Below are 56,162 nucleotides of genomic sequence, written 5' to 3' on the forward strand. Positions count from 1 at the left end.
GATCCGCTGCGCCTCGCTCGTGCTGCCCGGCTCGCTGACCGTCGCCGCGCTGGCCGTCGCCTGGATCGCCGCGGGCGCGGCCGCCGTGGGGGTGTACCGGGTCGGGGGGCACCTGCTGGGGGCCCGCGCCGGGCTGCTGCTCGTCGCGCTGTGGGCCTCGGTGCCGCACGCCCTCATGCTGACCCTCGCCTACACCGAGGCCCTGCTGGCGGCCTTCGCCGCCTGGGCCCTGTACGCCCTGCTGCGCGGCCGCTGGGGCTGGGCGGCGGGGCTGGCCGTGCTCGCGGGGCTGACCCGGCCCACCGGGATCGCGGTCGCCGCCGCCGTGACGGCGGCCGCCGCGTACGAGATCTGCCGGCGGCGGGGCCGCGCACCCGCGGCGGTGTGGGCCGCCGGGCTGGCCGCTCCCGCGGGCTGGGCCTCGTACGTCCTGCTCGTCGGCGTGCGCCGGGGGGATCCGCTCGGCGGCTACTTCGCCGTCCAGAGCGGCTGGGGCTCGCGCTTCGACTTCGGCGCGGGGGCGCTGCGCTCCGCGCGGCACGCGCTGTCCGGTATCGGGCAGGTGGAGCTGGCCACGACGGTGACGGTGGTCCTGCTGACGGCCGCGCTGGTGCTCGCCGGGCTGCTGGCGGCCGACCGCCGGATCCCGCTGCCGCTGCTCGTCTACACGGGCGTGCTGCTGGCGATGACCTACGGCGGCGCGGGCTTCTTCGAATCGAAGCCGCGCTTCCTGCTGCCCGCGTTCACCCTCCTGCTGCCGGCGGCGGCCCTCATGGCGAAAGCCCGGCCGCGCACCGCGGTCGTGGTGACCGTGGTGCTGGCCGGGCTCTCGTACGGATACGGGCCGTACCTGCTGCTCGCGTCCGGGGTGGCGCCGTGAGGGTGGCGCCGTGAGGGGTCGGGCGCGGACCGCGAGGACCTAGTTGGTCTCGCCGGCGCCGTCTTCGCCTTCGCCCTCGGACTTCTCGTCCGCGGAGTCGACTTCCTTCTCCAGGCCGAACTGCTCGACGAGCCACTTGTCGAACTCGATCGACGCGCGGACCCAGCTGACCGTGGAGGACACGAAGTGCTCCAGGTTCACGCCGGTGCCGATCAGCATCTGCGCCTCGCCGATCAGGCGGACGGAGCCGTCGTCGTGCGTGTGGCTGTAGACCTTGGGCCACAGCGTGCGGCGGTTCCAGTCGTCGATGGACTCGAGGAGCTGAGCCTTCTCTTCGATCTTGTGCGGGCGGTCGTAGAAGGTCCGCACGGAGAAGACCTGCTGCTCGTCCTCGCCGCGGAACATGAAGTACGTGCGGAAGTCCTCCCACGGCGCCGCGAGGTCACCCTCGTCGTCGACGACGTACTTGAGCTCCATCTGCTCCAGGAGCTGCTTGACCAGGTCCTGGTCGGGGACGACGGGGCCCGCCGGTCCTGTGGCCTGCGGATCGGGCTGCTGCCCTCCGAAGTTCGGAATCGAGGCCGGGTCGATGCTCACCGTGTGACTTCCCTTCGTGCGGATGCCGCCATCCTCCCCCATCGCGCCCACCCCGTGTCCACCCCGGAAGGCGCCGATCCGCGCAGGGCGGACAGGAGTAGGGCCCGGGTAAGCCGGACCCCGGGGATCCCGGGGCCCGGCTGAGGCGGTATTGCGGCGGATTGCAGCGCCTTGTTACTGCCGGGTCGCTACAGCGCCCCGCCCGCCGGAAGCTAGAGCGCCTTGCCCACCAGAAGGCCGTCGCCCGCCACGGCGACGCGGACGGTGTCGCCGTCGCGGATCTCGCCCGCGAGGATCTCCTTGGCCAGGCGGTCGCCGATGGCCGTCTGGATCAGGCGGCGCAGGGGGCGGGCGCCGTACGCCGGGTCGTTGCCCTTGTCCGCCAGCCAGGCCAGGGCCTCGGGGGTGACGTCCAGGGTGAGGCGGCGTTCGGCCAGGCGCTTGGCCAGGCGGCCGATCTGGAGCTCGGCGATGTGGGCCAGCTCGGCCCCGCTCAGGGCGGAGAAGACCACCAGGTCGTCGAGGCGGTTGAGGAACTCCGGCTTGAAGGTGGCCCGCACCACGTCCAGGACCCGGGCCTTCTTCTCGTCCACAGCTGTGGACGGATCCATCAGGAACTGGCTGCCCAGGTTCGAGGTCAGGATCAGGATGGTGTTGCGGAAGTCCACCGTGCGGCCCTGGCCGTCCGTGAGGCGGCCGTCGTCGAGGACCTGGAGCAGGACGTCGAAGACCTCGGGGTGGGCCTTCTCGACCTCGTCCAGGAGGACCACGGAGTACGGGCGGCGGCGGACGGCCTCCGTCAGCTGGCCGCCCTCCTCGTAGCCCACGTACCCGGGCGGGGCGCCGACGAGGCGGGCCACGCTGTGCTTCTCGCCGTACTCCGACATGTCGATGCGGATCATGGCCCGCTCGTCGTCGAAGAGGAAGTCCGCGAGGGCCTTGGCCAGCTCCGTCTTGCCCACGCCCGTCGGGCCGAGGAAGAGGAACGAGCCGGTCGGCCGGTCCGGGTCCGCGATGCCCGCGCGGGTGCGGCGTACGGCGTCGGACACGGCGCGCACGGCCTCGCCCTGGCCGATCAGGCGCCGGCCCAGCTCGTCCTCCATACGGAGCAGCTTCTGGGTCTCGCCCTCCAGCAGCCGGCCCGCCGGGATCCCGGTCCAGGCGCCGACCACGTCCGCGATGTCGTCCGGGCCGACCTCGTCCTTGACCATCGCGTCTTTGGATCGTCCGGTCTTGGAGACCTCGGCTTCGGCCTCGGTGGCCTCCGCGAGCTCGTGCTCCAGGGCCGGGATCTCCCCGTAGAGGAGCTTGGAGGCGGTGTCGAAGTCCCCGTCGCGCTGGGCGCGCTCGGCCTGGCCGCGCAGGTCGTCCAGGCGCTCCTTGAGCTCGCCGACCCGGTTGAGGGACTGCTTCTCCTTCTCCCAGCGGGCGGTGAGGCCCCGCAGGTCCTCCTCCTTGTCCGCGAGGTCCTTGCGGATCTTGTCGAGGCGCTCGCGGGAGGCGGCGTCGGACTCGTTGTTCAGGGCCAGCTCCTCCATCCGCAGCCGGTCGACCGAGCGCTGGAGCTCGTCGATCTCCAGTGGGGAGGAGTCGATCTCCATGCGGAGCCGGGACATGGACTCGTCGACGAGGTCGATGGCCTTGTCGGGCAGGAAGCGGGAGGTGATGTAGCGGTCCGAGAGGGTGGCCGCGGCCACGAGCGCGCTGTCGTTGATGACGACCTTGTGGTGGGCCTCGTAGCGGCCCTTGAGCCCGCGCAGGATCGCGATGGTGTCCTCGACGCTCGGCTCCGCCACCAGCACCTGCTGGAAGCGCCGCTCGAGCGCCGGGTCCTTCTCGATCCGCTCGCGGTACTCGTCGAGGGTGGTCGCGCCGACCATGCGCAGCTCGCCGCGGGCCAGCATGGGCTTGAGCATGTTGCCCGCGTCCATGGAGGAGTCCCCGCCGGCGCCCGCGCCGACGACCGTGTGCAGCTCGTCGATGAAGGTGATGATCTGGCCGTCGCTGGACTTGATCTCCGCGAGGACCGTCTTGAGCCGCTCCTCGAACTCGCCGCGGTACTTGGCACCGGCCACCATCGCGCCGAGGTCCAGGGAGACCAGCCGCTTGTTCTTCAGGGACTCGGGGACGTCGCCCTTGACGATGCGCTGGGCCAGGCCCTCGACGACGGCGGTCTTGCCGACGCCGGGCTCGCCGATGAGCACCGGGTTGTTCTTCGTACGCCGCGAGAGCACCTGCACGACGCGGCGGATCTCGTGGTCGCGGCCGATGACCGGGTCGAGCTTGCCCTCGCGGGCGGCCGCCGTGAAATCGGTGCCGAACTTCTCCAGGGCCTTGTACTGGCCCTCGGGGTCGGGGGTGGTCACCCGCCGCCCTCCTCTTGAGTTCTCGAAGGCGGACAGCAGCTTCTTCGCGGTCGCGCCCTGTGCGGAAAGGAGCTCACCGGCCGCGCCGCCCTTGGCGGCGACGGCGATGAGCAGGTGTTCGGTGGAGAGGTACTCGTCGCCGAGCTTCCCGGCCTGCGCGTCGGCCTCCGCCAGTACGGCGAGCAGCTCGCGGGTGGGCTGCGGGGGCGCGACCGTGGAGCCCGTGACGCTGGGCAGGGCGGCGAGCAGGCGGTCCGCTCCGGCGCGTACGGCGGCCTGGTCGGCGTCGGTCGCGGCGAGCAGGTCGGTGATGTTCTCGTTGTCCTCGCCGGCGAGCAGCGCCAGCAGCAGGTGCGCGGGCGTCAGGTCCGCGTGCCCGTCCTTGACGGCCCTGGTGGTGGCCGCGTTCAGCGCGTCCCGGCTCCTGTTGGTCAGCTCGGCATCCACGTGCGCCTTCTCCCTTCCCTCTCCTGTGTGTGCTTTACATGAGTAACCTGCACAAAGTTGAGTCTATTCCACTCAAGGTGGAGGGACGTACCCTTCGCGCATGTCGACTCCCAGCCCGGCCGGCACGGCCCGCACCGCTCATGACGTACTCAACCCGACGCCGGAGTACCTCGCCTTCTGGCGGGAGCGGCACATATGCACGCTGACCACGCAGCGTCCGGACGGCAGCCCGCACGTGGTCCCGGTGGGCGTGACCTACGACCCGGAAGCCGGACTGGCACGGGTGATCACCAACAAGGGCAGCAAGAAGGTCCGCAACGTGCTGGCGTCGCAGGAGGGCCCGCAGGGCGGGGCCCGGGTGGCGGTGTGCCAGCTGGAGGGGCGGCGCTGGGCGACCCTGGAGGGCCGCGCGGTGGTCCGTACGGACGAGGCCGCGGTCGCGGAGGCGGTACTGCGCTACGCGGAGCGGTACGGGCGGATGCCCTCGCCGAACCCGGACCGGGTGGTCATCGAGATCACGCTGGACCGCGCCATGGGGCGCGCGTAGCCGGTGGCCGCGGCGGCGTCCGGATCCGCAGCCGGTGCGGCGTCCGGATCCGCGGCCGCGGCGGTGTCCGGATCCACGATGTCCGGTTCAACCCCTGGACACGAACATCACAGCGACGCCATCGTGGTCAGGTCCACGATGGCGTCGCTGTGTGGGGGTAGTGCCTGAGCGATCTGCGACGACAGGGGAATCGCTTCAGGCACTGCGGGGGGTGGCGGCGGATTCGGGCTCGAAAAGTTGATGATCACGCTGGTCCAGATTGACGAAGACCATGCCGTACCGGATCTCGCAGCGGACGGGCTGCGGAGCGCCCCGGGGACGGCGCAGACAGCGGTAGGCGCGGACGTCCTCGTCCTCTTCCCGCACCACGATGATCGGCTGGCCGAAGAGGGTGACCTTCAGCGAGTCGCCGGCGTAAGGAATGGCGCTGGTGAGATCGATGAATTGCCAGCCGGAGCGGTAGGCCGATGCCATTTCACGGCGGAAGCCATGATCGTCGGGGGTCATCAGGAGACCCTCGCCGGCGTGGAGTCCCAGCCGATGTCCGTGGGCGCCGAGTCCCACCCGATGTCGCCCATGGGCATGGAGTCCCACCCGATATCCGTATTGCCCGCCTGCACCGATGCCGGGTTCGACCCCGACGCGGCTCGCACGCTATCCGCATCCCCAGTGGCGGCACTGATTGCCCCAAAGACCGCAACGGCGGAGAAAACAACGGCAAGCGCCGAGCGAAGCATTCTCTTGTACATGGTCGGCTTCGTCCTCACTTGATGGAATCCTCTCCCCCGCGTGTCAGACGATGGCTTATTCAGGCACGCCGGTGCCACAGGGACGATGCATCATGTTCTTACATGTTCAGGACCCTGGGGGGTGGAGATTTGCCCAATACAGCCACAAACCCGACACATCCCCACCCGGTCACCAGCATGTGCACCGAGGGAACACGGCTCTACGCGGCGGCCCTGAGCGCCGGCCGCGTGGCCCGCAGCGAGGTCGTCAACGTCCCCTGCCTGCTCGAATTCGGTCTCTTGCGCTCCGATCCCGATGACGCGAACCAACTCCGAGCGGTTCCCCCCTCCGTCGCACTGGCACAGCGGCTCCATCCCCTCGAAAAGGAGATCCAGGACCGGCGCCGCAGCGCCGTGGACCTCACCGATGCTTTCGAGCCGTTCCTCGCCATCAGCGCCCGGAGCCCCGCGAACACCCACGCCATCACCGCGCACGAAGGCCTGGAGCAGATCAACGCGGCGCTCGATCTGGCCACGGCCGAGTGCCACACCGAGGTCCTGACGATCCAGCCGGGCGGGGGCCGCTCCCCCTTCGTCCTGTCCCAGTCGCTGGAGCGCGGCACCAACGTGATCGACCGCGGGGTGAGCATCCGCACGTTGTACCAGCACACCGCGCGGCACAGCCAGAGCATGCTCGCCTACGCGGACCGCGTCTCCACCGGCAAGGTCGAGATCCGCACCCTCGAAGAACTGATCGAGCGCCTCATCATCTTCGACCGTAGCGTGGCCTTCATCCCGGCCCGCGACGACCGGCGTGTCGCGCTGGAGCTGCGCCACCCCGGAGTCGTGGCGTACCTCATCAAGGTTTTCGAGCAACTGTGGCGCCGGGCCGTGCCGTTGGGCGACGAGGTGACCTACGAGCACACGCCGGCGGGGATCTCCGGCGTGCAGCGATCCATCGCCCAGCTCCTCATCGAGGGGCACGTGGACGAGGCCATCGCGCGCCGGCTGGGGATGAACGTACGGACCTGCCGCGCGCACATCGCCAAGCTCGCCTCCGCCCTGGGCAGCGGCAGCCGGGCCCAGCTCGGCTTCCTCATCGCCCAGTCGGGCATCCTCGACGACAAGTAGCCGCCGCGGGCCCGGACCGCCGCCGTGGGGCCGGCAGGAGGCCCTGAGCGGCCTGGAAGCCTGGACGGGTGTACGGGTGGGCCCGGAAACGAGAAGAAGGCCCCGATCCGGTGGATCGGGGCCTTCTCTTCGTTCGCGGCGTCGCCGGTCCGGCAGTCCGCCGGTCCGGCAGTCCGTCGGTCAGTCCATCGGGCGCTTGGGCGCCGGACGCCAGACGACCAGGGCGCTGCCCGGCTGCGGAGCCTGGTACGGGACCAGGTCGCGCCGGTACGAGGCGTGCACTTGGGCCTCGCGCTGCTGGAGGACGGCGGCGGCTCCGTCGACGGCGCTGGAGAGCTCGGCCACGCGCTGCTGGAGCGCGGCGACCTGGTTCTCCAGCTCGATGATCCGCTTGATGCCGGCCAGGTTGATGCCCTCTTCCTGGGACAGCGCCTGCACCGTGCGGAGCAGTTCGATGTCACGGGCCGAGTAGCGCCGGCCGCGCCCGGCCGTACGGCCCGGGGAGACCAGGCCGAGGCGGTCGTACTGGCGAAGGGTCTGCGGATGCAGGCCCGAGAGCTGGGCGGCCACCGAGATCACGTAGACCGGGGTCTCATCGGTGAGCTGGTAGTGGCTCCTACGGCGGCCGTCCATGTCATGCTCCCTTCGCGGACTCGAACAGAGCGGAGCGCGGGTCCTCGGACTCCGTCGCCTCGCGGTACAGCTCCATGGCCTCGCGGGCCTTGTCGTTCAGCTCGGTCGGGACCGCGACCTCCACCGTCACGAGCAGGTCGCCGCGGGTGCCGTCCTTGCGGACCGCCCCCTTGCCGCGGGCCCGCATCGTGCGGCCGCCGGGGGTGCCCGGGGGCAGCTTCAGCGTCACCGAGGGGCCGTTCAAGGTCGGGACCTTGATGTCGGCTCCCAGCGCCGCTTCCGCGAAGGTCACCGGAACGGTCACCGTGAGGTTGTCGTCCTTGCGGCCGAAGACCGGGTGCGCGTCCACGTGCACGACCACGTACAGATCGCCGGCCGGGCCGCCGCGCTCGCCCGGAGCACCCTTGCCGCGCAGCCGGATCCGCTGGGAGTCGGAGACCCCCGCCGGGATCCGGACCTGCATGGTCCGGGAGCTGCGGGCCCGCCCGCTGCCCTTGCAGATGTCGCACGGGGTCTCGGCGATGAGGCCGCGGCCCTTGCAGTCCGCGCAGGGGTCGGTCAGCGAGAAGCCGCCGCCGCTGCCGCGCGAGACCTGGCCGGTGCCGACGCAGGTCGGGCACACGCGGGGCGTGCCGTTCTTGTCGCCGGTGCCCGAACAGGCCTTGCAGGGCGCCTGCGAGGACATCCGGAGCGGGACCGTGGCCCCGTCCACCGCCTCCGTGAAGGAGAGGGTGACCTCCGATTCGATGTCCTGGCCGCGGCGCGGCTGGGTACGGGTGCCCGCACCCGCGCCGGCGCCGCCGCGGTTGAACAGGCCGCCGAAGACGTCGCCCAGTCCGCCGCCGCCACCGCCGAAGCCGCCGCCCGCGCCGCCCTGCTGCTGGCCTCCGAAGAGGTCGCCGAGGTCGAAGTTGAACGAGCCGCCGCCCCCGCCGGGACCGGGGCGGAAGCCGCCGTTCCCGAACAGGGCGCGGGCCTCGTCGTACTCCTTGCGCTTCTTGGCGTCGCCGAGGATGTCGTTCGCCTCGGAGATCTCCTTGAAGCGCTCCTCGGCCGAGGCGTCGCCCTTGTTGGCGTCCGGGTGGAACTCGCGGGCGAGCTTCCGGTACGCCTTCTTGATCTCGGCCTCGGTGGCGTCCTTCGGGACACCGAGGACCTTGTAGTAGTCCTTCTCGACGAAGTCCTTCGTGCTCATCCCCGGTGTCCCTCCTCTCGCGCTACTTCTTGTCCTGCGTGTCCTGCGTGTCGTGCAAAGGCCGCCGCAACGTCAGCCCTTGTCGGGGGCATCCGCGTCCTTGTCCGACGCGGACTCGCCTTCCGCCGCCTCGGACTTCGGCGCCGCGCCCGGCTGGGGCTCGGCCACCGCGACCCGCGCGGGACGGATCGTACGCTCGCCGATCCGGTACCCCGGCTGCAGGATCGCCACGCAGGTGTCTTCGGTGACGTCCGGCGCGTACGAGTGCATCAGGGCCTCGTGGATCGTCGGGTCGAAGGGCTCGCCCTCCTTGCCGAACTGCTGCAGACCCATCTTGGCCGCGGCGGTCTCCAGCGATTCGGCCACCGACTTGAAGCCGCCGACCAGCTCGCCATGTTCCCGCGCCCGGCCGATGTCGTCCAGGGTCGGGAGCAGCTCCGTCAGGAGGGACGCGACCGCGATCTCCTTGACGGCGATCCGGTCCCGCTCCACCCGGCGGCGGTAGTTCTGGTACTCCGCCTGGAGCCGCTGGAGGTCCGCGGTGCGCTCGCCGAGCGCGGTACGGGCCTGGTCCAGCTGGGCCAGCAGAGCGACATCCGGTGCTGCTGCGGAGTCCCCGGCCGGGGCCGCGGCCTCCTCCTTGGAGGAAGCTGCGGCCTTCGACTCGGCGGCGTCGTCGTCAGGCGCGGCGTCGGCGGGGACTTCGGGCTTCTCGTCGAAGCCCGGGGTCTCCTCCGACATCAGGCCGCGCCGCCCTTCGGCTTCTCGTCGTCGACGATCTCGGCGTCGACGACGTCGTCGTTGGCGTCGGCCTGGCCGGCGTCACCGGTCGGCGCGCCACCGGCGGCCTGGGCACCGGCGTCGGCGTAGATCGCCTGGCCGAGCTTCTGGCTGACGGCGCCGAGCTTCTCGGTCGCGGTGCGGATCTCGGCGGCGTCCTCGCCCTTGAGCTTTTCCTTCAGCTCGTCGATGGACGCCTGGACCTCGTCCTTGATCTCGGCCGGGACCTTGTCCTCGTTGTCCTTGACGAACTTCTCCGTCTGGTAGACGAGCTGCTCGCCCTGGTTGCGGGACTCGGCCGCCTCCTTGCGGCGGGAGTCCTCGTCCGCGTACTGCTCCGCCTCCTGGCGCATGCGGTCGACCTCGTCCTTGGCGAGGGAAGAGCCGCCGGTGACGGTCATCTTCTGCTCCTTGCCAGTGCCCAGGTCCTTGGCAGTGACGTGCATGATGCCGTTCGCGTCGATGTCGAAGGAGACCTCGATCTGCGGGACGCCACGCGGGGCCGGCGGCAGGCCGGTCAGCTCGAACATGCCGAGCTTCTTGTTGTACGCCGCGATCTCGCGCTCGCCCTGGTAGACCTGGATCTGTACGGACGGCTGGTTGTCCTCGGCCGTCGTGAAGATCTCGGACCGCTTGGTCGGGATCGTGGTGTTGCGCTCGATGAGCTTGGTCATGATGCCGCCCTTGGTTTCGATACCCAGGGACAGCGGGGTCACGTCGAGGAGCAGGACGTCCTTGACCTCACCCTTGAGAACGCCCGCCTGGAGGGTCGCGCCGAGGGCGACGACCTCGTCCGGGTTGACGCCCTTGTTGGCGTCCTGACCGCCGGTGAGCTCCTTGACGAGCTCGGCGACGGCCGGCATGCGGGTGGAGCCGCCGACCAGGACCACGTGGTCGATCTCGGACAGGTTGATGCCCGCGTCCTTGATGACGTTGTGGAACGGGGCCTTGCAGCGGTCGAGCAGGTCCGCGGTGAGCTGCTGGAACTGCGAGCGCGTGAGCTTCTCGTCCAGGTGCAGCGGGCCCTCGGCGGAGGCCGTGATGTAGGGCAGGTTGATCGAGGTCTCCGTGGAGGAGGACAGCTCGATCTTCGCCTTCTCGGCGGCCTCGCGCAGACGCTGGAGCGCCATCTTGTCCTTGGCCAGGTCGACGCCGTGACCGTTCTGGAACTGCTTCACCAGGTAGTCGACGACGCGCTGGTCCCAGTCGTCGCCACCGAGGTGGTTGTCACCGTTGGTGGCCTTCACCTCGACGACGCCGTCGCCGATCTCCAGGAGGGACACGTCGAACGTGCCGCCACCGAGGTCGAAGACGAGAATGGTCTGGTCGTCCTTGTCGAGACCGTAGGCCAGGGCGGCGGCAGTCGGCTCGTTGACAATACGCAGGACGTTCAGGCCCGCGATCTCGCCGGCCTCCTTCGTCGCCTGGCGCTCGGAGTCGTTGAAGTAGGCCGGGACGGTGATGACCGCGTCCGTGACCTTCTCGCCCAGGTACGCCTCGGCGTCGCGCTTCAGCTTCTGCAGGATGAAGGCGCTCATCTGCTGCGGGTTGAAGTCCTTGCCATCCAGGTTGATCTTCCAGTCAGTGCCCATGTGGCGCTTGACGGAGCGGATGGTGCGGTCCACGTTCGTGACCGCCTGGCGCTTGGCCACCTCGCCGACGAGGACCTCGCCGTTCTTGGCGAAGGCGACGACGGACGGCGTGGTCCTGGCGCCCTCGGCGTTGGTGATGACGGTGGGCTCGCCGCCTTCCAGAACGCTGACGACGGAGTTAGTGGTGCCCAGGTCGATGCCGACCGCACGTGCCATTTTGATTCCTCCAGCTGACTTGAGTGGAACAGACTCAAGCGTGCCCCAACCCCTCCGCCCCTGTCAACAGAGGTGAGTCGAGGGGGCTCAACCTTTAAGCCACCCTTACGCGCAATCACGCGCCATTCGGCGTGTGAGGCGCGGAGCCCGGGGCGGAGCCCCGGCAGCGGAGCCGCACCCGAACGGGGCACCACGGCCGCGCGGCACCCCACCCCCGCCGGAGGCGTGCGGCACGGTGCAGACATGCCTCTGCTGCCACGCCTCCCCGCCCGGCCAGGGCCATGGCCGCCCGGGCCATCCGCCAAGCGGGTGCTCGACCTCGCCGGAGCGGCGCTCCTGATCGGGGTGCTCCTCGTACCGCTGCTGCTGACCGCCGCCCTGCTGTACGCGACCCAGGGCGCGGGCGTCCTCGTACGCGAGCCCGCCGCCGGCCTGGCCGGGCGGCCCTACCGGGCGTGGCGCTTCCGCGTGGGCAAGGGGCGGGCCGGGGCGGCGCTGGAGCGGTGCTCGCTGGACCGGCTGCCGCAGCTGCTCAACGTGGCGCGCGGCGAGATGTCGCTGGTCGGGCCGCGGCCCGGAAACAGCGCGTCGGACCGGCCCGAGCGGCTCCTCGTACGGCCCGGGATGACCGGACTGTGGCAGGTGAGCGCACGTTCGGACCTGCCGTGGGAGGAGATGGACCTGCTGGACCGGCACTATGTGGAGAACCACTGGCTGGGAATGGACCTGGCGATCCTCGCGCAGACCCCGCGGGCGGCCTGGCGGCACGGGCGGCTCTGAGCCGGAGCCCGGGCGGGGCGAGCCGGGGGCGAGCGACGCAGATCACCGCGCGCTCGGCTACATTGCGGCGTCGGGACTGGGTAACCTCAAGCCTTGACTGGATAAGTTACCGCTTAGTAAGTGCCGCCCGAGGAGCCCTCCCATGCAACTCGCCGCGATCATCGTGTCGCTGGTCCTGACCGTGGTCGGCGTCGCGCTGCTCGCCCGAGCCGTGGCGCAGATCTACCGCTTCGTGAAGCTCGGCCAGCCCGTACCGGCGGGCAGCCGTACGGACGACCCGAAATCCCGAACGCTCACCCTTGCCCGGGAGTTCCTCGGCCACAGCCGGATGAACCGCTGGGGCCTCGTCGGCTTCGCGCACTGGTTCGTCGCGATCGGCTTCCTGACGCTGCCGCCGACGCTGGTGCAGGCGTACGGGCAGCTCTTCCAGGCCGACTGGGTGCTGCCGATCATCGGCGGCTTCCTGCCGTTCGAGCTCTACATCGAGTTCATCGGCCTGATGACCGTGCTCGGCATCCTCGTCCTGATGGGGATCCGCCTCGCGTCGCTGCCCTCGCGGGCCGGCCGCAAGTCGCGCTTCGCGGGCTCGAAGGCCTGGCAGGCGTACTTCGTCGAGTACATCATCCTGACCATCGGCCTCGCGATCCTGTGCCTGCGCGGCCTCGAAGGCGCGATCCACCACGTGGACTCGTACGAGCCGGCGTACTTCGTCTCGTACCCGCTGGTGCTGGCCTTCAAGGGCATGTCGCTCGGCGCGCTGCAGAACGCCATCTACTTCACCGCGATGATCAAGATCGGCACCTCGCTGATCTGGATGATCGTCGTCTCGCTGAACACCAACATGGGTGTGGCCTGGCACCGCTTCCTCGGCTTCCCGAACATCTGGTTCAAGCGCAACGCCGACGGCGCGGTCGCACTGGGCGCGCTCCAGCCCATGACCAGCGGCGGCAAGGTCATCGACTTCGAAGACCCGGGCGAGGACGACGTCTTCGGCGTCTCGCAGGTCGAGCAGTTCTCGTGGAAGGGCATCCTCGACTTCTCCACGTGTACGGAGTGCGGTCGCTGCCAGTCGCAGTGCCCGGCCTGGAACACGGGCAAGCCCCTCTCCCCCAAGCTCCTGATCATGTCGCTGCGCGACCACGCGCACGCCAAGGCCCCGTACCTGCTGGCCGGCGGCGGCAAGGACATGGAGGGCAACGAGAAGGCGACGCCGGAGCAGCTCGCGAACGTCCCCGCGGCCGCGCTGGCCGAGGCCGAGCGCCCGCTGATCGGCACCGCCGAGGAGAACGGGGTCATCGACCCCGACGTCCTGTGGTCCTGCACGAGCTGCGGCGCGTGCGTCGAGCAGTGCCCGGTGGACATCGAGCACATCGACCACATCGTCGACATGCGGCGCTACCAGGTGATGATCGAGAGCGCGTTCCCGTCGGAGGCGGGCACGATGCTCAAGAACCTGGAGAAGAAGGGCAACCCCTGGGGCCTCGCGAAGAAGCAGCGCGTCGAGTGGACCAAGGAGGTGGACTTCGAGGTCCCGATCATCGGCAAGGACGCGGAGGACCTCTCCGAGTTCGACTACCTCTACTGGGTCGGCTGCGCCGGCGCCCTGGAGGACCGGGCCAAGAAGACCACGAAGGCCTTCGCCGAGCTGCTGAACATCGCGGGCGTCAAGTTCGCGATCATGGGCGGCGACGAGAAGTGCACGGGTGACTCCCCGCGCCGTCTGGGCAACGAGCCGCTGTTCCAGCAGCTGGCCCAGGAGAACGTCGCGATGCTGAACATGGCGTTCGGCGAGGACGACGAGGACCCGGAGACGAAGAAGCCGAAGTCGGCGAAGCGGATCGTCTCCACCTGCCCGCACTGCTTCAACACCATCGCGAACGAGTACCCGCAGCTGGGCGGCGAGTACGAGGTCATCCACCACACGCAGCTGCTCCAGCACCTGATCGACGAGGGCCGGCTCACGCCGGTGACCCCGGTCGACGGGCTGATCACGTACCACGACCCGTGCTACCTGGGCCGGCACAACAAGGTCTACACGCCGCCGCGCGAGATCATGTCGGCCGTGCCGGGCCTGCGCCAGCAGGAGATGCACCGCCACAAGGAGCGGGGCTTCTGCTGCGGCGCGGGTGGCGCGCGGATGTGGATGGAAGAGCGGATCGGCAAGCGCATCAACAACGAGCGCGTCGAGGAGGCCCTGTCCCTGAACCCGGACATCGTCTCCACCGCCTGCCCCTTCTGCCTCGTGATGCTCACCGACTCGGTGAACGGCAAGAAGAACGACGGCCAGGCGAAGGAACACGTCACGGTGGTGGACGTGGCGCAGCTGCTGCTGGACTCGGTGAAGACGCCGGAGCCTGTGGTGGAGGCGGAGCCGGAGCCTGTGGTCGAGGCGGAGGCTGAGCCTGCCGCCGAGCCGGTGGCCGAGGCGAAGCCGGTGGCGGAAGCCACGGCCGAGGCGAAGCCGGAGCCGAAGGCGGAGGCCAAGGCCGAGCCGGTGGCCGAGGCCAAGCCGGAGCCGAAGGCGGAAGCCACGGCCGAGCCGGTGGCCGAGGCCAAGCCGGAGCCGAAGGCGGAAGCCACGGCCGAACCGGTGGCCGAGACCAAGGCGCCCGCGCCGAAGGCGGAGACCCCGGCGGAGCCGGAGACCGACGCCGAGGCGAAGTAGCCCGCGCAGCACCGAACGCAGAACGCCGGAACGGCCCGTCCCCCTGTGGGGTCGGGCCGTTCCGGCGTACGGGGTCCGGGGCGGAGCCCCGGTTTCGGGAAGGGGCGGGGTGGGGTGGGGGAAAGCTCCGCACACCGCAGCGCGGGGTCAGGACCGCTCGCTCCGGCTGCGCCGCAGGATCGCGAAGCCCAGCCCGGCCGCGCCCACCGCGGCCATGCCCCCGCCGGCGGCCAGCAGCAGCGGGGTCTGCGCGTCGGCCTCCGCCGCCACCGGGACCATGCCCTCGGCGCCCGCCTTCACTCCGCCCTTGGGCACGACCCGCTCGACGGCCTTCTTCTCGACCTTTTCGACCTTCTCGACCTTCTCGACCGGCTTGGCGGACTTGGTGTCCTTGGCGACCTTGTACGTCTCGATCAGCTTGCCGCTGCCGAAGTCGTAGACCCAGCTGTTGCCACCGCTCTTGCCGTCGATGACGACGAACTTCACGCGCTTTCCGTCCTGGACGAGCTTGTACGTCCAGCCGTCGTTCGTCGCGGTCGGGTGCTTCAGGTCGATCGTCCCGAGGATGTTCCCGTTCGGCATCGAGAGCTCGACGCGCTTGCCGTTCGGGCCGTCGATCAGCCGCGCGTTGCGCCCGTCGGGCATGGCGACCTGGACGGAGTTCTCCTTCTTCTCCACCGGCTTCGGCTTCTCCACGGGCTTCGGCTTCTCGACCGGCCCGGTCGCGCCCTCGATCCACGAGGTGACGGTGCCGTTCGGCTGGAGGACCACGTGCATCCCGTTGTTCTGACCGCGGGCAGGGCTGCCGTCCTTGCTGACCAGGGTGTCCAGCTTGGTGCCACCGGCGAAGATGTCGGCCTCGAAGTGGCCGTCGCCGAACTTGTAGACCCGGGCGACCGAGCCGTCGGCCAGCTTCACGGTCGTGACGTACTCGCGGACCGAAGGCGTCACGGGCGGCGTGGTCGGAGGCGTGGTGGGCGGCACGGTCGGGTCCACCTGCGGCTGCTGCGGGTCAACCTGCGGCACGGTCGGGTCCACCTGCGGCTGCTGCGGGTCCACGGACGGCTGCTCGACGCCGGGCAGGACCTGCGCGTCCGGCACGGCCGGGGAATCCGCGAAGGCGGACCCCACGGGAAGGGCGAGGACGGCGGCCGCACCGGCCATGACGGCGGCGGTACGGAGGGTGGTACGACGGTGCGGGCTGCGCATGGCGGTGCTCTTCTCGTGCTCGTTCGTGCTGCGTGCGGTGGTTACGTCTACGAAGCTACGGACCCGGTATGTCCGTATTCCGTCGGCGATGTAACGGTGACCGGCAGACTGCCGCGCAGCCACGTAACCCACCCGGAACGCACTCCGGGCCCGCCCCGGGCCCGCCCCTGGCCCACCCCGAGAAGCCCCTCCAGGTACCCCCTAGGGGATGTCACAGCTCAGCCGCAAAGGGGGCCTCTTCCCCCGGCCCGGCCCCCCGGCCGCCCGGGAGCGGGTACTTTCGATCACGTGGCTGGATTCAGGATCGGACGCGGCCGGGACAACAACCGCACCCCGCAACAACCTCCGCGGCAGCAGCCGTACGGTCAGCAGCAGGCGCCCCAGGCGCCGCCGCCGTACGGCCAGCAGCCCTACGCACCCCAGCAGTGGCCGCAGCAGGCCGCTCCCGGGGGCCACGGCGAGCCCGAATACTTCGACCCGCACGGCGGCAACGCCGGCCAGGGTCAGGGATACGGCTACGGCCAGGGTCCCCACCAGGGAGCCGGCGGCCCGAGCGACTCCCCGGGGTACACCCAGGCCTTCTCCATCGGCGAGGACCCGTACCCGTACACCCAGGGCGGGACCTACCAGGCGGGCGCGGCCCAGGCCGCCGCCCCCGCCGGTCCGCGGCTGCCGTGGAAGGACCTGCTCCGGGGCATCGTGACGCGCCCGGGCCCGACCTTCCTGCAGATGCGCGACTACGCCGTCTGGGGGCCGGCGCTGATCGTGACCTTCCTCTACGGGCTGCTCGCGGTCTTCGGCTTCGACGACACCCGCAACGACGTCATCAACGCCACCCTCCCCAACGCCTTCCCGATCGTGCTGTCGGCGGGCGTGGCCTTCGTGATCTGCGGCCTGATCCTCGGCGCCGTCACCCACACGCTGGCCCGCCAGCTGGGCGGCGACGGATCGTGGCAGCCCACGGTGGGCCTGTCGATGCTGGTCATGAGCCTGACGGACGTACCGCGCCTGCTCTTCGCCATGTTCCTGGGCGGCGACAACATGCTCGTCCAGATCCTGGGCTGGGCCACCTGGGTGGCGGCCGGCGCGCTCTTCACCGCCCTGATCAGCAAGTCGCACGACCTGCCGTGGCCGAAGGCCCTGGGCGCGTCGGCGATCCAGCTGATCGCCCTGCTGTCGATCATCAAGCTGGGCACGATCTAGCGCACGCACACGCGCACAAGGAGGGGCCCGCCGCACGAACACCGCGCGGCGGGCCCCTCCTCACACAACTCGTACGACTCACGCACCTCGCACAGCGGAGTCTCAGGCGTCGAGAACCTGTCCCTCACGCCGCACGACGGGCGGCTCGACCGACCAGGGGAAGTTGACCCACTCGTCGGTCTTCTTCCACACGTATTCGCACTTCACGAGCGAGTGGGACTTCTCGTAGATCACGGCGGACCGGACCTCGGCGACGTGCCCGAGACAGAAGTCGTGGACGAGCTTGAGCGTCTTGCCCGTATCGGCGACGTCGTCGGCGATCAGCACCTTCTTGGCGGTGAAGTCGATCGCCTCGGGCACGGGCGCCAGCATGACCGGCATCTCCAAGGTGGTGCCCACGCCGGTGTAGAACTCGACGTTCACGAGGTGAATGTTCTTGCAGTCGAGCGCGTACGCCAGACCGCCGGCGACGAACACTCCGCCGCGGGCGATGCTCAGGATGATGTCGGGCTCGTAGCCGTCGTCGGCGATGGTCTGCGCCAGCTCGCGCACGGCCCGGCCGAATCCCTCGTAGTCGAGGTTCTCGCGCACTGCGCCGCTCACTGCGTCACTCGCTCCGTCACTCATGCCTCGTGCCTCACCTGGGTCCGGTGGAAGTTCTGGAAGGACCGCGAGGCCGTCGGGCCGCGCTGGCCCTGGTACCGCGATCCGTACCGCTCGCTCCCGTACGGGAACTCCGCGGGCGAGCTGAGCCGGAACAGACACAGCTGCCCGATCTTCATACCCGGCCAGAGCTTGATCGGCAGCGTGGCGAGGTTCGACAGCTCCAGCGTCACGTGGCCCGAGAACCCGGGGTCGATGAAACCGGCGGTCGAATGCGTCACCAGCCCCAGCCTGCCAAGACTGGACTTCCCCTCCAGTCTGGAGGCGATGTCGTCGGGCAGCGAGATGACCTCGTAGGTCGAGGCGAGTACGAACTCACCCGGGTGCAGGATGAACGCCTCGTCACCGTCCGGCTCGACCATCCGGGTCAGATCGCTCTGCTCGGTGGCGGGGTCGATGTGGGCGTAGCGGTGATTCTCGAAGACCCGGAAGAACCGGTCGAGACGTACATCGATGCTGGAGGGCTGCACCATCGACTCGTCGAAGGGGTCGATGCGAACCCGTCCGCTGTCGATCTCGGCCCGGATGTCTTTATCAGAGAGAAGCACGTCCCGAGGATACGCAGAGCGCGCGGGCCGCCCCAATCGAGGCGGAACCCCGCGCGCCGATGTCTACCGCTTCGACGCCGCTCCCACGGGCACGGCATGCCGCAGCCGCGCACAGCGCGGACACCGCAGCAGCCGCCCCGGCCCGATCCGACCGGCACCGAGGTGCTGCAGCGGGAACGAAGCGGTGCTGAATACGTGCCCTTCGGCACAACGGACGACGGTGTGCTCCATCGAGTCCCTTTCCCCAACCAGCCGTACTGCGATGAATCGCCACATTAGGGGATGAACAAGACCCACTCCAGCCGCCGCTCCGCACACACAAGGTACGCCCCAACTCCCGCCCCCACGACCCTCCGTGCACCCCGCACGCGACACCACTCCCGGGGCGAATTCACCAGGGGTCGATCATGGGGTAGGGTGAGAAACGATAGCGCTCCAGGCAACTGGACGGCTGCGCGGATGTAGTTTAATGGTAGAACATGAGCTTCCCAAGCTTATAGCGCGGGTTCGATTCCCGTCATCCGCTCCACGGCAAAGCCCCAGGTCAGCAACCTGGGGCTTGTTTGTTGTCTAGACCTATCTGGGCCCGCGTGCCATTCGCGTGCCATAACTTCCCTAACGGGGCGTCAGATTGAGTCCCCTCCTTCCTCGTGGAATGACCTGCCGTACACCGTCCGGCGGCCGGTACGATCCACGGACCTACCCGGAGGTGCGGGCCGACCGGGCAGCCCAGTGAGGGGAAGCATCTTGAATCGCACTTCCGTCGCGGCCGTCCTCGCCGCGGGCTTGGTTCTGGCCATGGCCGCCTGCGACGGCGACACCGGCGACAAGGCCAAGACCACTGCCGCCGGCAGCGCGGCGCCGTCCCCGTCGGCCACGTACAACGACCGGCTGCTGGACGAGGGGCAGAAGCAGTTCCTGGCCGTCGTGTGGAAGTACACGCCCAAGCGGGCCGAGATAGCCGCGATGTCCGCACAAGACCTCAAGGCCATGACAGAGACGTACGCAACCGAGTGCTCGGGGCGCCGCAAGGACCGCGAGCAGTCGTTGAAAAGCTCCCCGACCGGGCAGAAGGCCACCCCGGAGCAGTTCGCTGAGGTCCTGGACGCCTGGGACAAGCTGTGCGGCATCGAGCCGGGCGCCCGCGAGGAGCTGCTGAAGCATGTCAAGATCTCCAACGGGCACGCCGACCCTGACTTCGGTGGCGGGCCGGTGTACCTGTACGACCTCTCGATCACCAATCTCGGCAAGGACGCGGCCGACTACCGCGTCACCATCGAGGCGTACGACAAGGACGGCGACTTCCTCGGCGAGACCGAGGCCCACGCCGAACGACTCGGCCCCGACAAGACCAACCGCCAGCCGGAGCAGCTGATCGTCCCGAACGGGGTGTCCAACGGCACCATCGCGGACATTGCCGAACTGAAGGTCACCGACGTGGAACGCGTGCCCGGCGGCACACTGTTCCAATAGGACCCGCCGAACGCTGCTTGCCCTCCTTCGCGGCCCCGAGCCTCGTTCGCCCTGCCCCGTGGAACTGTGGCCGAGTGGCGAATGGTTCTCTCCGCCTGCGAGAACGGGATCGATCGAGCGGTGCCGTGCTGTTGTCAGACGTTCCCGATTTCCGATTTCCCCGCGATCGTGCGAGTGGGTGCTGGAGGAGACATGGCGAGACGAATGCGCGACGAGGCGTTCCGGATAGAGCAGGAGCAGGGGCGCTACGCCCCCCACGTGCGGCCGATCAATGAGATGGTCGACGCCTTGCGCGACCAGGACGGGCGTGGCTGGATGCCGCACGTCGCCCCCTGGCACGGGGGAGCGGACGCGCGCGCCCTATCGATCCTGCGGGATCCGGGGCCCAAGACACAGGAAGGGGTCGGCTCCGGATTCCTGTGTGTGGAGAACGACGACCCGACTGCGGAGCTGCAGGTCCAGCTCTTCGAGGGGGCGGGGATCGCGCCGCGAGACGTCACTCCCTGGAACGCCTACCCCTGGTACATCAACCGCTCGCCGAAGGCGGCCGAGCTCCAGGCCGGCGTCGAGGTCCTGAAGCAGCTGCTGGGGCTGATGCCGAAGATCGAGGTCGTGCTTCTCCAGGGCAGCGAAGCCCAGGACGCGTGGCGCCGGCTACTCAAGACGCACCCCGAAGCGGTCCGTGAGCGGAGCGTGAAGGTGGTGAGCACCTACCACCCCGGGCGCCAGGCGCTCTTCGTACGAGACCCCGAGGAACGCGCGCGCCGCGCCCAGCACAGAGTCGACTCCTGCCAGAGCGTCGGTGACGTGCTCCGTGGCCTGGGCGGGCCGTCATAGAGCTCGGTCGCACTCGCGCGGCCTATGGGCGTCGCCGCCCTTCTCTGTGCTCCACGATCGGCCGGTGTTCTAGGGGGAATTGATCTATGTGGTGGGACAGCGGCGGATGCAGCAAGGCACTCCGGACGATTTCTGCGTTGCTCCCTGTCCTCGCCGCGTCGACGCTGGCGACCAGTTGCTCCTCGTACGATCCAGCACAGGCTTCAGCGTGGCAGCGGGACTACTGCGTCAAGCTCGCGGCGTGGCAGGGTGCCAGAAACGCGATGCTGTCGAGCGCTGGCAGCGTCGACGCGAGCGATTGGCGGAACATCGAATGGGCGGAGTACGACCGCGCTGAAGAAGCAGGCTCCGAGGCAATCAATGCGGCCAAGATCCTTGATCGGGAAAACCTTGACCATGCCTCCAGCTACATCTTCGATGACACTGAAAAAGCGGTCATAGACCGCAATGCGGACGCAGAGGCGCGGGCGGCCACCTACTGTTCGGGCTCGGGATTCGGAGATCTCCTCAAGGGCGCCAGGTAGCTGGGATCGATCGCTTAAACGCAGGGGTGCGGTCCGGCTTGCTGCCGGACCGCACCCCCTGCACGTCACCTCCGCCGAGCCGTGGCGGCAGGAGCCGGGGGCAGCGGAACGATCTTGTGGTCGGAGGCGGTCGCGCCAGTGCCCAACCGACGGTCTGCTGGCGTCCGCTGGCTGCGGACGCTGGTGTCGATGTCGGCGGCGAGCTTGCGCTGATGCTCCCTGGTGGAGTGCTGATAGATCAGCTGCGCACGCTCGGAGGACTGGCCCGCGCGGACCATGAGGTCCTTCAACTTGGCGCCGGTGTCGGCGGCGAGGGTGTTGCCCGTGTGCCGCAGGTCGTAGAAGCGGAACTCCTTGGACATGCCGACCGCGTCGCGGGCCTTGCGCCACTTCCGGCCGAAGGAGGTACCCCGCAGGGCAGCTCCCCTCTCCCCCACGAAGACCAGGCCGTCGGGCCCGTCCTGAGCGAACCACTCCAGGTGCCGGCGGACGTCGAGGAGGACGAAGCCGGGCAGCATGATCTCCCGTTTGCCCGCGCGGGACTTGGGATCACCGATTACCCTCCGGCCGGTGTTCAGCTCCGGGGCAGCACGCCGCACCCGGACCGAGCCGGTGTCGAGGTCGATGTCGGCGCGGCGCAGCTCCGCCAGCTCCTCCGGCCGCATCGAGGCGAAGGCTCCGAGGAGGACCATCAGCCGCCAGCGGATCCCGATGGCCTCGGCGAGCGCGAAGACCTGCTCGACGGTGGCCACGGGCCGCTCGTCCGCGTCTTCGCGCCCCGCCCCGCGGATGGAGCAGGGGTTCCGGCGGATCAGCTCGTCCTCGACCGCAGTCTGCATGACGGCCTTCAGCAACCGGTATGCCTTGGCCGTGGTGGTGGCCCCCGTTGCCTTGCGCCGTTCCGCGCGCCAGGTCCTGACCTTGGCCGGGCTGATGGTGTTGACGTGCTGCTCACCGAAGGTCGGCTCCAGGTGAAGGCGCAGCAGCCTCCGGTACAGCTCCTCGGTGGTCGGAGCGATGCCGCGCTCGTCGATCCAGCGCTTGGCGTACTCCGCGAACAGCACCTCGCCGGCCATCGGGTCGATCCAGTCGCCTCTGGCCTGGTCGGCCTGGATCTGGGCGAGGAACACCTCAGCGTCGCGCTTGGTCTCGTACGTCTGCGGGGCCGCGCGCAGGATGGCGCCCGCGCCGGGATAGCGGGCCTGGTAGCGGCCCGAGGGCAGTTTGCGGATCGCGCCGAAGCTGCGGCGCGGTGCCCTTCTGCGGGATCGCGTCACTCAGACCACCAGCCCGAAGCGCGCCTGTCGGCCGCGCAGGGGTTCGACGGTCTGCTCCTCGATGTACGCGGTCAGGACGCTGTCGGCGATGCGGACATGCTTGCCGAACTTGGCGTAGCCGATACGGCGTTCGGAGATGAGGCGCCGGATGAAGCGCACGCCGGTGCCGAGGCGTTCGGCTGCCTGTTCCACGGTGAGGAAGGTGTCGGGGGTGGTCACCTCCTTCGCTGTGCGGGAACGCTGGGCGGAGGTGTGGGGTATCGCCGTGTGGCGCAAGCAGTGCTCCGGATCTGGCCTCGGCTGGGTGAACTTGGGCGGGGGCGGCAACCCCCTGATAGCCGGGCCTGTGTGTCGTTCAGGGATGGGACAGGCAGTACAGCCGTGGTCTGGGGGTTTGCGGGCCCAGGGCGGCGTGTGGAGCGGTCGGCTGTTACGGGCCTGATGGCGGGCCGAACTGCTCCTGGTTGATCTTCATGGTGTTCTCGGCGATGGCGTTGCTGACCATCACGTCGGCTTCCTCGCGGATCTCGGGGTGCTCGTCGAGGTAGGCGGCCAGTTCGTCGGTGGCGCGCCTGTAGGCGTGCTGGGCGCGCTGGGCGGTCGCGTTGGTGGCGATCACCGCGTCGATGAGTTCCAGGGCCGGGCCGGCGGCCAGCGTGGGCGGGCCGACCAGGTTGGACAGCGACAGGTCGAAGATGTCCGCGAAGCCGATGGCCTCGTCAAGGTTGATGCGGCGCTTGCGGTTCTCGATGCGCCACACGGCCGACGGGTTCATCTCGTAGCCGGCCTCGTTGAGCAGGTCGGACACCAAAGTGGTACTCCAACCTCTCTTGTCGCGCTCGACCTTGATCCGCGTGGCGACGTTGTCCTCGCCTCTGAGGAGCACACCCTCTGGTGCCTCCTCATCGCGTCCCTGGTGATCGTCTTGGGCCATCACACCTCCGCGTCCTGCAGTCGTCGGTACCGAGTTGTAGCGACAGGAAAAACCATACCATGGAATCTGCGGTAGGCAGAGCTCCCTACGTGTCGCAGATTATGGTATGGTTTTGCAGTGGCACCGCATACTTATACATGACTGCTGGAGGTCCGCATCGGCCGCAGACACACAAAAAGCCCCTCGGTGAACGGACACCGAGGGGCTCAAAGCGCAAACCTCACGCCGCCCATCCCTGAACGACTGGCTGCAAGACCGGGATTGCCGTCCCGTGTGGCCCACAACCTGAGGAGCTCGTCACCCAGTATGACCGAATCCACCCCGAGCACGCCATCCCACAGCACCGCTCCCACCGCCTGGCCGGCGGTCGCTGTCCCCGGCCAGCCTGGCGCCCACCTGCACGACGAGGAGGACGGGCAGCCCAGCGCGGCCATTCAGTCCCCCGCCGAGCCGGGGCCTCCCGCCGCCCCTGCCATTCCGGCCTCGGAGGGCGCGGCGATCCTGGACGAACTGCGGGCCACGATCCGGCGGTACGTGGTCATGCCCAGCGAGGAGGCCCTGACGGCCGCCACACTTTGGGCGGCAGCCACGCATCTGCAGGCGGTGTGGCAGCACGCGCCGCGCCTGGCGGTGGTGGGACCTGCGAAGCGGTGCGGGAAGTCGCGGCTGCTGGAGGTCCTGATCGAGGCGGTCCATGATCCGCTGATCACGGTCAACGCGTCCGCGGCGGCGATCTTCCGCTCGATCGGCGACGCGAATCCGCCCACGCTGCTGGTGGACGAGGTCGACACGATCTTCGGATCGGCGAAGGTCGCGGAGAAGAACGAGGAGATGCGCGGTCTGCTCAACGCGGGCCACCAGCGCAACCGCCCCACCCTGCGCGTGTCTGGGCCTAACCACGACGTGCAGAAGTTCTCCACCTTCGCCATGGCCGCCCTGGCCGGCATCGGGGACCTGCCCGACACGATCATGGACCGGTCGGTGGTCATCCGCATGCGCCGCCGCGCTGGCGGCGAGAAGGTGACCGCCTGGCGATACGGCCGCGACGACCTGACGGTCAGGGCACTGCGGGAGCGGCTGGCGGCCTGGCTGGCCAGCGTCCGCGACGAGGCCATCGCACTGGAGCCCAAGCTCCCGGTCGATGACCGCGCCGCCGACACCTGGGAGCCGTTGATCAGCGTCGCCGACCTCGCAGGCGGACGCTGGCCGTTGATCGCCCGCACGGCGTGCAAGGCCATGACGGACTACGAGTCCGGGCGGGACCAGGACGGCGGGCTGAAGATCCGCATCCTGACCGACATCCGCAAAGCCTTCGCCAGCGTCGGCAACCCGCCCGCCCTGCGGACCGCCGACCTGCTGAACCTCCTCAACGAAGACCCCGAGGCACCATGGGCCGAGATCAGCTCCGGCGGCCTCACCCCACTGAAGCTGCGAGCCCTGCTGACCGACTACGGCATCAGCTCCGGCAACCGCCGCTTCCCCGGCGGCAACCAGGCCAAGGGCTTCACCCTCGCGCAGTTCACCGACGCCTGGACCCGGTACTGCCCGCCGGAGCGACCCGCCCCCGAAGCAGCACCCGCCACCGGCGCGTAACCCGTCGCGACTCGTCCCACCCGTCCCCGCGCAGGTCAGCGCGGGGACGGGTCAGGACCCTGCAACGGGTCAACCCGACATCACCACGCTGCTGACCTCGCCGAACACAGCAGGCGCGGCTCGCAGCCGCCTTCCGAGGACTCTCGGAGCGGCCTGCGGACCAACACCCGTACCGACCCGTCCCCACTCGTCCCACCGACCGTCCCCGAGCCGGACACTCCGGCCCTCGCAACGAGTCGGGCCGACATCAGGCGCCCACCCGTACCTGCCCTGACCAGCAACGGGACGAGTGGGACGAGTCCACGCCCTTCACGGCCACCCGCCCCCGTGCCCGCCTCCACCCTGGAGACCACCCCTTGCACTCCCCTGCCCCAAGCGCCCCGGCAGCCATGCGCAGCATCCACGCTGGCATCGCGGTACTCGCCCCGGCCGCCGAGGACGAGGCCCCCACACAAAGCCACGATCCCGGCGATGCTCGCCGAGCACCCACACCCGCTGGGTGCCGTCGAGTGACCCGCAAGGGACGCATCACCCTCGTCCTCGGCCTGGTGGCCGTCGTCCTCATGGCCTTCCGCGTCTCGTGGAACGCACTGTCCGACGTGGCCCGCGCCATCGGCGCAGACTCCACCGCCGCCCTGCTCTACCCGATCGTGGTCGACGGGCTGATGGCCCTCGCCCTGGTCGCCACGCTCGTGCTGACCGGTCCCGACCGGACGTTCGCGCTACGGGTCCTGGCGGCCTACACGATCGCCAGCCTCCTGCTGAACTACGTGCACGGCCTCGTCCCGGCCCTGCACACCACCGCAGTCCAGTGGGGCCGACTGACCGACTGGGACTCCGCGAACTGGGCCCTCGTACTGCTGGCGACCTCGCTCCCGGTCGGGTCGATCTACTTCGGATCCGACCTCGTGGCGAAGGTGCTCCACCACAACCCCGAGTCGGCCGACCCCGCAGAAACCGCCCCCGACCAGTCGGTTATCCAGCAAGCCGACGAGTCGGCCGGCGAGCAGGACGCACGGTCGAGGTCTGACCAGGCCCAGTCGGCCCCCGAGCAGCCGACCGAGTCGACCTCCACGAAGGGGGCTGAGGCGCCCTCGACGGGGCCGACCGAGGCCGACAATTCGGCTCCCGCCGCCCGACCGGCCCGGTCGGCTGCCGTGGCGGAGTCGACCGGAGCCGCCCCGCGCCGGGCGACCGGCCGGGTACCCGTAGCCGCCAAGCCGACCACCGGCCGCACCCGAACAGACGCCGCAATCCTCGCCGAGGCACGCGCCCTGACCGCCGACTGGAGCGACAAAGAGCTGACCGCCGAACATCTGCGCCGCGCACTACGGATCGGCCCGACCCGCGCCCGCCCCCTGCGCGACCAGCTGCAGGCCGACCGGACCGGCCAGGCCGACCCCGTCGCGGACGACGGCTTCGAGGCCGGGCCGCTCGACGGAGTCGGCGAGGCCACCTCGCCCACCGGCGCGGTCTGACCCCCTGCAAGGCAGCGAACACCCGCCTCCTTCCGGCTCATCCCGTGGCCCCGTGCAGCCGAACACGGGGCCACGCACAACCAAGCACCCCCGCCAACACCCCACGGAGAACCGATCCATGCACAACCCGAACCACGAACTCCCCACCGCCCAGCAGCACATGACCACTACCCCCAACGGCCCAGCAAGGTATGGCGTTGGACCGTCCAAGGGCCGGTCCAACGCAGCCTCCGCCCCGGGGGTGGCGGAGGAAGGGCTCCGGCGCGAGGGCGCACCGGAAGGGGAAACGACCGCCGCCGTGCCCATGCGAGCCGCCGACGAAGCCGCGCTCCGCCGCATCGCACGCCGTCGCGCCCGTGAAACTGAGCAGCGCAAGAAGCGTGTAGACGTCCGCTACAGCATCGACGAGCACACCGAGATCCGAGCCCTGGCCCAGAGCATGGGCCTGGCCGGCGCCCACCTCGTCGGCGCCATCGTCATGGCCTTCATCGACGGTGATCACACGCTCCCCGGCCAGCGCAACGCCTTCGACGACCTGATCGACGAACTCGCCGCCCTGCGTTCCGAGGTCGGCTACATCGGCCACAACCTCAACCAGATCACCAAGAAGCTGAACTCCGGCGACCGTCCACACCCTGGGGATATCGCTGTCCTCGCCGCGGTCGGGGATGTTCTCGACCGCGCTGGCGCCGCCGCCAAGGCGATCGACACCACCTCGTTCCAGACCGCCGTCGCGAAGGCGGTCTGATTGATCGCGAACATTGTCAAGCCCGGCCGCAACACCCGAGGCGTCCTGAACTACCTCTACGACACCGTCCGCTCCAAGGACCACACCGACCCCCACCAGGTCGCCTCCTGGGACGGCTTCGCCCCCGACCCCGGCCGCAACCCGAACGCCACCCTCGCCCAGCTCGCCACCGCCCTCGACCTCCGCGTCAAGCAGGCCGGCGACCGCGCACCCAAGGCCCACGTGTGGCACTGCTCGATCCGCGCCGCCCCTGAAGACCGGATCCTGTCGGACGACGACTGGGCCACCATCGCCCGCCGCGTCCTGAACGCCACAGGCATCGCCCCCGCCGGCGACCCTGACGCTTGCCGCTGGGTCGCCGTCCGCCACGCCGACGACCACATCCACATCGTCGCCACCAAAGTCCGCGCCGACCTCCGCCAACCTCGCAACTGGAACGACTACCCGCGCGCTGACAAGGAACTCGCCGCGATCGAGAAGGAGTACGGCCTGCGCCAGGTCGTACGCGGCGACCGCACCGCAGCCAAGCGGCCCACCCGCGCCGAGCAGGAGAAGGCCCGCCGCAACGGCCACGCCACCACGCCCAGGGAGAGGCTGCGCACCACCGTACGGACGGCACTGGCCGCAGCCGCCAGCACGGAGGAGTTCTTCCAGGTCCTGACCGGCGCCGGGGTGCTGGTCGATATCCAGCACTTCCCTTCGGGGGACGTGCGCGGCTACAAGGTCGCTCTTGACGGCGACACCAACAAGGAGGGGCAGCCGGTGTGGTTCTCCGGCTCCGTCCTCGCCCCCGACCTGTCCTACCCCAAGATCGCAGAGCGCTTCACCGACGCTCCGGCGCCGCCCAGCCCGCAGGCTGGCCACAGGCGTCCGGCGTGGCAGCAGGTCACCGACGCCACCGACCTCATCCCCGACCTCCTCACCCGAAGCGACGACGGTGCCGCGCAGGCACACATCGCCGTCCTCGCCGAAACCCTCGACGCCCTCCCGCTGATCGCCCCTGACGACCTACGGCCGCAGCTCCTCAAGGCTGCAGCCGCGTTCGAACGCGCCAACCGCTCCCGCATCCGCGCCCGCCACGAGCAGGCGCACGCCAACCGGCGGGCCGTCAAGGCGATCCTGCGGGAACCCGCCCCGAAGGACGCAGCCGCCCTGGCGATCATGCTCGACGTGATCTGGCTCGCGGTCATCGCGGCCCGGCACTGGCACCAGGCACGGCAGCACGACCAGCAAGCCGAAGCCGCCCGCCAGACCGCCGAGCACCTGCGCGCCGCCTACCAGCAAGCCTCAGCCCAGCCCACGGCCGTGATCGCCCAGCGGGGCCAGCTCCTGGCCGTACGGGTCCGGGAACGGCAGGTGGCCCTCCTGCGCCAGGTCCTGCCGGGACTGGCGGAACAGATCCTGGCCGAGCCCGGCTGGCCCGCCCTCGCAGCCACCCTCGCCGACACCCAGGCCGCCAGCCACAACCCAGCCGTCCTCCTGGCCGAGGCCGCCACCCGAAGGGAACTCGACACCGCCACCGCCATCAGCGACGTCCTCGTCTGGCGCCTCCGCCGCACGGCCGACCTGCCCACCACCGACAACCCCGACACACCCACCCGAGGCAACCGTCCCGCCTCGACCCCGGCTCCCGCCGCGCAGCCCGCGAACCAGGCCGCGAACCGTGCCGCTCGTAGGCGATGAGCCGGCGAAGCCGTCGGAAGGTAGCCGACGATCCCCGGTTAGCCAAACCGGGGAACCTCCAGACCATTGATGCCAGGGCCCCACGCCCAACCCCACCCACCCAGGCCGCACGGCACCTTCATGCCGTCGGCACCCCCACCCCCGCAAGGAGCACACCCTGAAGGTCCACCCCTTCGCCGATTCCCTCCCGATGCTCGACCAGGACGAGCTGCTCGACCTCGCCGAGTCCATCAAGGCCGAGGGCCTACACCATCCGATCGTCCTCGACCGCGACGGCATGCTCATCGACGGCCGCAACCGACTCGCCGCCTGCAAGATCGCCGGAGTCGAACCCCGCTTCACCACCGACGACAGCGATCCGCTCCGCTTGATCGTCTCGTACAACGTGATCCGCCGGCACGTCAGCAAAGGCCAGCAGGCCATGATCACCGCGATGGCGTGTTCCTTTTCGGGACACTCCCTGCGCACCCTGGCCAAGCACCACGGCCTCAGCCGCAGCCGCCTCTCCGCCGCCAACGTCGTCCTCCAGCACGCCCCCGACCTCGCCGAACGAGTCCGCGTCGGAACACTCGGACTCGACGCCGCCCACACAGCCGCCCTCGAACGCAAAGCCCACATCGAAGCCAGCACCGCCCAGCACGAACACCTGCGCCGGCACGCCCCCGACCTCGCCGAACAGGTCATCGAAGGCCGCCTCAGCCTCGACGAAGCCCGCCTCCGCCAGGTGGTGAGGGACACCGACACCATCCGCGCCGCCGACGGGGACACCGCGCCCGCCCTCACCCAGCTCGCGGATCGCGGAGAGATCACCTGGGGCCAGGCGGCTCAGCGCGCCGAAGAACACCGCGCCCACCGGCATGAGGCCGTCCTTCGCGCACAGCAGGCCCTCCAGCTCATCGCCGAGAACTGGACCGCCGTCCACGACCTCACGACCCGACCCGGCACCCCCTACGCCCAGGAGATCATCAACGGCCTCACCCCCGAAGCCCGAGCCCTCATCACGCAGCTGACGACCCGATCCTGACCCCATGAGCACTCTGGGGGCCAACGCCGAAACGCGTTGGCCCCCAGATGTGTTGCACGCCGATGGTCGCCGTCAGCGGTTCAACGCCGAGTCGAGGTGTTCCTGCACCGGCTCGAACAGCCCGTACGGGACGTACTGCGAGATCTCAGCGTGGGCAACCCACGCAAGCTCGGCCAGCTCGTCGGTGTCCGCCACGTGCGCGTCACCACCGACCACCTCGCAGGCGGTGTAGGACATCAGCCGGCCAGTGGCCGGGTGGATCCGCTCACCGAGCGGCTTCACCACCTTCACGGCGAGTCCCGTCTCCTCCTGGGTCTCCCGTACGGCGGCATCCTCGCAGGCCTCGTTGGGCTCGACCTCGCCGGCGGGGAACTGCCACGACAGCTGGCCCTCGCTCACCCGCCGCCGGACCATCAGCACGCGGCCTTCGTGCACCACGATGGCCGCGGCGATGCCCGGTCGCTCCTCAGCGTTCTGCTGCGTCACGTCTACTCCTCCAGGACCGCCAGAGAGTGGAAAGGGTGAGTGCTGTCCGTTGTCATCCAATCGAGGCGTTCTGACAGCGAACGTAGTCGTTACAGGTTCCTGGCCAGCAAACGTTGTCGTGTGAGGTGAGCGCTGGGGTGCCGGATGGCTCTCCAGTGGGGATCACGTCGTGCGCTTGCGCGCACAACGTGCGAGAGAGGGATCATCGCGATGGACATCGTCGTCACTAGTTCGACTCTGCTCGACTGGCGCAACGAACACCGAGGCCGTCGACTCAAGCAGCTCCTCGCGGACCGGGAAGCCTACGAGCGGCGGCGCGGCCAGGCGGCACAGGACATCCACGAGCGGTGCATTGCTCACGAGACCAACGCCGACCGGCTCCGGTTCCAAAACATGCCAGAGAGCCGGCGTCTTCGAGAGCTGGCGCACGTTGAACTCGACACCGCCCTCGACCCGATCCCTCGCGAACGCCAAGCCCTCGAAGCACGGGAGGCGACCCTGAGGGCCCACTGGAACGACCCCGTAGTCTGGATCCGGACCACCCTCGGCGCCCGCCTCAAGATCTACCACCACAGCCTGGCCTGCGGCCGAGTCTCCGGTACAGGTCGGCATCCTGACTCGTTCCAAACACACTTCGAGTCCGAAGCGGCGGCCCTCGGTTTGACGCCTTGCCGCGTGGACCAGTGCCGCCAGGCTGGTGACGAGCTTGAGCGCCTGCTTCCACATGCACGACCCTGACCGCGGTGACTCTGACATTCAATCCAGTCGTCGCAGATCAGAGAGCCGCCTTCGACTGACTTCGCTGTCCAGGGACAAGTGCCTCCCGTCGTTCCGGACAGGCTCCCATGGATTTGTTCACGTTCCCTCGTGAACAAATCCACTCCCGTCAACAGAAGGAAGAGATGCAACCGGACAGGCCAGCAGTGTCGACGGGAATCGCCTTGGTGTGGCCGTGCCAGTCGGCCGCCTCTATGACCTTCTCGTGGACGTCGTAAGGGCGGCCGTCGACAGCAACGCGGCGGATACCGTTCGGGCGGTAGCCGAACTTCCGTGACACCGCCCGGGAGGCGGCGTTGTCGGCGAAGGCAGTGGAGGTGACGCGTTCGGCGCCGAGGCCGTCGAAGGCGAGGGCCAGGGCGGCGGCGCGCATCTGGGTGCCGTAGCCCTGGCCCTGGAAGCGACGACCGAGCCAGAAGCCGGTACGGGCCTCGCCTGTGGTGGCGAAGTCACGCGCGGAGAGGTTCTGCTGGCCGATGACCTGGCCGTCGAGGAAGACGGCCAGGAGAAGGCGCCAGTTCTCGCGGGCCCAGTCGCCTCGCGCCCACCAGTGGTTCTGTACAACGCTCCTGGCCCTCTCGGCCGGCGGGGCGGAGGCCCAGGGCTGCGGGAAATACACGGCGCCGTCGGGGACGACCCCGTCGGCGGCCACCTGGGCGAGCGCGTCGAGATCGTCGTCCGAAGGGAGGCGCAGGACGAGGTCGGCGGTGGTGAGCTGTAGGGCGGTGAGGGGCCAGTGGCGCATGCGTGGGCTCCGAGGGGTCAGGGCCCGTCGAGTCCGAAGACCGTGCCGAACGGGTCGATGAGCTGGCAGATGCGCCGGCCTGGCTCCACATCGAGGGGGCCGCGGTGATGCGTGCAGCCCGCTTCCAGGAGGCGCTTGCGTTCGGTGTCGAGGTTCTCGACGGACCAGTACGGGACGGTGCTTCGCCCGTGGACGTTGGCCTTGGGAGAGGCGGGGTGGAAGCCGAACTCGAGTCCGTCGAGGTCGAGCCAGGCGTAGACGGAGGTGCCGTTGATGTCGAGCTTGACCTCGGCTTCGAAGATCTCGCCCCACCAGCGGGCGGCGGCTTCGGGGTCGTCGACGAAGACCATGACGGTGCGGATACCGCGCACTTGGGATTCTCCTTGCGTCGGGAAGTGGCACGGTACCGCCGGGGTGGTCACTCGTGGGCGCCGTGCAGGGAACGCAGACCGGTGGCAGCGGCGAACGCTGCCAGGGCGCGTATGAGGTCGTGATCGTTCCACTGGGCGCCGAGTTCGCGTACGTGGTGCAGGTAGGCGTGGCGTACCCAGCGCGGGGACGGGTGTCCTTGCTGGTCCGCCATGTGGGCAAGGGTGATCAGGTCGGGCAGCCCGGTGATGTCCGGGCGGAGGGTTTCTGCGTCGATGAGGGCGAGGTGCCCGTCGGCGCGGCGGCGGACGTGTTCCGGCTTGAGGTCCAGGTGGCCGAGCGGTACGTGGCCGGGTCCGTGGGCGTCGGTGACGCGCTGGAGGAGTAGGCGCCAGTCGTCGGGGCGATTGATCCAGTTCGGGGACGGGGCATCGAGGGCGGTTCTGGCATCCCAGCGAGCCATGGTTTCGGCGACCTCGGGCTGCCAGCGGGCGGAGGCGGTGTGGATGAAGGCGACCGACCGAACCAGTTCGTCGAAGGCGTCGGTGCCCACGAGCATGACGGCCTCGTCGAGGTGGTCGACCAGCAGGGTGCGGGAGGTGTCGCAGGCGCGGTGGAGTACCGGCAGAACGTTCTCGTCGGCCAGGAGTTCGTATGCGAGGACTTCGCCGAGGTATCCGGCCTCGTCCGCGTGGCGCTTCAGGACCCGGCGGGGCGGGACGCCCAGGGCAAAGACGGCTGTGCGGTAGCGGGCGGTCAGGCAGCGCACCGGTCCCGGCTCGCCCGCGTGGTGCCGGGCGAGGATTACGTACGCCTGGCGCTCGGCGATGACGGGGTCGGTGGTGAGCGGGTTGGCCAGCCACCCGTCGGGCCGCGTGCGGGCGGCGCCGTCCAGCGGCCCGACGGGGGCAGTGGTCATGCGGCGGTCTCCTGGTGAATGCCGAGCGCGGCCAGGCTGTGGGCGTAGCAGCGGGCGGCGAGGTCGGGCCGCTGGTGCTCGCCGTAGATCGCGAAGAGGGCGTAGACCGGGGAGTCGAGGTTCTCGCCGATGTGCCATCCCTGGTACGAGCCGCCGACGACGTCCCAGATCTGGGCGCGGCCGAGGAAGACGGCGGCGAAGTCCTGGAAGTAGATCTCGATGCCGAACGGGTAGGCGGCCATGGCCTCCTCCCGGCTGGTCGTGGCGACCTTGTCCCAGGTGGGGCCGGTGATGTTCCAGGCGTACGAGTCGATCTCGCCGGGGCGGCCGGGCGGGTCGAGGAGGCGCAGGACGGCGCGGTGCCCTCCGAGGGGGCCGGCCAGGTAGTCGTGGATGCTGGTGGCCAGGGCGCCGGTGCGGGTGGCGATGAGCTCCCGGGCGAGCTGGGGCAGCTCCTCGGCCACCAGGGCGTCGGCCTTCTGCCACTCCTCCTCGGCCAGGGGCGGGGTGATCGGCGTGGGCTCGACGTGCTGCGGGGCATCGAGGAAGTCGGCGAGTGCGGCGAGCGCGGACTTCTCGGCCACGGGGTCGGGTGTGACCCAGGGGACGCGGGAGGTGGTGATCGGGCCGTCGCTGGCCGGGACGGTCAGGCGGTCGCCGGGGCGGGGGCCGTGGACGCGGAAGAGGTGCTGGAGCTTGTTGGCGGTGGCGGCCAGGGCCTTGTGATCGGCGTAGAGGAACGGGCCGTGGGGGCTGCGGGGCGCGGTGAAGCCGTTGCCGCACAGGGCGACGTCCCGCACGCCGTCCAGGGGTCTGAGGTAGTCGATGAGCAGCCCGTTGAGGATCTGGATCCCGGTGGTGCGGTTGCGGGGGCCGTCCATGCCCGGCAGCAGGTTGTTGTCCGCGCCGAGGGCGCCGTAGGGGACGGTCTGGGCGTTGTTGGAGACCACCGCGAGCCGGGGAGGGGCGAGGGTGCCCTGGGCCAGCTGCTCGATGTAGAGGTCGGAGACGTCGGCGTCGACGCCGATGAAGACGTCGTTGCCGGTGGTGCCGGCCAGGCGGACCAGGGGCTGGGAGACGCGCTTCTCCCAGAAGAGGGTGCGGGCGCCGGCGGGGTAGAGGGTGATCTCGATGTCGCCGACGTTCAGCGGCTGGGTGTGGTCCACGCGGTGCACAGTGAAGCCCAGGGCTTCGATGGCGTCGGTGACGGCGGCCGGAGTGGTGGTGCCGGTGTAGACGGGCACCGTGCGGGCGAGGAGGTCGAGCGAGGGGAGGTGGAAGTGGTCCAGGTGCTCGTGGCTGAGGATCACCGCGTTGGGGCTGGGCATGCCCTCGGTGTCCACAGCGCGGGGCGGCCAGATCTCGAACTCCAGGCTCCCGGCTCCGAACGCGGGCGCGAGGATCGGGTCGAGGAGGACGGAGGAGAGACCGTCGGAAATGTGCCAGGTCTGGTGGCCGAGGAAGGTCAGTTCCAGGCCGACGGGGGCTGCTGCCATGACGAACTCCTTTGCGCGGTCAGGAAGGGTGCGGGGGTGGTGCGGAGGGGGACAGCGGACGTCCCCCTCCGCACGTGTCTTCGGACCGGCAGGGCCTACCGGTGGTAGGTGGTCGGGGAGTTGTGGGTGGTGCCGGTGGCGGCGAACGCCGTCACGCGCTGCTGGAGCCGGCGGACCGCCTCCGCGGTCACGGGCGCGCTCGGCTTCGTCTGGGGCTTGGGTCGGTTCATGACGTGCCTCCATCACTTCGGTTTCGCGGCGGTGCGGATGCAGCCGCCGTGCCCCGCCGCCGCAAGCGGCGGGTGGTCAGGGTTCGGTGGCGAACAGGAGACTGCCGACGAGGGCGCTGCAGAGGATCACGTAGACGATCACGGCGATCCGCTGTCTCACTGCTTCACCACCACGTCCGGGTCCTGCGGCGCCCGGCCGGCGGCTGCGCTATTGCGCTGCCGCCGCACTTGGCGCTCGATCAGCAGGACACGGCAGACACGGGCAAGGGCCCGCATGTGAATCCAGGCCCCGAGCCGTCCCTCGCCCGGTCCGTGCGACAGGAGCCGCTCAGCATCCGTACAGGCTTGACTGACACCGCCCGTCTCACCGAGCAGGAGCCGGACGTAGCCGTGCAGCAGGGCCGTGGTCTCCCGTACTTCACCGCCCGGTATCCGGTAGGTGTTGGGCGTGAGGACACGAGTGCACAGGGCGCGCATGGTGTTCGCGCGTACCGGCTCCTGGGTGGCGGGCGTGGTCGTCATGCCGGGTGTCCCGCAGCCGCCTCCCGCATCCCGATCGCCCGGTCCATCTGCGCGTACAGGACCTCCAGCTGGGCAGGGTCGAGGACCAGGGTCGTGGTCTCGGTGGTGCCGTCGAGTCGGTGCAGCGCGATCGGCAGGGTGGCCTGCTGCTCGTCGTGGTCGTACGTGATGTCGCGCCGGACCGGAGTTGCGTGGGTGATCACGAGGGCTCTCCCGGGGCTGTCTGAGCGGGGCTGGAGTTCAGTCAACTCCGCTGCCAAAGCCCCGAACAGGGCATTCCACTAGGCACGTTGTAGGCACGAACCAGGCAGAATCCCGCTAGGCTTCCGGGCGCCCAACTCGACCAGCGGACGGCGGGATGATGGCGAACGAGACCCTGCGCGGACTCAGGCGCAAGCAGCGGTGGACGCAGGCACAGGCCGCCCAGCAGGTCTGCGCACAGGTCCTGGCGGCCACGGGCCGTGACCCCGAGCTCGACGCGAACTGGATCTCCCGGCTGGAGCGCGGAGCGATCACCTGGCCCTCGGGCGACTACCGGGCAGCGCTGTGCGTGGTGTTCCAGGTCGGTAGCGAGGCAGAGCTGGGTTTGCACCCGAAGGGAGATGCGGCAGGCGCATCTTCCGCCCAGGACGCGTCATCGGCGCCCGCCGACGACGCGAGCAGCCTCTACGCCGACACAGAGCTGTCGGCCCGGCTCTCCCGGCACGCTGCCGCGACCAACGTCAATGGCCTGGTACTGGAGCAGTTCGACGCCGACGTGGAACGGCTCGCCAGGGACTTCGTCAGCCGGCCCCTGACCCTGCTGGTCCCGGAGATCCGCGCCCTGCGCACGGACGTGTTCCGATTACTCGAGGGCCGCCAGCACCCAGGTCAGACGCGGCACCTGTACGTGCTCGCAGGATGGCTGTCCGGCCTCGCGGCACACGTGTCCCTCGACCTCGGCCACCAGCCCTCCGCCTCCACCCATGCGCGGACCGTGGTGCAGTGCGCAGAGATCGCGGAGCACCCGAGGCTACGGGCCTGGGCCCGCTCGTTCCAGTCTCTGGCCGCCTACTGGACGGGCGACTACCGGCGGGCCGCAGATCTGGCACGGGCTGGCTGCGAGGACGGCCGGGGACCGGGCTCCGGAACAATCACGGCACGGCTGCTGAGTCTGGAGGCCCGCGCCCTCGCAGCCGGCGGAGACGGCCGCAGCGCGTTGCGCTCCCTCGCACTGGCCCACGAGGCCCGCAGCAGCGCGGAACGAGACGAACTGCCTGGCGTCTTCGCCTTCCCCGAGGCCAAGCAATGGGCCTACACAGGCACCACGCTGCTGGCCGTCGGCGGCGACGAGCAAGTACAGCGGGCGATAGTGGCGTCCAACCGCGCGGTGGAGCTGTACCAGGCCGGGGCTGAAGGAGACCGGTCCTCCGGAGACCTGCACGCCGCGCATCTGGACCTGGCCACCGCATACCTGGCGAGCGGCGAAGTGGAAGGAGCCAGTATGGAACTCGCCGCGGTCCTCGGCGCGGATCAGTACACCGCGAGCATCACCATCAGGCTTCGCAAACTGGACACGCTCATCGACAGCGGGCCGTACCGTGACTCACGGCCGGTGGTCGATCTCCGGGAGCACATCCACGAGGTGACCGCCCGACCCGCTCTCGTCAGCACACCCACGGAGCCGCGATGACCACCCAGCCCACGAACGACCCTTCCGTGACCGACCGACACCTGCTCTCCACCCAGGCGTACGGCAGCAGCCAGCACCTCGCAGCCCGCCAGTCCCTCTACCAATGGCAGACCCCACGACACGACCTCCCCGGCATCATCGTGGGCGAGCTGGCTGGCATACGCGGAGCAGTCGCGGACGTGGGCTGCGGCAACGGGAAGTTCATACAGCGGGTACGCGCCGACCGGCCGGACCTGACCGTGCTCCCCATGGACATCTCTCCCGGCATCCTGACGGGTATCGAAGGAGCCGTGGCGGCAGACGTCCAGAGGCTCCCGATCGCCGACGGGGCACTGGGCGCTGTCCTGGCCATGCACATGCTGTACCACGTGGAGGACCAGGCACGCGCCGTCCAAGAGCTCGGCCGAGTCCTGAGCAATGGCGGCATCGCCATCGCATCCACGAACAGCCGGACCGACAAGCGCGAACTCGAAGACCTCTGGCGCCGAGCCGCCGGCGACGTCCTCGGCATCCCTGAGGGCCCCGCACGCGTACAGCTCTCCGCCCGCTTCACCCTGGAGGATGCCCCCACCATCCTGGGCGCCGTCTTCGAGGACGTACGGACGATCCCTCTTCCAGGAGTGATCGAAGTCGCCGATCCCGCACCCGTGGTCGCCCATCTGGCCTCCTACGAAGCATGGGCCGACCAGATGGGCGTACCGTTCAAGGAGACAATCGAGCGTGCACGAGAACGAGTGCAGGAGACCATCCACGCAGAGGGCGCATTCCACGTCACCTGCCTCGGCGGCATCCTCGTCTGCCGTTGACCAACACACGGCGCCGAGCACATTCACCCCATCCGAAGGCAGCCGGAGCAGAGGTCCGGGCGAAGGTCTTCCGCCCGATCTACTTGCGAGCGCAGGCGGCATGCACCGAGACCTTCGGGTGCCCCGTCTCCACCACATAGTGGCGGGACTGGTCGAGTACCCGGCAGGATGCCGACCATGACGACGAATGAGGGCCGCGTCTGCGGCTGCCGGTGCGGTGGCACCCCTACCGGCGGAAAGTTCTTGCCTGGCCACGATTCGAAGATCGTGCCGCAGCTTGAAGCGGACCACGGGAGCCTGATCGCCTTCTGGGCCTGGTACGAAAAGGCTATGACCGACACGCCGCCCAAGGCGCCGTGACGTGTGCCTGGTTCACGCCTCGTCTTCTCCGCATCCGAGGATCTCTGACGCGGCCTGAGGGCGAATGAGACCCCAGACGCTCGCCCTGGGCCGGGGGTCTCATCGATCGGTCTCGTCGACCAGTCGCTCGTTCAGTCCGCGGTCCGGAAGCCTTTCAGGCAGTGACGCCCTTGTTGCGGTTGGCGAAGGGCCGCGCTCCATGCAGTTCCATGAACTCCGCGATCAGCTCCGCCTCAGCCTCACAGGGATCCCGCTCGGATATCGGCAACCACGCGACGAGCAGAGCGTCCGAGTCCGCCAACTGCCAGATGTAGCGCCCGCCCCAGTGGCCGGCCATCCCGCCGGCACCATGGCGGCGATACTCGTCAAGCCGCTGCCGCAGTCCCCTCCGGCCGTCCTTGCCCGCTGACGCCTTGCCGATGTACAGGATGGTGGCACCGTCCACCCAGGCGCCACCAAGCTCGTCCGCCGTCACCGACGGATCTCTGCCTTTGAGGTGTCCGGCAGGGTTACGGGAGAGGAACGACGGGGGCGCCGTACTCGTGCGAAGTACCACGTAGATTCCGGGCTCTGAAGGAACTCCGCTGTCACCCAGCTCGCTGAGCAATACGAATCCACGGAAACCGCGTTCTGTCAGTGTCTTCCGGGTCAGTTTTGGTGTCGGACTCATGGCCGGCATCGTGCCATGCGGCTGTGACAACGGTCACTCGCCCTTCGCGGGCCCTGACCTTGAGCGAGGAGGGCTCTACAAGCGAGCTGCCGCAAAACCGATCAGGAGGATCGCGGTCACTACGATGCCGACCAGCCCGGCCCAGCCTCCCACCAGCGCGCACACCGCCACGACGATGAAGGCTCCGAGCATGAGTGCGGCGAACGCCCGTGCGGACAGGCCGCGGTCGTCGCTGTCGGCGGCTCGCTTCTTCTTCATCCAGTTCACCGGAGACACGGTAGCCAGTGTGGCCGGCTCGGCCTTCGTCCGGGCCCGGTTACCGGAGCACGGGGACGCAGGAGATCAGATGAGGTGGACGCCGGTCAGGGCCCCCGCCGAGCGAAGGAGTGCTCGGAGTCCGTGACCTCCTCGGATGTGGGCTTGGGGATGCCGGCACCGGCTTCCTGCCACCTGTCCCCGGATTCGTCCGCGCCCGCGTTCCTCAGTCCACAAGCGCACTACAGGAAGCGAAGGCGAGCATCACGACCAAGAGGAAGCCAGCGAAAAGACCAATGGCAGGCCAATCAGGGCCCCCAGCCGCAGGCCGCTGCACGCTCATGCCTGCCATGAGCCCGCACCTACGGCAGAAATGAGGACCAGGCCCCCACACACGGCCCTGGCTGCCGCAACGGTCACAGCGCACCGAGCGCCCCTGCTCTGTCATGGGCACGAAGGGTAGCGGGCGTCGTCGGCCACCGCAGGAGAGGTGCCGGGTTCCGATTGTCCGCCGCTCGCTTGAGCCCTGCCTCGGTGCCCAGCCCATGCGCCGAGAGCCCTGAAGCTGCGGTGGCTACGACTCTTGCCCTTCACGCTCAACGACCGATCTGCCAAAGTGCCATGACAGTCAGCACCAAGATGAACAACGCGATCTCCCTGCCCACTGTGTGTCATCGGCATAAGCGCAGCGGGACACCCGACGACCCGCGTGTATCCGTCGGAGCAGCTGGCAGGAGCCCGCCCCGCGCAGATCCAGCAGCACGCTCGCGGGAGGCGGTACGCGCCTGCATGCCGCATGAAGTCGACCGGGTGCCAGCACTCAGCCAACACGATCACGGTGCGGCCCGCGGCGTGATTACGGGCGGCAGCGTCGGCAGGGATTCAGTCCCGCCCGCCCAGCCTCGTACAGAGTGATCCGCCTTGGATCTCCGGACACGCACTTCCGGCGCCATGCCCCGGGTTCGTCGCGGTGGTAAGCGGTACCCCGCTTACCAGGGCCGCTGGGCGCCCGCCACCAGGGGGAGACGAGGACGGTCACATCAAGTTGTCCGAGTTCACGATCGGCGTGCGCGAGCTCGGCGCGTAGTTCGCGTCGGCGCGCGGCGATCCGCTCACGGGCTTGTTCCACGGTTTCCATGCAGTCCCGTCTCCTCTCGGCATGGACTGACGCCCCGCTCGCGAAAACACCACGCGGGCGAGGCGGCCGTCCACACGCGCCCATCTGACGCCGTAGCCACGGCGGAAGGCTGCTCCCTGGACCCCTCAACGAGCATCGGAGCAGGTTGTGACGACTGCCTCACGCCAGGCAGGAGCCGTGTTGACTACGTGGCCGTGCCACAACGTGCCAGTAGGGGCGGTAAACAGCGGTCAACACGGGGTTCGCCGGGACTAGCCGACACGACCTCTCGGTGGGCGTTCTCGCAGGTCAGACGCCGTACGCGACCCCAAGTGCCAGGTGATTCCCAAGCTTATAGCGCGGGTTCGATTCCCGTCATCCGCTCCACGACGAAGCCCCAGGTCAGCGACCTGGGGCTTCGTCGTTGTCTAGACCCATTCAGGAGTCCCGCACCACTTGCGCACCACCTTGGCGGCGACGAGGTCGCGGGCCTTCGGCTGTTCTCACGTCGTCGCAGGTGGAGACAAGAACCCGTACATGGCCCGGCCGTCCGCCCGGGCACTCTCGTCGGCCAGTTGACGCCAAGCTGCATGCTGCGGATCGCTCAAGGCCTTCGCGAACGCGAGCTTCTTACGGTCGCCCTTGTCGAGTTGGTCTCTGAGTTGCAGCGGATTGGCGGGCAACGAGAGCAAGAACGCCAGATCGCGATAGTGGCGCTCCGGCGAAGCGGTCTTGATGCTCACCGCTGCAGCCTTCGCCACGATCGCCCCCAACAGGCTGGGGCGTCGGATCCGGCCCGTCCTCGACCCCAGTCGCACTCTCACAGCCTCGGTTCTTTGCGCAGCCTGCCGGCCGCCCGGCACCTCCAGCGTGCGGCCGGGCGGCGTCGTTGTGAGGTCTGCACGGGGGCCGAGGTTGTCAGGCGCCAGCAGATCCACCACCAACCGCTGCGGCTCCACACCGCGCTGATAGCGGTGCAACAAGTTGCCCTGCGGCGACATGCCGGCGGGGGAGAATCCGAGCCGTTCGAGCGCCGCGACCAAACGACGCAAGCTCTGCTGGTCCGACTGCACGTCAGCCAGGACATCCAGGTCGGCGCTCGCCGCCGGTGGAGTCCGGCCGTGCTCCAGGCCGTGCAGGAGCACCATCTGCCCACCGATCAGCGACCAGGCATCCGGCACCTGCTCCGCAAGGTCGAACAGCACGCCCCACAACTCCACCAGCGGGCCGGTGAACAGGTCCGACTCCAGTCGTACATCGGGCAGATCAGCCGCCATGATCACACCCTCCGAGGCTGCGCGTAGCGAGTCAGCAGGGACTCGAGCAACCCAGCTGCGGCAGCGTCGGCTCGGCTCTCATGGAGGTCCAGCAAGTCGGCCGCCACCACTGAGGCGGGGACGTCATGGCCCTGCCCTGGGGCTTCAGACCTTGAGGTCAAGAACGGCCACATCTCCGACGGGGGGATTCGGACCGAGACATTGCCCCGCTCTTCATCACGGACCATGCCGAACGCGGCTTCCAGCTTTTCGACCCGGTCGGGGTGTACGTAGATCTCCGCAGGGCCGAGGGAGATGTAGTCCGCCCCTGCCTGTGCCGCAGCACTCGCTCCTCCCCGCACCACATCCTGAGCGGCGAGCAGAACTGGCAGTACGCCTGAATGAACGCGGTACGAGCGAACCTCGGCACGGGCGGCAAGGAGTTCCTGGACCAGAGCTGGAGACAGGTGCCCGTGGGCAAGGAGGTTCCGCAACCGCGTCCTCACCCGGGACTTCTCTGCATCGGACAGGCCCACCGGCTGATGGCCGTCCAGCACCGCCAGAACGCCCCATGCATTGCGGGCCGACAGCGGTCTCCGCGAACGGCGGCCCCGGTCTTTACGATCCCGGACGCTGTCCCCGGCAACCAGCCAACGGCCACCGACCCGCTGCCCCTGCAGCTTTCCGTCATGCAGCAACTGACGGACGCGGGAATCATCCACCCCGAGCAGGGCCGCAGCCTCTTTCACCGACAGCAGTTCCATGACCATCTCCTTGCGCCTCCCCTCACGAAATCAGGAGGGAACACGCAAGCAGTCTCCTACCCAGATTCCCTTGCGTCAAGCCTCACGCAGCCAGGAGGCAAGACGCAACTATCGAGGCAGGGGCGTGCCGCACGGCCCAGACCAACGGACGCGTGCCCCATCCGTGCCCTTCGGAGCGGCGAACAGCGGTCAATGCGGGTACGGGCGGGCCCTCGAGGCAGCTCTTTCGGCAGACTGTTTCCGCAGGTCAGATGCCATATGGGCGGCCTGCACGTCATAGATTCCCAAGCTTATAGCGCGGGTTCGATTCCCGTCATCCGCTCCATGACAAAAGCCCCAGGTCAACAACCTGGGGCTTTTGTGTTGCCTAGACCTCTCCACCTCTCCCGTGCCAGATCCGAGGCGGAAGCGGAGTCTTTGGCCTTGGTTCGGCCAGGACCGTACGCGGCGATGCGGGCGGACGACCTTCACCGCACGCCCGGCTCACGGGCGAGCGCGTCAACCTGTTCGGCAGTCGTTGCCGGACCGGTGGCTTCCCCTAAAGCGGCTGCATCGAACTATCCGTTGCCACTCCCACCGCCGAGCCTGCCGCTCGCACGTTGCATGAAGCTCTCGAACACAGCCTCCGCATCATTGAGCCTCATCAATGACGCAAAGTTGCGGGCCGCAGCATTGGACACCGCTTCGTCGTTGCCCCGGCCCCAGGCGTACATGTGGGGTCCGACCGCCTGGACAGCCTGCTTGGCGGCTTCCAGCACTGGGAGCGACGGGGCGTCTCCACCGTCCAGAAGCGAGATCCGACGATGCCGCAGCTCAAGATCGCGACACAGGGACTCCGAGCGATACACCATGTCCCGGTACTCATCGAAGCTCCTCACGGTCCAGAGCGAGGTCGCCACCCGCAGAATCTGCCCCTGGAGTTCTTCCCACACAATGCAGAAGCCCTCGTAAGCCTGGTACCGCTCCGAGAGGAGCGCTGTGGTGCTGGCCGTGATCCTTAGTTGCTGGATGTCTCGCGCCTGCACCACCGGTCCGTGCACGGTCGAGTTATCGAGCCCGTTGGCCACGTCAACCGTCGCGTGCTGAACGGACGGCTGTTCTCTGCGAGATGAGTCCACGCCGGGATGTTAAGGCCCAACACGAAATCACGCCTGTGTACTGCCCCAACCTCTTTCGGGAGGCATCCCAAAGCTGAGCGAACCCACACTGCCGACTTGGACCACGGGACCATGCTGCACGCCCCCACTGATCGTGTTGTGCACCTCCGCGACCTGTTGATCGCCTCGCCTTGGTGCAAGTTCATCGAGCACTGACTGAAGTTCAGAAGCAGCAGTCGGATTGGCCATCAAGGTACGTCGCAGCCGTGTGCGCCATTCCGCCTCGACGTCCAAGACCATCTGCTCGTCACCGGCCTCCAACGCCGCCGTGAGCTCTCCGCGCGAGGTCTCCAGCTCGCCTTCGATCACGACTCCTTCGCCACCGTCGCGACGCGCAAAGAACAAGGCGATCCGATCACGAGCCTGTGCCCACGAGTCAGTCGCCATCTGCTGAACGAATGCCGTTGCACCCGCGGCAGCGAGTGCCATCAACTCTGGTTCCATTCATCCCCCTTACTAGCAGTCGAGTCAGCCACCGCACCCATGGCCCTCGACGATCAAAGACCGACGGCTACCGTACGTCGCACGCCCCCAACATGTACGAGCGCCTCTGGCGACCGTGGCGCCTCCCCGCGCGGGTGGCGCCGCCCCGCGGCCGCCGCACCTCGAATCGCGAGAGCCGGCCTGGTAGCCGCACACGATCCGAGCCGGCATCACTCACGCGACCACCTCAGGGGACGAGTCAACGCTCATAGGTGGACAGCAACCCGATTCCCGCCAGACAGGCCGGAACAAGGGCGGACCAGACCCCGTCTTCGGTTCTGGCCCACAAAACTCCCGACGGAATCGCGATGAGGAGAACAGACCAGCAAAGACGCCGGAACCTCCTCCGCGAACGGACGAGCCGAGCAGTTGCAACCTCGCGCCGCCGCCTCTGCGCGTCCTCGGCCGCCCATTCGTCCTGCGTGCGCTCCCGAAGGCGCGCCAGGAACGCAGCATGGTCAGCGTCGTGCGCCGCGGCGGGTGGCGCAACGTTCAAGTTGAGGTCCCCGTGGACAGCGCCCGCCTGCACGACAGGGCCTTCAACGTGGCCGCTCAACTCGTTGCGCACATATGGCCGTTCACTCATTCGCCGAAGATACGCGATCAGCTCAGAAGATCACCATCGGACTGCGCCTGCCTTTGTCTGGTGGGGCCCACCAGGTGACTCAGTGGCCCGCTCGCCGGAGTGGGTCCGTCCACAGAAGTTGGGGGCCTTCCACGGTCATCAACTTCCAGGACCTAGAAGGTGTCTGTATTTCTCGGACTTCACCATGCCTGGCTCACGAGTCGACGAGTGCGTACGGCCTGCTGCCCGCGTCCCGGGCGAAAAGCCACGCGAACACGAGGAGCGGGGCGTAAATCACTGCAAGGAAGATGCTGCCCACGGCCACCGTCACACGATCCGATCGACTGTACCGGTGCTGGGTCCAGCTCAGCACCCAGAGGCCGAGAGCGCCAAGGAGTCCGACCAAGAACAGCGCCGGCCACACTTGGTCGCTCTGCACCGAGAGCGCGAAGGACAGCACTACAGTCGACGGACCACGCCACTCCATCGTCTGCCCAAGGTCCCACCCGAGCTGCCCCGGCCTTGGCAGTACCAGCAATCCCACCATCAGCAAGATCTGTGCCACACCACCGACCAGCCCGGCACGCTCGGCAATCCAGCTCGCAGGGAATTCCGTCCAGCCTGACGGGACCGCCAGCGCATCGCAGACGGTGGCCATCCCGTCGAGCGGTGTACCCCAGCGACGGGCTCCGACGATGGTCGCGAGTGCCGCGAGAGAGGCCAGCGTCCGATACAGCGTCGCCACGACCTTCAGCGAACGCACCTCCTTGATCACGTTGTTTACCGTGCTCGACGGACTCGACATGAACACATCCCTGACCGACCGCGCCTGCACGACGGGACCCTCGACGTGACCGCTCAGATCATTGACAACGGATCGATACTCGCCCATGCGCTGGAACCTACGTCCACGTTGAGAGCGCCGCCACCAAGACCTCAAAAGCGAATCTGGACGCATCACGCAGCACACCAAGCCGCGCCGGGCGGCCCCGCATCGGCCTGCTCACGGAAGCAACCTCGCAGTGCGGATCTGCGGCTCGGGCGGTGAGGCCGGCCGACAGCCACTTCGTCGATCGTCACCGCTCAGGCCGGTGCAGGCATCCCTGCAGATCCATCCAGCTCGTGGTCGCGGACGACGGCGTGCCGCCCATGCGTGCCCCGCTTGAGGAGGCCACCGGCTTCACGTGCCCCAGCCGTGCCCTTTGGAGCGGCGAACAGCGGTCAGAACCGGCACCCAGAGGCAGTCGCACCAAAGGCCGAAAGGGGTAGGAAACCGCAGGTCAGAAGCCATGCGGGGCATCCATACGCCATAGATTCCCAAGCTTATAGCGCGGGTTCGATTCCCGTCATCCGCTCTTCTACGAAGCCCCAGGTCAGCGACCTGGGGCTTCGTCGTTGTCTAGACCTGTTCAGGAGTCCCGCACCACTTGCGCACCACTTGACTCCTTCCCGGCCTGCTCGGCGGGCTTCTACCGGGCGGTTGCAAGGACGTTGACAGCGGTAGCGCTCTCCTGCCGTCCACCGACCGGTGGACGGCAGGTTCAACCGGCCGGGCGTGTCGGGCTGTGCACCCCGCCGACCAGGATCTCCGGTATGAGTCAACTCCCTGTGCAGATAGCCCGTTGGAGCGCCCAGCACACATGGCGTGCGATCGCCGGCTGGTTCGTGTTCGTCTTTCTGTGCCTCGGCGTCGGCATCGCGGTCGGCACCAACGAGGCCAGCGTCGAGGACTTCCGGGTCGGTGAGGCGGGGCGCGCCGAAGCGATGGCAGCCGAAGGGGGCCTGCAGCGCAGGCCCACCGAGCAGATCATCTTCTACGCCAAGTCCGGACCTCCGGACATGGCCGCAGCCGACTCCGCGGCACGGGACCTCACCGAGCGGATGCGGAAGCTGTCCGAGGTGGACAGCGTCGCGGCCCCGGTCCGCTCCGAGGACGGCAAGGTGCTCAGGGTCTCGGTGGTCCTGAAGGGCCCCGAGCTGGACGGCAAGAAGAACGTCGTCCCGCTCCTCGAACAAACGGCGAAGGTGCGCGACGAGTACCCCGACCTGGTCGTGGAGGAGACCGGCTCCCCCTCCATCAGCAAGGGCGTCAATGATCAGCGCGGGAAGGACCTCGCGCTCTCCGAGCGCATCACGCTGCCAGTCACGCTCATCACCCTGCTGCTCGTCTTCGGATCGGTGGTCATGGCCAGTGTGCCGCTGCTGCTCGCGCTCTCCTCGATCGCCGGCGCCCTGGGGCTGTCCATGATCGCGTCCCACGGCCTCCCCGACCCCGGTGTCGGGACCAACATGATCCTGCTCATCGGCCTGGCCGTGGGAGTCGACTACACGCTCTTCTACCTCAAGCGTGAACGCGAGGAACGGGCCCGTGCCGGTGGTCGTCTCGGCTCGGAAGCCCTGGTGGAGCTGGCGGCGGCGACCGCGGGCCGGTCCATCGTGGTCTCCGGCCTCGCCGTGATCGTCTCCACCGCCACCTTGTATCTGGCCGGGGACGTCATCTTTTCCTCGCTGGCGACGGGGACCATCCTGGTCGTGGCGGTCGCCGTGGTCAGCTCCCTGACCGTACTTCCCGCACTCCTCGCGACGATCGGGCGCCGGTCCGAGCACCGTTCGGCCCGCAAGGCCGCCCGCCGGGCGAGCCGCGGCAAACCGGTCCGTACGAAGCGGGCGGCGGCCGAAACGGGCCGGGTGTTCGGCGCCCTGCTGCGGCCCGCGCAGAAGCGTCCCGCCGTCACCCTGAGCGTATCGGTGCTCGTCATGCTCGCCCTGGCGGCGCCCGCGCTCGGCATGAAGCTCATCGACCCGGGCAAGGACACCTTCTCGCGCGACATCCCGGCCATGCAGGTCTACGACCGGCTGAACGCAGCCTTTCCGGAGCTTCTGGTCAAGCATGAGGTCGTCGCCCGCTCCACCCCGGACCGGGCCCCGGAGGTGAGGCAGGCTCTGGCGGATCTCGGCCGGCGAGCGCAGGCCGATCCTCTGTTCGCCAGGACCGCCGAGCCGGAGGTGCGTACGTCGGCCGACGGCCGGATCAGTGTGCTGGAGCTGGCCGTCCCGTATCCCGCGCCCTCCGCCGAAGCGACCGAGTCGCTCGGGCATCTCCGTAAGGACCATGTGCCCGCCACGGTCGGCATGCTGTCCGGCGTGGAGACGGGGGTGAGCGGTGACGTGGCCCGGGGCCGCGACTACGTGCATCACGAGAAGAGCAAGCTCCCGCTGGTCATCGGGCTCCTGCTGCTGGTCACCTTCGCGATGACCGTGTGGGCGTTCCGCTCGGTGGTCATCGGTCTGATCGGCGTCGTGCTCAATCTGCTGTCCGCCGGGGCCTCGCTCGGCCTGCTGGTCGTGTTCTTCCAGGGGACGTGGGCGGAGGACCTGCTGGCCTTCGACTCCCTCGGCGCGATCGCGTCCCGGGTGCCCCTGTTCCTCCTCGTGATTCTCTTCGGTCTGTCGATGGACTACCAGGTATTCGTGGTCAGCCGGATCCAAGAGGCCATGCACAACGGAATGTCAGCCCGCGAGGCAGTGTTGGACGGCATCACCCGGTCGGCCAAGGTGGTGACCAGCGCGGCGATCGTGATGGTGACGGTGTTCGGCGCCTTCGTCGCCCTGCACCTCACCGAGATGAAGCAGATGGGCTTCTGTCTGGCGGTGGCCGTACTGCTGGACGCCGTGGTCATCCGGCTCATGGTCCTGCCGTCTCTCCTGCTCCTTCTCGGCGAGCGGGCATGGTGGCCGCTCCGGCCGACCCGGTCGTCCCCTACGGCGCTGATCACCACCACGGCTCCCCGTCCATTCGAGAACGTAGTCTGACGATCATGCTTCAACGTCCGCAGCGCGGGGACCCGTTCTGGATATGGATGCTCCACTGGTGGGACGTCATGTCCTGGGTGATCATTGGCCTGCTGGCCGTGATCACCATCGTGGGGGACACCCCCCGCCCGACCGGTTACGGGTCGCTGGGGCTGCTGGCACTTCTCGGCATCTGTTACGGGCTCGTACGCAGACGCCCCGGCAATCCGGTGCTCGGCGCGTACGCCTATCTGGCCTTACTGGTCCCCGTCCTGGGCGGACTCGCCTACCTCCGCGACGGCTTCGGGGTGCTGTACACGCTGGCGCTCCCACAGTTCGTCATCTTCGCTAACAGTCTGCGGTCCTCGATCGTCTGCAGCGGGCTCGGTGCCGTGGCCATCACGGTCGGCGGCAGCCTGCGGGAGGGCCTGAACGCCGAGGTCCTCACCACCAACGCCATCTCTTCGTTCGCTGTCTACGCGGTGAGCGTCCTGATCGCCGTACTGACGCCCCGGGCCCTTGAACTGCGCGACGAACGCGCCCAGCTGCGCACTGAGTTGAAAAGCACCCAGCTCAGCCTGGCCGAGGCACACCGGCTCCAGGGCGCCGCAGAGGAGCGCGAGCGCCTCGCACGGGAGATCCACGACACCCTCGCCCAGGGCTTCGCCTCCATCATCGCGCTGGCGGAGGCGGCCCGCTCCGGCCTCGAAACCGATGCGGAGAGGAGCGCGCAGCAGTTGCAATCCATCGAGCAGACCGCCCGCGACAACCTCGCCGAGGCCCGCGTCCTCGTCGGCTCGGCCCCCCAGAGCGGCGTGGCTCCCGGCTCGGCGGCCAGAACCCTGCGGCGGACACTGGACCGGTTCACCGAGGACACCGGGGTCACCGTCACCGCAGACCTGCCGGACATCGAGTGCGACCAACCGACTCGGATCGCGCTGCTCCGCTGCACTCAGGAGTCCCTCGCCAACATCCGCAAGCACGCGGCAGCCTCCGCCGTGGACATCGTCCTGGCACGGCAGCCGTTCGGCATCGAGCTGGAAATCATCGACGACGGCCGGGGTTTCGTGGTCGAGGAGTCCCGAGGCTTCGGACTCAACGGCATGCGCAAACGCCTCGCCGAACTCGGCGGCGAACTCACCGTCACCAGCTCGGTTGGAGATGGCACCCGCATCCTCGCCATGATTCCCACGAACGGTCAGGTGTGACATGACTACATCGGCAGACGCGCTCCGCATCATCCTGGCCGACGACCACGCGGTGATGCGCGCCGGCCTGGTTGCGCTGCTGGCCTCCGAGCCCACCATCGACATCGTCGGCGAAGCAAGCGACGGCCGGGAGGCGGTCGAGCTGGTCGACCGGCTGCAGCCCGACCTGGCGCTGCTGGATCTGCGGATGCCGGTGCTCGACGGGGTGGGTGCCACCGCCGAGATCGTCGCGGGCCGTCCGGGGACTCGCGTGCTGATCCTGACCACCTACGACACCGACACCGAGATCGAGCATGCAGTAGAGGCGGGCGCGACCGGCTACCTCCTCAAGGACGCCACCCGCGAGCAGCTCGTCGAGGCCATCCACTCAGCGTCCCGGGGCGAGACCGTCCTGGCCCCACGCGTCGCGCAGCGTCTGGTGGCCAAGATGCGGCAGCCCTCGCCGGTGACGCTCACCGCGCGCGAGGTGGACGTGCTGAGTGCTGTCGCGGACGGCCTGTCCAATCCGGAGATCGGCAAGCGCTTGGTCATCTCCGAGGCCACGGTGAAGACACATCTGCTCCGGATCTTCGCCAAGCTGAACGTCAGCGACCGCACGCGCGCGGTCGTACTGGCCCTGCAGGGGGGTCTACTGGACCGGCGTTAGCCCGCCTGCGGCTCGACCTGAGCCGCTTGCGCAGTGGTTACGGCCGCAGGCGTCGGCTCCCGGCCGCATCCCTGCGGACCGTCACCGCCTGATGACCGGCTGATGACGGCGTCGAGGGGGGATCGTGACCACAAGCCGGTGCGCCGGGCGGCTAGCGCTGCTTGGCGCACAGGGCCGCGTCCACCGCCCCTTGGAGGTGGCGCAGGCTTTCGCCTTCGGCCGCCCAGGTCGTGGTGTAGACGGTCACGGTGCCGCGGCCTGCCGTGGCGCGGCCTCCGCCCACGGAGTTGCCGGGCAGGTCGCCGCCGTGGCCCCAGTAGGAACCGCCGCAGCTGAGGGGGATCGAGGCGATGCCGTAGCCGTAGCGGCTGCCCGCCGGGTAGACGTCGCGCCCACCAACTGCGGTGGTGTCGTGGGTCATCTGGCGCACCGCCCAGGCGGGCAGGAGGCGGCCGCCGAACAGCCCGTTCCAGAAGGCGTTGAGGTCCTTGGGCGTGGAGACGAGGCCACCGGATGCGCCGAACTCGTACCCGGGAAGCTCGGTCAGATCCACCCGGCCGGCCTCCGGGGCGGCCGGGTGGATGCCGTAGTTGCGGGCGTGCGGTCCGCGCAGGGACAGCTCTCCGGGCGTAGGCCAGTACGTGTCGTCCAGGTGCAGCGGGCGCAGGATCGTGCGCTCGATGTACGTGCGGAATCCGACCCCCGACGCCTTGTCGATCACCATGCCGAGCGCGAGGTAGTTGGTGTTGGAGTAGCCCCAGCCGGTGCCGGGCTCGAAGCCGGGCTTCTCCTTGAGCGCGAGGGCCAGATAGTCCTCGGGCGTACCGGGCCGGGTCCAGTCGACCAGCGTGGCGTACTCCGGCAGCCCACTGGTCTGCTTGAGCAACTGCCTGATCGTGATCGTGTGCTCGGAGAGCTGTGGCACGTATCGGCCGGCGCGGTCGTCCAGCCGTATCCGCCCGTCCGCCACCAGGCGCATCACCGCTGCCGCGGTGAACGCCTTGGTGTTGCTGGCCACCCGGATCCGCCCCCGCTCATCGACCATGGGCCGGCCCGACTCCAGGTCCGCGACACCGGCGGTACGCGTCGTCCTACCGTCGTACGCCAGGGCACCCGGGACCTCGTCGGCGTCGACGAGCAGATCCAACTGGTGCTGTACCGGGTCGAGCGGCCGAGCCGCCGCCGCGGGAACGAACGCCCCGATGGTCGTTGCGGCGAGCAGAACTGCGGTGGCGATGCGCTTGCGGTACATGTGTCTTCCCCCTGGTCGTGGCCCGGCCCGTAAGGGCCGTTCAGTGGCTTGACGACGACTCTGCCAGGACGCTGACACAAGATCATTGCGCCCAACCCCCGAACGGGCGGGCGGCCACCCCCCTTGACACATCGCGGCTTGCCAGGTCAGTTCATCCGCCGGCCTGACCGGCTGCCGCATACCCAACGGCCTGGACAAGGGCAGGCGTTCGGGACCGGTCATGCCGACCGTGGGGCACCAGCGTGAGAGGCATGCCCCTCAAGCACAGCTTATGGCGCGGGTTCGATTCCCGTCATCCGCTCTTCTGCGAAGCCCCACGTCAACGACCTGGGGCTTCGTCGTCATCTAGACCTATTGCCGTGCGGCCTGCCGGCCGCCCGGCACGTCCAGGGTGCGGCCGGGCGGCGTCGTGGTGAGATCCGCACGCGGCCCCCGCTGGGTCGGAGCTCGTCTCGGATTGCCCTGAGGTCGTCGAGGCAGTTGTGTGCCGTTCAGAAGGCGCTCAGCGCGTCGCGGGTGTTGGTGCGGTACAGGCCGACCTTCGGGTTGGCGACGCTGCCCGGCTTGGCCAGCTGGAGGCTGACGCCGTCCGCGTTCGGCATGTGCTCCTTGTCGGCCAGGACGTTGACCTCGTCGGCCACGGGGCCGTTGCCACCCGACGGGTTGAGGTTCACGGCCGCGTACGCGGTGGCGCCGGGGTGCACCGGGTACGCCGGGGCGCCGCCCAGTCCACCGGGGGCAGCGGCCTGGAGACCGAGCGCGCGGCCCTTGGCGCTGAAGCCGACGGTGGGGAAGTAGTCCAGACCGCAGGAGGTGGAACCGTTGTTGGTCACGGTGATGATGCGGACGGTGGCCGGAGCGCCCGCCGGGGAAGTGACCTTGACGGTCAGGTTTCGCGCCGAGCAGGGGTGGGTGTAGGCGTAGGAGTCACCGGTGGTGTTCCCCGTGTTCTTGGCGCCCGAACCGGCCTTCGCCGGGGTGGCGGTGGCCGTGCCGGTTCCGGTGGCCTTGCCGTCGGACGGGGCGGCGGAGGCGCCCTCCCCGGACGGCGTCACGGTCCCGGTCGAGACCGGCTTGTCCGCGCTCTTGGTCGCGGAGGGGTTCACCGTCGGCCCGCCGGCGCTGTCCGAGCCACCGCAGGCGGTCAGGGCCAGAGCGAGGCCGGCGGTGGCGGCGGCCAGGGCGGTGGTGCGGAGTCGGTAGGTACGCATGGGGAAATCTCCGTGTCGGTGCGGTCGTCAGACGGAGGCTTTCGCTTCCTGCCTGACGAGACGTTGGGTGGGGCTGCTGTTCCGGTCGCCTGCTGCCGCAGGCGGCCGAGGGTTGTCGGTGGGGCGGGTGGGGCGTGTGGGGCCCCCCTTACGACCGCCGAATCCGACCGTCGATCCGATCGGCGGACCGACGGGCTGATGACGCAACTGTGGGGGCGGCTTCGTCCCAGTGGCGTCCGGACCGGGATAGTAGGAACCCTGTAACGCTCCCGACCCCTCTCACCTGGGCGATCGGGTGAGCCTGGAACGGGCTTCCGGGATGAGGGGGAGGGTGGAATGGCCACGGAGACGGAGCGGTTCGCGGAGCTGATGCGCGGATTCAAGGAGCGCTCGGGGCGCAGCTACGGCACGCTCGCGAAGCGTCTGCACTCCAGCAACTCGACGCTGCACCGCTATTGCAGCGGCGCGGCGGTGCCCACGGAGTACGCCCCGGTGGAGCGGTTCGCCCGCGTCTGCGGTGCCTCGGCCGACGAACTGGTGGCGCTGCACCGGCAGTGGCTGCTGGCTCTGGTGGAGCGGCGGCGGGGGGTGGCGGAGGGGCAGACCTCGGGATCGGGTGCGGCGAACTCCGCGGCGCCGCGGGGCGGCGGCGCCGCGGCGGAGGTGCCACCCGCATCGGCGGTGGTGGTGGCTGGGGAGGCTTCGGAGGTCCGGCCGCAGGCGGAGACCGACCCCGCATCGGCCCCGGCGTCCGCGACCGGGTCCGCTCCGGCGCCTACCCCCGCTCCCGCTCCCGCGCTGGCACCGGCGCCGGCACCGGCACCGGCGGAGGACCCCGCCCCTGCACCGGCGGCGGAGGCACCCGCACACACACCCGCCGCCCTTGTCCAGCCGGGCCCCGGCCGGGCCTCCGTACCGGGGGCCCGGCGTCCTCGGCTGCTGCTCGCCGTTGCGGCCGCCGTGGCCACCGCCGCGGTGGCGGGGGCCGCCGCCGCCGTCTCCTCCATGGGAGATACGGGTCACGGGGACACGCGGCGCGGCGCCGCCCAGCAGTCCTCACGCGAGCGGGCGGCGGCGGGCCAGGCCTTGCCGTCCGGCGGGTCGTCGTCACCCGTGCCCGCAGCCGAATCCGCACCCCCGACCAGCCCCGGACCACCGTCGTCCCCCTCGGCAACGTCCGCGTCCCCCTCGGCAGCGTCCAGCTCGCAGGCCACCGCCAAGGAGGGGGCCTCCCCCACCGCCCCGTTCACGGTCAACGTCCTGCCCGACAACTGGGACAGCCCCTGCGACCAGTGGTTCGCCCTGGACAAGGAACCCGCCTCGGTCCCCCCGCCCCCCGCCGGGCAGGCGACCGAAGGGTGGGCCCGGGCCCTGCAAGCCGTCCCGGCGGGGCACCTGCGCATGCAGCTGACCGTCCAGGGCACCGAGGGCAAGGCCGCGGTCCTGCACGCGCTGTACGTCCATGTCGTGAGCGGCCGCAAGGCTCCCGGCTGGAACGCGTACACCATGGGCTCCGGCTGCGGCGGCGCGCTGGTGCCGGCGTCCTTCGCCGTGGACCTGGACGACGCCTCCCCGAGGGCCAGGCCCGTACCCGGCAAGGAGGGCGAGCGGCCGACGGCCTCGACCGACTTCCCGTACAAGGTCTCGGCCACCGACCCCCAGGTGCTGAACATCGACGCCGCCACACTCGGTCAGGACGTCAGCTGGTACCTGGAGCTGGCCTGGAGCAGTGGCGACCGCCAGGGCACCACCCGCATCGACGACCACGGCCGCCCGTTCCGCACGGTCGCCCTGAAGGCCGGCCACAGCTACTGGTACAACGAGAACAACAACGCCTGGCTGCCGGACACGGGATGAAAGACCCGTCGCACCCGGTCGATCGCCGTCCGTTGCCGGCCACGGCGGCGACCAGGTCACGGACCTTCGGACCTTCGGACGTCCTCGCGTCCTCGCGTCCTCACGTCATCGCGGGCGGCCACAGCCGGCGGCCGAAGGGCCCCACATGACGCGGTGGGACGCGTGAGTCCCTGGACGACGTCCGTACCGAGGAACAGCGGGCCCGCCACGGGGCCGCCGACCAGCAGTGGAAGGCGGAGCGATCGGGCCGACGCGTATGACCTGAGGCACGCGCGCCCGCCCGGACCGGCCCGGGCGGCTTGCTCACGCGGAGCGCGCTCGGCGCCCCAGCAAAAACGCTGTGGTCGGGGTGAATCAATATCTGTTGCCGCCGCCTAAGAATTTGACGGATCCCGCGGGGAGAGTTTCTACCGCAACACGGCGGCCGGAATTATTCAGCGCACACAAGCCGCTGCAGCGTGCTACTGTCGATCTCGGTTGCAGTTTTGGTACCCAAGAACTTCAAGCGCCTCCGCCGGAATTCATTCCACTGGAAGCGCTTTGTATTTCCCGGTCATTTACCGGTGGGGCATCATCGCGGCGACACGGTGTCCGCACAGTGTGGACGCTGGTGTATTGCCCCAAAGGAGATATGACATGGCTGCTGGTACCGTTAAGTGGTTCAACGCGGAAAAGGGTTTCGGCTTCATCGAGCAGGACGGTGGCGGCGCTGACGTGTTCGCCCACTACTCGAACATCGCCGCCCAGGGCTTCCGCGAGCTGAACGAGGGCCAGAAGGTCACCTTCGACATCGCGCAGGGCCAGAAGGGCCCGACGGCCGAGAACATCGTTCCCGCCTGACGCTGACACGCATTCTGCAGCTGGGGCCCGCATCCCTCGGGGTGCGGGCCCCAGCTGCACGCATTTCCCGCGGTGTGTTCACCCGCGGTATTGAGCATGGAGAGACTCGGACGACAGGCCCTCTCGGAGCCGCACCCGAGTCGATTTCTTTGGTTGTCGCGTCCATATGACGCCACCTTATTTCAGCGCCTGAGCCCGTACAGATTTCCTGTCCGCCAGATCCGCTTTCGCATCACATTCGGCCCGTTCTCGCAATTCCCTGCGCCGCTCTTACGCTGCGGGAATTCCTTGATACGCGCCGCATCAAGGAAGGTTCCGCATGAATCCCACACGTACGAACGACCGCTCCGCCCGCACCCGCAGCCGCACCGGCGGCCCCGCATTCGCCGCCGGCTCCGGTTCCGGCCGGGGCAGCCGCTTCGGCTCGTCGACCCCGAGCCGTTCCGGAGGTCCGAGCCGTTCCGAAGGTCCGAGCCGCTCGGGCGGATTCGGCCGTCGGCCCGCCGCGATCCAGGGCGAGTTCGCGCCGCCGAAGACGATCACCCCCGCACTGCCCGCCGTCGAGGCCTTCGCCGACCTCGCCATGCCGGCCCAGCTGCTCGCCACGCTCGGCCGTGAGGGCATGGTCACGCCGTTCCCGATCCAGGCGGCCACGCTGCCCAACACTCTCGCGGGCCGTGACGTGCTCGGCCGCGGCCGCACCGGCTCCGGCAAGACCCTGGCCTTCGGCCTGGCGCTGCTGGCCCGTACGGCCGGTCAGAGCGCCGAGTCGGGCCAGCCGCTCGCGCTGGTCCTCGTACCCACCCGTGAGCTCGCGCAGCAGGTCACGGCCGCGCTCACGCCCTACGCCCGGGCGGTCAAGCTGCGCCTGGCCACCGTGGTCGGCGGCATGCCCATCTACCGGCAGGCCCAGGCGCTGCGCGCCGGGGCCGAAGTGGTCGTCGCGACCCCGGGCC

55 protein-coding genes and 1 tRNA gene (2 of these 56 running past the window's edge) are annotated in these 56,162 nt (G+C 69.2%); 25 read left to right on the forward strand and 31 right to left on the reverse strand.

All coding sequences use genetic code 11. The features are described 5' to 3' along the window. Window positions 1–880: the 3' portion of a mannosyltransferase family protein gene (locus OG276_RS17015; RefSeq protein WP_266906359.1), read on the forward strand. Its footprint begins 308 nt before the window's first position; only the last 880 of its 1,188 coding nucleotides appear in the window; the start codon falls outside the window, past its left edge; it ends in the stop codon at window positions 878–880. 39 nt (window positions 881–919) lie between these two features. Here the strand turns inward: OG276_RS17015 and OG276_RS17020 are convergent, their stop codons facing one another. Together OG276_RS17020 and clpB are read right to left on the reverse strand one after the other, a co-directional pair. Continuing rightward, window positions 920–1,477 carry a YbjN domain-containing protein gene (locus tag OG276_RS17020; RefSeq protein WP_266906361.1) on the reverse strand — a complete coding sequence of 186 codons (558 nt, stop codon included), beginning with the start codon at window positions 1,475–1,477 and terminating at the stop codon, window positions 920–922. 212 nt (window positions 1,478–1,689) lie between these two features. After that, the gene (clpB, locus tag OG276_RS17025; RefSeq protein ID WP_266906363.1) at window positions 1,690–4,290 is read right to left on the reverse strand and encodes an ATP-dependent chaperone ClpB; all 2,601 of its coding nucleotides are present in this window, start codon (window positions 4,288–4,290) and stop codon (window positions 1,690–1,692) included. 100 nt (window positions 4,291–4,390) lie between these two features. Between clpB and OG276_RS17030 the strand changes: the two genes are divergently transcribed. Then, the gene (locus OG276_RS17030; protein WP_266906365.1) at window positions 4,391–4,837 is read left to right on the forward strand and encodes a pyridoxamine 5'-phosphate oxidase family protein; all 447 of its coding nucleotides are present in this window, start codon (window positions 4,391–4,393) and stop codon (window positions 4,835–4,837) included. A gap of 195 nt (window positions 4,838–5,032) precedes the next feature. On the opposite strand, the gene OG276_RS17035 is transcribed toward OG276_RS17030, so the two are convergent. Together OG276_RS17035 and OG276_RS17040 are read right to left on the reverse strand one after the other, a co-directional pair. Beyond that, window positions 5,033–5,344 carry a (2Fe-2S)-binding protein gene (locus OG276_RS17035; protein WP_266906367.1) on the reverse strand — a complete coding sequence of 104 codons (312 nt, stop codon included), beginning with the start codon at window positions 5,342–5,344 and terminating at the stop codon, window positions 5,033–5,035. Continuing rightward, a complete protein-coding gene (locus OG276_RS17040; RefSeq protein ID WP_266906369.1) occupies window positions 5,344–5,604 on the reverse strand; it encodes a hypothetical protein in 261 nt (86 codons plus the stop codon). Before OG276_RS17040 ends, OG276_RS17035 begins: the two co-directional genes overlap by 1 nt. 84 nt (window positions 5,605–5,688) lie before the next feature. Between OG276_RS17040 and OG276_RS17045 the strand changes: the two genes are divergently transcribed. After that, window positions 5,689–6,696, forward strand: a complete 1,008-nt coding sequence (locus tag OG276_RS17045; protein ID WP_266906371.1) for a helix-turn-helix transcriptional regulator — start codon at window positions 5,689–5,691, stop codon at window positions 6,694–6,696. 180 nt (window positions 6,697–6,876) lie between these two features. Here the strand turns inward: OG276_RS17045 and OG276_RS17050 are convergent, their stop codons facing one another. The 4 genes from OG276_RS17050 to dnaK form a co-directional block, all read right to left on the reverse strand. Then, window positions 6,877–7,329, reverse strand: a complete 453-nt coding sequence (locus tag OG276_RS17050) for a helix-turn-helix domain-containing protein (protein WP_266906373.1) — start codon at window positions 7,327–7,329, stop codon at window positions 6,877–6,879. Window position 7,330: 1 nt separating this feature from the next. Further along, window positions 7,331–8,524, reverse strand: coding sequence for a molecular chaperone DnaJ (gene dnaJ, locus OG276_RS17055; protein WP_266906375.1), 1,194 nt, complete (start codon window positions 8,522–8,524; stop codon window positions 7,331–7,333). 72 nt (window positions 8,525–8,596) lie between these two features. After that, the gene (gene grpE, locus OG276_RS17060) at window positions 8,597–9,265 is read right to left on the reverse strand and encodes a nucleotide exchange factor GrpE (RefSeq protein ID WP_266906377.1); all 669 of its coding nucleotides are present in this window, start codon (window positions 9,263–9,265) and stop codon (window positions 8,597–8,599) included. Beyond that, entirely contained in the window at window positions 9,265–11,112 is a 1,848-nt protein-coding gene (dnaK, locus tag OG276_RS17065; protein ID WP_266906379.1) for a molecular chaperone DnaK, read from the reverse strand. The genes grpE and dnaK overlap by 1 nt, the downstream gene beginning before the upstream one ends. A 243-nt stretch (window positions 11,113–11,355) precedes the next feature. Between dnaK and OG276_RS17070 the strand changes: the two genes are divergently transcribed. Both OG276_RS17070 and OG276_RS17075 read left to right on the forward strand, forming a co-directional pair. Next, a complete protein-coding gene (locus tag OG276_RS17070) occupies window positions 11,356–11,892 on the forward strand; it encodes a sugar transferase (RefSeq protein ID WP_266906381.1) in 537 nt (178 codons plus the stop codon). 142 nt (window positions 11,893–12,034) lie between these two features. Beyond that, the gene (locus OG276_RS17075; protein WP_266906383.1) at window positions 12,035–14,557 is read left to right on the forward strand and encodes a 4Fe-4S dicluster domain-containing protein; all 2,523 of its coding nucleotides are present in this window, start codon (window positions 12,035–12,037) and stop codon (window positions 14,555–14,557) included. Window positions 14,558–14,704: 147 nt separating this feature from the next. On the opposite strand, the gene OG276_RS17080 is transcribed toward OG276_RS17075, so the two are convergent. Further along, a complete protein-coding gene (locus OG276_RS17080) occupies window positions 14,705–15,766 on the reverse strand; it encodes a hypothetical protein (protein ID WP_266906385.1) in 1,062 nt (353 codons plus the stop codon). A 288-nt stretch (window positions 15,767–16,054) separates the two neighbouring features. Here OG276_RS17080 and OG276_RS17085 point away from each other — a divergent pair, with 288 nt between their 5' ends. Next, the gene (locus tag OG276_RS17085; protein ID WP_266906387.1) at window positions 16,055–16,969 is read left to right on the forward strand and encodes a Yip1 family protein; all 915 of its coding nucleotides are present in this window, start codon (window positions 16,055–16,057) and stop codon (window positions 16,967–16,969) included. Window positions 16,970–17,071: 102 nt separating this feature from the next. Here the strand turns inward: OG276_RS17085 and OG276_RS17090 are convergent, their stop codons facing one another. Together OG276_RS17090 and dcd are read right to left on the reverse strand one after the other, a co-directional pair. Next, window positions 17,072–17,596, reverse strand: a complete 525-nt coding sequence (locus OG276_RS17090) for a phosphoribosyltransferase (protein ID WP_266906389.1) — start codon at window positions 17,594–17,596, stop codon at window positions 17,072–17,074. After that, entirely contained in the window at window positions 17,593–18,180 is a 588-nt protein-coding gene (gene dcd / locus OG276_RS17095) for a dCTP deaminase (protein WP_053675430.1), read from the reverse strand. The genes OG276_RS17090 and dcd overlap by 4 nt, the downstream gene beginning before the upstream one ends. Before the next feature lie 455 nt (window positions 18,181–18,635). Between dcd and OG276_RS17100 the strand changes: the two genes are divergently transcribed. The 4 genes from OG276_RS17100 to OG276_RS17115 all read left to right on the forward strand — a co-directional run bounded on the left by OG276_RS17100 (window position 18,636) and on the right by OG276_RS17115 (window position 21,014). Further along, a tRNA-Gly gene (locus OG276_RS17100) sits at window positions 18,636–18,709 on the forward strand. Between the two features lie 218 nt (window positions 18,710–18,927). Further along, on the forward strand, window positions 18,928–19,653 hold the full coding sequence (locus OG276_RS17105) for a hypothetical protein (protein ID WP_266906393.1): 726 nt from the start codon (window positions 18,928–18,930) through the stop codon (window positions 19,651–19,653). A gap of 192 nt (window positions 19,654–19,845) precedes the next feature. Beyond that, a complete protein-coding gene (locus tag OG276_RS17110; protein WP_266906395.1) occupies window positions 19,846–20,490 on the forward strand; it encodes a uracil-DNA glycosylase in 645 nt (214 codons plus the stop codon). A gap of 137 nt (window positions 20,491–20,627) precedes the next feature. Continuing rightward, complete coding sequence (locus tag OG276_RS17115) at window positions 20,628–21,014, forward strand: hypothetical protein (protein WP_266906397.1); 387 nt, start codon at window positions 20,628–20,630, stop codon at window positions 21,012–21,014. Window positions 21,015–21,079: 65 nt separating this feature from the next. On the opposite strand, the gene OG276_RS17120 is transcribed toward OG276_RS17115, so the two are convergent. The 3 genes from OG276_RS17120 to OG276_RS17130 form a co-directional block, all read right to left on the reverse strand. Beyond that, entirely contained in the window at window positions 21,080–22,291 is a 1,212-nt protein-coding gene (locus OG276_RS17120) for a site-specific integrase (protein WP_266906399.1), read from the reverse strand. Next, window positions 22,292–22,510 (reverse strand): helix-turn-helix domain-containing protein, encoded by a 219-nt coding sequence (locus OG276_RS17125; RefSeq protein ID WP_266906401.1) that lies wholly within the window; start codon window positions 22,508–22,510, stop codon window positions 22,292–22,294. It abuts the gene before it with no gap. Between the two features lie 211 nt (window positions 22,511–22,721). Beyond that, complete coding sequence (locus OG276_RS17130; RefSeq protein WP_266906403.1) at window positions 22,722–23,225, reverse strand: helix-turn-helix domain-containing protein; 504 nt, start codon at window positions 23,223–23,225, stop codon at window positions 22,722–22,724. Between the two features lie 306 nt (window positions 23,226–23,531). Between OG276_RS17130 and OG276_RS17135 the strand changes: the two genes are divergently transcribed. The 5 genes from OG276_RS17135 (at window position 23,532) to OG276_RS17155 (ending at window position 29,751) form a co-directional block, all read left to right on the forward strand. After that, window positions 23,532–24,818 (forward strand): DUF3631 domain-containing protein, encoded by a 1,287-nt coding sequence (locus OG276_RS17135; protein WP_266906405.1) that lies wholly within the window; start codon window positions 23,532–23,534, stop codon window positions 24,816–24,818. A 509-nt stretch (window positions 24,819–25,327) separates the two neighbouring features. Continuing rightward, entirely contained in the window at window positions 25,328–26,296 is a 969-nt protein-coding gene (locus OG276_RS17140) for a DUF2637 domain-containing protein (protein WP_266906407.1), read from the forward strand. Between the two features lie 118 nt (window positions 26,297–26,414). Then, window positions 26,415–27,044 (forward strand): plasmid mobilization relaxosome protein MobC, encoded by a 630-nt coding sequence (locus OG276_RS17145; protein ID WP_266906409.1) that lies wholly within the window; start codon window positions 26,415–26,417, stop codon window positions 27,042–27,044. Continuing rightward, window positions 27,045–28,727 (forward strand): relaxase/mobilization nuclease domain-containing protein, encoded by a 1,683-nt coding sequence (locus OG276_RS17150; protein WP_266906411.1) that lies wholly within the window; start codon window positions 27,045–27,047, stop codon window positions 28,725–28,727. A 190-nt stretch (window positions 28,728–28,917) separates the two neighbouring features. Beyond that, window positions 28,918–29,751 carry a ParB N-terminal domain-containing protein gene (locus tag OG276_RS17155; RefSeq protein WP_266906413.1) on the forward strand — a complete coding sequence of 278 codons (834 nt, stop codon included), beginning with the start codon at window positions 28,918–28,920 and terminating at the stop codon, window positions 29,749–29,751. A 72-nt stretch (window positions 29,752–29,823) separates the two neighbouring features. Here OG276_RS17155 and OG276_RS17160 read toward each other — a convergent pair whose 3' ends face one another. Continuing rightward, window positions 29,824–30,237 carry an NUDIX hydrolase gene (locus OG276_RS17160; RefSeq protein ID WP_266906415.1) on the reverse strand — a complete coding sequence of 138 codons (414 nt, stop codon included), beginning with the start codon at window positions 30,235–30,237 and terminating at the stop codon, window positions 29,824–29,826. Window positions 30,238–30,447: 210 nt separating this feature from the next. Between OG276_RS17160 and OG276_RS17165 the strand changes: the two genes are divergently transcribed. Further along, entirely contained in the window at window positions 30,448–30,975 is a 528-nt protein-coding gene (locus OG276_RS17165; RefSeq protein ID WP_266906417.1) for a hypothetical protein, read from the forward strand. A gap of 148 nt (window positions 30,976–31,123) precedes the next feature. Here the strand turns inward: OG276_RS17165 and OG276_RS17170 are convergent, their stop codons facing one another. The 7 genes from OG276_RS17170 to OG276_RS17200 form a co-directional block, all read right to left on the reverse strand. Beyond that, window positions 31,124–31,759 (reverse strand): GNAT family N-acetyltransferase, encoded by a 636-nt coding sequence (locus tag OG276_RS17170; protein ID WP_266906419.1) that lies wholly within the window; start codon window positions 31,757–31,759, stop codon window positions 31,124–31,126. Between the two features lie 17 nt (window positions 31,760–31,776). Continuing rightward, on the reverse strand, window positions 31,777–32,130 hold the full coding sequence (locus tag OG276_RS17175) for a VOC family protein (protein WP_266906421.1): 354 nt from the start codon (window positions 32,128–32,130) through the stop codon (window positions 31,777–31,779). A gap of 47 nt (window positions 32,131–32,177) precedes the next feature. Continuing rightward, window positions 32,178–33,047 carry a hypothetical protein gene (locus tag OG276_RS17180; RefSeq protein ID WP_266906423.1) on the reverse strand — a complete coding sequence of 290 codons (870 nt, stop codon included), beginning with the start codon at window positions 33,045–33,047 and terminating at the stop codon, window positions 32,178–32,180. Then, window positions 33,044–34,543: an MBL fold metallo-hydrolase gene (locus OG276_RS17185; RefSeq protein ID WP_266906425.1), complete on the reverse strand. Its 1,500-nt coding sequence runs from the start codon at window positions 34,541–34,543 to the stop codon at window positions 33,044–33,046. Before OG276_RS17185 ends, OG276_RS17180 begins: the two co-directional genes overlap by 4 nt. A gap of 95 nt (window positions 34,544–34,638) precedes the next feature. Then, complete coding sequence (locus OG276_RS17190; RefSeq protein ID WP_266906427.1) at window positions 34,639–34,773, reverse strand: hypothetical protein; 135 nt, start codon at window positions 34,771–34,773, stop codon at window positions 34,639–34,641. A 156-nt stretch (window positions 34,774–34,929) separates the two neighbouring features. Further along, window positions 34,930–35,295 (reverse strand): DUF6415 family natural product biosynthesis protein, encoded by a 366-nt coding sequence (locus tag OG276_RS17195; protein WP_266906429.1) that lies wholly within the window; start codon window positions 35,293–35,295, stop codon window positions 34,930–34,932. Continuing rightward, a complete protein-coding gene (locus OG276_RS17200; RefSeq protein WP_266906431.1) occupies window positions 35,292–35,498 on the reverse strand; it encodes a hypothetical protein in 207 nt (68 codons plus the stop codon). The genes OG276_RS17195 and OG276_RS17200 overlap by 4 nt, the downstream gene beginning before the upstream one ends. A 155-nt stretch (window positions 35,499–35,653) precedes the next feature. Between OG276_RS17200 and OG276_RS17205 the strand changes: the two genes are divergently transcribed. The 3 genes from OG276_RS17205 (at window position 35,654) to OG276_RS17215 (ending at window position 38,133) form a co-directional block, all read left to right on the forward strand. After that, complete coding sequence (locus OG276_RS17205) at window positions 35,654–36,967, forward strand: helix-turn-helix domain-containing protein (protein ID WP_266906433.1); 1,314 nt, start codon at window positions 35,654–35,656, stop codon at window positions 36,965–36,967. Next, a complete protein-coding gene (locus OG276_RS17210) occupies window positions 36,964–37,773 on the forward strand; it encodes a class I SAM-dependent methyltransferase (protein ID WP_266906436.1) in 810 nt (269 codons plus the stop codon). Before OG276_RS17205 ends, OG276_RS17210 begins: the two co-directional genes overlap by 4 nt. Window positions 37,774–37,950: 177 nt before the next feature. Then, window positions 37,951–38,133: a hypothetical protein gene (locus OG276_RS17215; RefSeq protein WP_266906438.1), complete on the forward strand. Its 183-nt coding sequence runs from the start codon at window positions 37,951–37,953 to the stop codon at window positions 38,131–38,133. Window positions 38,134–38,287: 154 nt separating this feature from the next. Here the strand turns inward: OG276_RS17215 and OG276_RS17220 are convergent, their stop codons facing one another. The 7 genes from OG276_RS17220 to OG276_RS17250 form a co-directional block, all read right to left on the reverse strand. Further along, window positions 38,288–38,803, reverse strand: a complete 516-nt coding sequence (locus OG276_RS17220; protein WP_266906440.1) for a hypothetical protein — start codon at window positions 38,801–38,803, stop codon at window positions 38,288–38,290. A gap of 75 nt (window positions 38,804–38,878) precedes the next feature. Next, entirely contained in the window at window positions 38,879–39,061 is a 183-nt protein-coding gene (locus tag OG276_RS17225) for a hypothetical protein (RefSeq protein WP_266912890.1), read from the reverse strand. 1,617 nt (window positions 39,062–40,678) lie between these two features. After that, entirely contained in the window at window positions 40,679–41,452 is a 774-nt protein-coding gene (locus tag OG276_RS17230) for a hypothetical protein (protein ID WP_266906442.1), read from the reverse strand. 2 nt (window positions 41,453–41,454) lie between these two features. Next, the gene (locus OG276_RS17235; RefSeq protein WP_266906444.1) at window positions 41,455–42,195 is read right to left on the reverse strand and encodes a helix-turn-helix domain-containing protein; all 741 of its coding nucleotides are present in this window, start codon (window positions 42,193–42,195) and stop codon (window positions 41,455–41,457) included. 557 nt (window positions 42,196–42,752) lie between these two features. Further along, window positions 42,753–43,313, reverse strand: coding sequence for a hypothetical protein (locus OG276_RS17240; RefSeq protein ID WP_266906446.1), 561 nt, complete (start codon window positions 43,311–43,313; stop codon window positions 42,753–42,755). A 27-nt stretch (window positions 43,314–43,340) separates the two neighbouring features. Beyond that, complete coding sequence (locus OG276_RS17245; RefSeq protein WP_266906448.1) at window positions 43,341–43,796, reverse strand: hypothetical protein; 456 nt, start codon at window positions 43,794–43,796, stop codon at window positions 43,341–43,343. A gap of 818 nt (window positions 43,797–44,614) precedes the next feature. Further along, complete coding sequence (locus tag OG276_RS17250; RefSeq protein ID WP_266906450.1) at window positions 44,615–45,292, reverse strand: hypothetical protein; 678 nt, start codon at window positions 45,290–45,292, stop codon at window positions 44,615–44,617. 701 nt (window positions 45,293–45,993) lie between these two features. Here OG276_RS17250 and OG276_RS17255 point away from each other — a divergent pair. Genes OG276_RS17255 through OG276_RS17265 form a run of 3 tightly spaced genes read left to right on the forward strand, consistent with a single transcriptional unit; the run spans window position 45,994 to window position 50,046 of the window. Then, window positions 45,994–48,213: an MMPL family transporter gene (locus OG276_RS17255; protein ID WP_266906452.1), complete on the forward strand. Its 2,220-nt coding sequence runs from the start codon at window positions 45,994–45,996 to the stop codon at window positions 48,211–48,213. 5 nt (window positions 48,214–48,218) lie between these two features. Then, entirely contained in the window at window positions 48,219–49,400 is a 1,182-nt protein-coding gene (locus OG276_RS17260; protein WP_266906454.1) for a sensor histidine kinase, read from the forward strand. A gap of 1 nt (window position 49,401) precedes the next feature. After that, complete coding sequence (locus OG276_RS17265; RefSeq protein WP_266594590.1) at window positions 49,402–50,046, forward strand: response regulator transcription factor; 645 nt, start codon at window positions 49,402–49,404, stop codon at window positions 50,044–50,046. 151 nt (window positions 50,047–50,197) lie between these two features. Here OG276_RS17265 and OG276_RS17270 read toward each other — a convergent pair whose 3' ends face one another. After that, entirely contained in the window at window positions 50,198–51,298 is a 1,101-nt protein-coding gene (locus OG276_RS17270) for a serine hydrolase (RefSeq protein WP_266906456.1), read from the reverse strand. A 491-nt stretch (window positions 51,299–51,789) separates the two neighbouring features. After that, window positions 51,790–52,509 (reverse strand): DUF4232 domain-containing protein, encoded by a 720-nt coding sequence (locus tag OG276_RS17275; protein ID WP_266906458.1) that lies wholly within the window; start codon window positions 52,507–52,509, stop codon window positions 51,790–51,792. Window positions 52,510–52,845: 336 nt separating this feature from the next. Between OG276_RS17275 and OG276_RS17280 the strand changes: the two genes are divergently transcribed. The 3 genes from OG276_RS17280 to OG276_RS17290 form a co-directional block, all read left to right on the forward strand. Next, a complete protein-coding gene (locus OG276_RS17280) occupies window positions 52,846–54,366 on the forward strand; it encodes a helix-turn-helix transcriptional regulator (protein ID WP_266906460.1) in 1,521 nt (506 codons plus the stop codon). Window positions 54,367–55,002: 636 nt separating this feature from the next. Continuing rightward, window positions 55,003–55,206, forward strand: a complete 204-nt coding sequence (locus tag OG276_RS17285) for a cold-shock protein (protein ID WP_008734853.1) — start codon at window positions 55,003–55,005, stop codon at window positions 55,204–55,206. A gap of 319 nt (window positions 55,207–55,525) precedes the next feature. Then, window positions 55,526–56,162: the start of a DEAD/DEAH box helicase gene (locus OG276_RS17290; RefSeq protein ID WP_266906462.1), read on the forward strand. The gene runs 896 nt beyond the window's last position; 637 of the gene's 1,533 nt are visible here — the first part of the coding sequence; its start codon is at window positions 55,526–55,528; its stop codon lies beyond the right edge, outside the window.

Origin of the sequence: Streptomyces sp. NBC_00086 (assembly GCF_026343255.1) — a bacterium.
Classification (GTDB): domain Bacteria; phylum Actinomycetota; class Actinomycetes; order Streptomycetales; family Streptomycetaceae; genus Streptomyces.

Excerpts from the sequence above, each read along its gene's own strand:
- OG276_RS17170 (WP_266906419.1), bottom strand. The coding sequence starts at position 31,759 with ATGCGCCACTGGCCCCTCACCGCCCTACAGCTCACCACCGCCGACCTC.
- OG276_RS17275 (WP_266906458.1), bottom strand. The coding sequence starts at position 52,509 with ATGCGTACCTACCGACTCCGCACCACCGCCCTGGCCGCCGCCACCGCC.
- OG276_RS17145 (WP_266906409.1), top strand. The coding sequence starts at position 26,415 with ATGCACAACCCGAACCACGAACTCCCCACCGCCCAGCAGCACATGACC.
- OG276_RS17135 (WP_266906405.1), top strand. The coding sequence starts at position 23,532 with ATGACCGAATCCACCCCGAGCACGCCATCCCACAGCACCGCTCCCACC.
- OG276_RS17250 (WP_266906450.1), bottom strand. The coding sequence starts at position 45,292 with ATGGGCGAGTATCGATCCGTTGTCAATGATCTGAGCGGTCACGTCGAG.
- OG276_RS17285 (WP_008734853.1), top strand. The coding sequence starts at position 55,003 with ATGGCTGCTGGTACCGTTAAGTGGTTCAACGCGGAAAAGGGTTTCGGC.
- OG276_RS17110 (WP_266906395.1), top strand. The coding sequence starts at position 19,846 with ATGGCGAGACGAATGCGCGACGAGGCGTTCCGGATAGAGCAGGAGCAG.
- OG276_RS17210 (WP_266906436.1), top strand. The coding sequence starts at position 36,964 with ATGACCACCCAGCCCACGAACGACCCTTCCGTGACCGACCGACACCTG.
- grpE (WP_266906377.1), bottom strand. The coding sequence starts at position 9,265 with ATGTCGGAGGAGACCCCGGGCTTCGACGAGAAGCCCGAAGTCCCCGCC.
- OG276_RS17260 (WP_266906454.1), top strand. The coding sequence starts at position 48,219 with ATGCTTCAACGTCCGCAGCGCGGGGACCCGTTCTGGATATGGATGCTC.
- OG276_RS17030 (WP_266906365.1), top strand. The coding sequence starts at position 4,391 with ATGTCGACTCCCAGCCCGGCCGGCACGGCCCGCACCGCTCATGACGTA.
- dnaJ (WP_266906375.1), bottom strand. The coding sequence starts at position 8,524 with ATGAGCACGAAGGACTTCGTCGAGAAGGACTACTACAAGGTCCTCGGT.
- OG276_RS17070 (WP_266906381.1), top strand. The coding sequence starts at position 11,356 with ATGCCTCTGCTGCCACGCCTCCCCGCCCGGCCAGGGCCATGGCCGCCC.
- OG276_RS17205 (WP_266906433.1), top strand. The coding sequence starts at position 35,654 with ATGATGGCGAACGAGACCCTGCGCGGACTCAGGCGCAAGCAGCGGTGG.
- OG276_RS17225 (WP_266912890.1), bottom strand. The coding sequence starts at position 39,061 with ATGAAGAAGAAGCGAGCCGCCGACAGCGACGACCGCGGCCTGTCCGCA.
- dnaK (WP_266906379.1), bottom strand. The coding sequence starts at position 11,112 with ATGGCACGTGCGGTCGGCATCGACCTGGGCACCACTAACTCCGTCGTC.
- OG276_RS17165 (WP_266906417.1), top strand. The coding sequence starts at position 30,448 with ATGGACATCGTCGTCACTAGTTCGACTCTGCTCGACTGGCGCAACGAA.
- OG276_RS17090 (WP_266906389.1), bottom strand. The coding sequence starts at position 17,596 with ATGAGTGACGGAGCGAGTGACGCAGTGAGCGGCGCAGTGCGCGAGAAC.
- OG276_RS17045 (WP_266906371.1), top strand. The coding sequence starts at position 5,689 with ATGTTCAGGACCCTGGGGGGTGGAGATTTGCCCAATACAGCCACAAAC.
- OG276_RS17245 (WP_266906448.1), bottom strand. The coding sequence starts at position 43,796 with ATGGAACCAGAGTTGATGGCACTCGCTGCCGCGGGTGCAACGGCATTC.
- OG276_RS17180 (WP_266906423.1), bottom strand. The coding sequence starts at position 33,047 with ATGACCACTGCCCCCGTCGGGCCGCTGGACGGCGCCGCCCGCACGCGG.
- OG276_RS17080 (WP_266906385.1), bottom strand. The coding sequence starts at position 15,766 with ATGCGCAGCCCGCACCGTCGTACCACCCTCCGTACCGCCGCCGTCATG.
- OG276_RS17255 (WP_266906452.1), top strand. The coding sequence starts at position 45,994 with ATGAGTCAACTCCCTGTGCAGATAGCCCGTTGGAGCGCCCAGCACACA.
- OG276_RS17235 (WP_266906444.1), bottom strand. The coding sequence starts at position 42,195 with ATGGAACTGCTGTCGGTGAAAGAGGCTGCGGCCCTGCTCGGGGTGGAT.
- OG276_RS17215 (WP_266906438.1), top strand. The coding sequence starts at position 37,951 with ATGACGACGAATGAGGGCCGCGTCTGCGGCTGCCGGTGCGGTGGCACC.
- OG276_RS17155 (WP_266906413.1), top strand. The coding sequence starts at position 28,918 with ATGCTCGACCAGGACGAGCTGCTCGACCTCGCCGAGTCCATCAAGGCC.
- OG276_RS17130 (WP_266906403.1), bottom strand. The coding sequence starts at position 23,225 with ATGGCCCAAGACGATCACCAGGGACGCGATGAGGAGGCACCAGAGGGT.
- OG276_RS17280 (WP_266906460.1), top strand. The coding sequence starts at position 52,846 with ATGGCCACGGAGACGGAGCGGTTCGCGGAGCTGATGCGCGGATTCAAG.
- OG276_RS17220 (WP_266906440.1), bottom strand. The coding sequence starts at position 38,803 with ATGAGTCCGACACCAAAACTGACCCGGAAGACACTGACAGAACGCGGT.
- OG276_RS17270 (WP_266906456.1), bottom strand. The coding sequence starts at position 51,298 with ATGTACCGCAAGCGCATCGCCACCGCAGTTCTGCTCGCCGCAACGACC.
- OG276_RS17050 (WP_266906373.1), bottom strand. The coding sequence starts at position 7,329 with ATGGACGGCCGCCGTAGGAGCCACTACCAGCTCACCGATGAGACCCCG.
- OG276_RS17265 (WP_266594590.1), top strand. The coding sequence starts at position 49,402 with ATGACTACATCGGCAGACGCGCTCCGCATCATCCTGGCCGACGACCAC.
- OG276_RS17230 (WP_266906442.1), bottom strand. The coding sequence starts at position 41,452 with ATGGCGGCTGATCTGCCCGATGTACGACTGGAGTCGGACCTGTTCACC.
- OG276_RS17035 (WP_266906367.1), bottom strand. The coding sequence starts at position 5,344 with ATGACCCCCGACGATCATGGCTTCCGCCGTGAAATGGCATCGGCCTAC.
- OG276_RS17075 (WP_266906383.1), top strand. The coding sequence starts at position 12,035 with ATGCAACTCGCCGCGATCATCGTGTCGCTGGTCCTGACCGTGGTCGGC.
- OG276_RS17185 (WP_266906425.1), bottom strand. The coding sequence starts at position 34,543 with ATGGCAGCAGCCCCCGTCGGCCTGGAACTGACCTTCCTCGGCCACCAG.
- OG276_RS17195 (WP_266906429.1), bottom strand. The coding sequence starts at position 35,295 with ATGACGACCACGCCCGCCACCCAGGAGCCGGTACGCGCGAACACCATG.
- OG276_RS17190 (WP_266906427.1), bottom strand. The coding sequence starts at position 34,773 with ATGAACCGACCCAAGCCCCAGACGAAGCCGAGCGCGCCCGTGACCGCG.